The following is a 57,671-nucleotide window of genomic DNA, read 5'->3' on the forward strand; positions in this document are numbered from 1 at the left end:
GCGAAGAGGGCGGCGATAAACCCCTAGAAAAATACGCGACCAACCTTAATCAACAAGCCTTAGAGGGTAAAATTGATCCTTTGATTGGGCGTGATAATGAAATTGAGCGCACCGTTCAAGTCCTCTGCCGCCGCCGTAAAAATAACCCCTTACTAGTAGGTGAGGCCGGTGTGGGTAAAACAGCCATTGCTGAAGGGTTGGCTAAGCGCATTGTAGATGGTGAAGTACCCGAAATCCTAGCAAATGCCGTGATCTACTCTCTTGACCTCGGTGCTTTATTAGCAGGTACTAAATATCGCGGGGATTTTGAAAAACGCCTCAAAGCGGTGATTAATCAGCTAAAACAAGAAACTAATGCCATCCTGTTTATTGATGAAATCCACACCATTATTGGGGCGGGTGCGACTTCTGGCGGCACCATGGATGCTTCTAACTTGATTAAACCCGTGCTTTCTAACGGGGAAATGAAGTGCATTGGTTCAACTACCTATCAAGAGTACCGCAGTATCTTTGAAAAAGATCGTGCGCTGGCGCGTCGGTTCCAAAAAATTGATGTGGTTGAGCCTAGCGTGGATGAAACCTATGAAATTCTCAAAGGTTTGAAAACTCGCTTTGAAGAGCATCATGATGTGCGCTATACCCAAACCGCACTCAGAGCAGCGGCTGAGCTTTCCGCTAAATATATCAATGATCGTCATTTGCCGGATAAAGCCATTGATGTGATTGACGAGGCAGGGGCTAATCGACGTCTAAAACCTGTGGCTAATCGTAAGAAAACCATTTCGGTAGGCGATATTGAAGAAATCATCGCCAAGATTGCTCGTATTCCGCCTAAGACTGTATCTAGTTCGGATGTGGATGTATTACGCAATTTAGATCGTGATCTAAAAATGGTTATTTTTGGACAAGATGATGCGATTGTACAACTCACCGCCGCGATTAAAATGGCGCGTTCGGGTCTGCGTGAAGATACTCGTCCGATTGGTTCCTTCTTATTTGCAGGACCTACTGGTGTGGGTAAAACCGAGGTCACTAAACAGCTCGCTCAACGCTTAGGGATTGAGTTCTTACGCTTTGATATGTCGGAATATATGGAGCGCCATAGTGTCTCACGTCTGATTGGTGCGCCCCCTGGTTATGTGGGCTATGACGAAGGTGGCTTACTCACGGATGCCGTGAATAAACATCCGCATGCGGTGTTATTACTGGATGAAATTGAAAAAGCTCATCCTGATGTATTCAATCTACTGTTACAAGTGATGGATCACGGGACTTTGACCGATACCAATGGACGTAAAGTCGATTTCCGTAATGTGATCTTAGTCATGACCAGTAACGCGGGGGCGGAGAATATCAGCCGTAAATCCTTAGGGTTTGCCCATCAGGATCATACTAGTGATGCGATGGAGGCGGTCAAACGCATGTTTAGCCCTGAATTCCGCAATCGTTTAGATGGCATTATTCAGTTTAACCCATTAACCGAAACCGTCATTAAATCGGTCGTCGATAAATTCATTATCCGTCTTGAGGCACAACTAGAGCCTAAGAAAGTCACTCTTATTGTGAATGAGGATGCGCGTGAGTGGTTAGCGAAAAAAGGCTATGACCGTCTCATGGGTGCTAGACCGATGGAGCGGGTGATTCAAGAGCACATTAAAAAGCCTTTAGCAGAGCAAATACTCTTTGGTGAGTTAGTCCATGGTGGACGTGCTGAGGTGTTTGTGTGTGAAGATCAAGACGATTTATGCTTGAAATACATCAGCATGCAACAAAAACAACCTGAAGAGGCCGCTGTTTAATCTTCTTTACTTTCATGGATACCCAGCTAATCAGTTGGGTATCTGATAGGGATAAGATAATCCTAAAGAGGACTACGTTACCTTGCTTGATGGTAGTGCTAGCTATTTACTACGATAGCTGATGCGCCCTTTGGTTAAATCATAAGGGGTCAATTGCACCGTTACACGGTCGCCTGTTAATATACGAATGTAGTTTTTACGCATACGCCCCGAAATATGGGCAATCACTTCATGATCGTTGTCTAATTTAACGCGGAATGTGGTATTAGGTAGTGTATCGACTACAGTCCCTTCCATTTCAATATAATCTTCTCGTGCCATAACTCAGTTACTAATTAAATGATGCGCGTATTATCGCTTGACTTGCCGAGATGACAAGTTCTTTTTACGTTAAGCGCGTGATTTAGCGTTTTGTTTCGATTAGGATAGCTAAATTTACTAACTTTTATAGGGTTATGGAGGCTAACTGTGGCTATTGCGGCGCTCTTTCCGGGGCAAGGTTCACAATCGGTGGGTATGTTAGCAGAATTGGCTAATAGTTTTCCTATTGTGACCGATACCTTTCAACAAGCATCCGACAGCTTAGGCTACGATCTATGGCATTTGGTTCAGGAAGGACCAGACAGCGACTTAAATAAAACCACGATTACTCAACCAGCTATGTTAACAGCAGGTGTTGCGGTATGGCGGGTGTGGTTAGAGCAGGGTGGGCCAGAACCTAAAGCGGGAGCTGGGCATAGTTTAGGTGAATATTCTGCATTAGTAGCTGCCAATTGTTTGGATTTTACCCATGCGGTACATCTAGTAGCCGAGCGGGCACGCCTAATGCAAAGTGCTGTGCCAGCAGGAACGGGAGCCATGGCGGCGGTATTAGGTGCAGAGGATGAGCAGATTATTCAGGTCTGTCAGGATATTAGCGCTCAAGGAGAAGTCGTTGAGGCTGTTAATTTTAACTCACCCGGACAAGTAGTTATTGCGGGGCAAACGGCTGCTGTGGATAAAGCACTAGCTGCCTTAGTGGAGCTAGGGGCTAAAAAATCGGTAAAACTCCCGGTCAGTGTACCTTCACATTGCAGCTTAATGAAAGAAGCTTCGACTATTTTAGCCAAAGAGCTGAGTCATGTTTTATTAAACGCCCCCGAATTTACCGTGCTACACAATATTGATGCTCAAACGCGGAACAGCTCAGCGGGTGTGCGGGAGGCATTAGCGGAACAGCTTTATAGGCCAGTACGTTGGACACAAACTATTGAAGCCTTACGAGATCAATATGGCGCAACGCTATTGCTTGAGTTTGGACCGGGGCGGACATTGACGGGCTTAAACCGTCGCATTGATCGTAAACTAAACGCTTTAGCGATTTATGATAATGCGAGCTTAGAGGCCGCATTACAGGCAGCTAGTGAGGTTGCAGCATGAACTTATTTGATTTAACAGGTGAAATTGCCCTTGTCACAGGTGCAAGCAGGGGTATTGGACGAGCCATTGCCGAAACATTAGGGCAATACGGGGCTACTGTTATTGGTACAGCAACCAGTGAAGCGGGTGCTACTGCTATTAGTGAATATCTAGCACAGGCCGGTATTAAAGGCGAAGGACGTGTCTTAAATGTAGCCGATCCGACCTCTGTAGAGGCGTTCATGGCAGCACTTAGTACCAATCATGGAGCCGCCACTATATTGGTGAATAATGCGGGTATTACGCGCGACAATTTACTAATGCGGATGAAAGATGAGGATTGGGATGCGATTATTGCCACCAATCTCACATCGGTCTTTCGTATGAGTAAAGCCTGTATGCGCGGCATGATGAAAGCTAAAAAAGGCCGTATTATTTCGATTTCATCCGTTGTGGGTAGTATGGGCAATGCCGGACAAGCCAATTATGCCGCCGCTAAAGCCGGACTTGTTGGGTTTAGTAAATCGCTAGCCCGTGAAGTTGGCTCACGCAATATTACCGTTAATGTAGTCGCCCCCGGATTTATTGATACGGATATGACCCGTGAGTTAAATGAGGCTCAACGGAATGCCATGTTAGCGGGTATTCCTTTAGGGCGTTTAGGGCAAGCGCAGGAAATTGCGAATACTGTCTTGTTTTTAGCCTCACCGGCGGGTAGTTATATTACGGGTGAGACTTTGCATGTGAATGGCGGTATGCTAATGGTCTAAACCTTAGGATATTATGACAGCACCGTTATTATTGTGCTAATTTTGTTATTATTCTTGCTGGCGAGCGTGCCTAGTTTTCACTAGAATACGCCGCTGTGAGTGTTGACCAGTTTTTTAATGAGGAAAAAATACTATGGGTATTGCAGAGCGCGTCAAATCAATTGTTGTTGAACAATTAGGCGTAGATGAAGAAGAAGTGAAGACAGAAGCTTCTTTTACAGAGGATTTAGGCGCGGATTCACTGGATATTGTTGAATTAGTTATGGCGTTTGAAGAAGAGTTTGGAATCGAAATTCCAGACGAGGAAGCTGAAAAAATTGCTACCGTGCGCGATGCTATTGACTATATCGAAGCACATAAACAAGAAGCTTAATTAGATTCGTCTTATCGGGTTGCAGTCTTTGGCTGCAACTACTATTGACCTGACTAAGGGGCGATTAGTTTGTCTAAACGACGTGTAGTAGTAACGGGGCTGGGTATTGTGTCCCCGGTTGGTTCTCAGTTAGAAGCCGCTTGGGATAATATCAAAGCAGGTCGCAGCGGTATCAACCGTATTAGTGCTGATTTATTTGATGCTAGCGCCTTTGCGGTACAGATTGCGGGTAATGTAAAGGGCTTTGAAGCCACTAATTACATTAAATCCAAAGATTTGAAAAAAATGGATACCTTTATCCATTATGGTATTGGTGCTGGCATTGATGCCTTTAAAGACTCTGGTTTAGAAGTCACTGAGGCTAATGCTGAACGTATCGGTGTATTAGTAGGGTCGGGTATCGGTGGTCTGGAGACTATCGAGCGTAATTATGAGGCTTTCCTCAATGGCGGCCCACGCAAGATTTCTCCTTTTTTCGTGCCTAGTAGCATTATTAATATGGTGGCAGGCAATCTATCCATCATGTTAGGTCTAAAAGGCCCGAATATGTCGATTGTCTCGGCTTGTGCTTCAGCGACCCATAGTATTGGGGATGCGGCTCGGATGATTGTCTATGGTGATGTGGATGCTATGCTCGCCGGTGGTGCTGAAATGGGATCAACGCCATTAGGTATTGGTGGCTTTGCTGCCGCTCGTGCCTTATCCACGCGCAATGACGCACCAGAGGCCGCCAGCCGTCCTTGGGATAAGGATAGGGATGGGTTTGTGCTAGGTGATGGCGCGGGCATTTTAATGCTAGAAGAATATGAGCATGCTAAAGCACGCGGCGCACGCATCTACTGTGAGCTAATTGGCTATGGTATGAGCAGTGATGCCTATCATATGACTTCACCCTCAGAAAGTGGGGAAGGTGCGGCGCGTTGTATGCGTAATGCACTACGTGATGCGGGTATTAACGCAGAACAAGTGGATTATATCAATGCACACGGTACGTCCACACCTGCTGGTGATAAAGCAGAAACGCAAGCGGTAAAAGCCGCGTTAGGCGATTATGCGTATAAGGTAGCCGTCAGCTCTACTAAATCCATGACCGGACATTTACTCGGTGCTGCAGGTGGTGTTGAGGCTGTGTTCAGTGTCTTAGCCATTCGTGATCAAGTATTGCCACCGACCATTAATTTAGACACACCTGATCCTGAGTGTGATCTGGATTATGTACCGAATGTCGCACGCGAAACTAAAGTTGATATTGCCATGAGCAATTCGTTTGGTTTTGGCGGTACGAATGGTACTTTGATCTTTAAACGTATCTAATGAGGCACGCTTACTAGTGCTGCATTACATCGCACAGGGCGAGTATTCACTACTGGCCCTGCATCAAACTCATCCTAAACTCTATCCCTTCTTACTCGAAAGTGTTGCTCATAGTGCTAATGCTCGCTTTAGTCTATTGTTTTGTTATCCACAGGAAAGGCTTACTAGCTCGATTCTGGGCGACAAAACTTTTCTAGAGCAATTACAAACCGCGTGGCAACAAGAAGCTATTAAGCAGGATGATTTAAGCCCACCCCTCTTAAATCATTTACCCTTTGCAGGGGGATGGTTTGTCTATTTAGGCTATGAGTTAGCTCAAAGCATTGAGCCGGTACTAAATCTCACCGCTGATCGCCAGCAATTACCCATTGCTTGTGCAGTGAGAATACCTGTCGCACTCATCGTAGATCACCATAGCCATACTACCCACCTCATAGCCGAGCCAACGTATTTAACAGAGTTTAATGAGCTAAAACAACAGCTCGCTAATTCACTAACTTTGAAGTCTATCGATCTTCAGACGGTAGCCATGCACGAGGACGCACCTGAGCAATTCATACACGGGGTAGAACGGTGTAAAGATTATATTGTCGCGGGTGATGTGTTTCAGGTGAATTTATCGCGGGCTTGGCAGGGGCATACAGCATTAAGTGCGAGTACCTTGTATCAGCAATTACGCCAAGCGAATCCCGCCCCCTTTGCGGGTATTGCAGACTTTGGTGAGTTTAGCATTATTAGCTCCTCCCCAGAGCGTTTAGTGCGAGTAAGCAATAATATCGTGGAAACGCGCCCTATTGCGGGTACGCGCCCCCGTAGTAACGATGAGGCAGAGGATGGACGCTTATTAGCTGAACTCATTAATCACCCCAAAGAACGAGCTGAGCATGTCATGCTCATTGACCTTGAGCGTAATGATATGGGGCGGATTTGTCGTTATGGCAGCATAAAGGTCGATGAAATGATGGTGTTAGAAAGCTATCAGCATGTGCATCATATTGTATCTAATATTCGCGGTGAGTTAGCGCCGAATATAACACCGAGCCAAGTCCTCAAAGCGGTCTTTCCGGGGGGGACGATTACCGGCTGTCCTAAAGTGCGTTGTATGGAGATTATTGCCGAACTCGAAAAAACCGGACGCGGAGCCTATACGGGATCAATGGGGTATATTAATCACAATGGCGCTATGGATTTTAATATTCTGATTCGTACCCTAACATTGAAAGATCAACAGCTCGTGTTTAGAACTGGCGCGGGGATTGTGATGGATTCTATACCGCATAATGAGTTGCAAGAAACGCGGCATAAAGCACGGGGCTTATTACGTGCCTTAGGACATCAGTATGCTTAGTATACCGGTAGATGATCGGGGATTAGCGTATGGTGACGGTTTATGGGAAACCATCGCCGTTAAGGATGGCATACTATTACTGTTAGATGAGCATTTAGCGCGTTTAGAGCTGGGGAGTCAGATACTCAGGATACGAGGATTAGACCTGATGGCTCTAAAGCAAGAGTTAGAGGAGTACTGCAAAGACACCGAGCGTGGGGTACTAAAACTCATTGTTACGCGCGGCAGTAGTCAACGTGGTTATAATCCAGCAGGATTAACGACTCCGCGTATTATCATACAACTCCATCCCGCCCCCGATTACCCGCGCAGCTACTATGAGCAAGGTATTACACTAGGCTTAGTGGCCGGTATACGTTTAGCCTATCAACCCTACTTGACAGGCCTGAAACATCTGAATCGTTTAGAACAAGTACTAGGACGAGCGGAGTGTGAAGCTCATTGGCAAGAGGGCTTAATGATGGATCATCAGCATTATGTCATTGAAGGTACCATGTCTAATGTTTTTATCTATACTCAAGAACAAGTACTTATCACTCCGTATTTGTCAGGCAGCGGAATTGAAGGCATTATGCGCGGACAAGTACTAAAACTCGCTCAGCAGTTAGGGATAGAGTGTCGAACTGATCTGCTGAGGGTGCAAGATATCTTGAGCGCTCGTAGTGTATTTGTAACTAATTCAGTGATTGGTTTGTGGCCGGTGAGGGAATTTAAGCAACAATCCTATGTCATAGCCGATACTATTCACACCTTACAACAGCAATTAAAACCTTACTGTTTATGAAAAAAGCATTATTAATTGGATTTAGCGTCGTTTTACTACTAGCGCTTATCGGCGCTGGCTGGGGTTATCAGCAATATACGCAATTTTTAGATACGCCCTTACCAATTGCGCAAACGACTCCTTTTACCATTAAACCCGGTAGTACCACTAAACGGGTGGCACAGGATTTGCGCCAAGCTAACCTATTGCCAGATAGTCCTTTTGATACGGCAGAGTTCTTTTTTCAAAAGCATGCTCAAGTAGCAGGTCATGCCAGTAAAATCAAAGCAGGGGAGTATGAGTTAGTGCCCGGTATGACAGTGGATGACATACTCAAACGCTTCACCTCTGGGCAAACGGTGCAGTATCAATTATCGATTATTGAAGGCAAAGCGTTTAAAGATATTATGCGCACCATCAAAAATCACCCTGATCTACAACAAACGCTAACTGATGAAGATTACGCTAATTTAATGCCACTCTTGGGGCAAAATGACTACCCTAATCCTGAAGGCTGGTTTTTCCCTGATACCTATCATTTTCCGCGTAATATGACGGATAAGGAATTTCTCCAGCGTGGTTACCGCACCATGTATGATTATTTACTAAAAGCTTGGGACAAACGTGAGCCTAATGCTCAGATTAAAACACCTTATGAAGCCTTAATTCTCGCCTCAGTAGTGGAAAAAGAAACCGGTGTACCTGAAGAGCGCCCCCTAATTGCCGGATTATTTCTAAATCGCTTGGCTAAAGGGATGTTATTACAAACTGACCCTACTGTGATTTATGGTCTAGGTGATCAGTATGACGGTAATTTACGTAAGGTCGATCTACAACGTGATACACCCTATAACAGCTATACTCGTAAAGGCTTGCCTCCTACACCGATTGCTACACCGAGCAAAGCTGCGATTGATGCGGTGATGCATCCCGCTCAAACCGATGCCCTATACTTTGTCGCGACGGGTAATGGTGGACATAATTTTTCTAAAACCTATGCCGAGCATCAAAGAGCGGTTGCGAGTTATTTAAAAGAACTTCGTAACCAAAGAAATCAACAAAAACAACAGGCTGCTGAACCTAAAACCACGGATGAGAATAGTGAGGTGGTGGATAGTATCGAAACCACAAACCAGCCTAATACTAATGCAGAGGTCATTGAACTACAGGTGCAAGAATGATGCGAGGTCAACTGATTACCTTTGAAGGGGGCGAAGGAGGGGGAAAAAGTACCCAATTACCCCTTGCCGCTGCCTATTTGCGAGAGCAGGGACTGGAGGTAATCACGACCCGTGAGCCGGGGGGAACCCAGATAGGAGAGGCTATTCGCGGTGTATTATTAAATCCCGACCTACCGCCCATGCACCCGGATACTGAGTTACTCTTAATGTTTGCGGCGCGTAATGAACATATTCAAAGCGCTATTCTACCTGCTTTAGCGCAGGGGACATGGGTATTATGTGATCGCTTTACCGATGCCACCTATGCTTATCAAGGGTTTGGGCGGGGTTTAGATCAAGCACGTATTGCCCAATTAGAGACATGGGTGCAAGGTGTTTTACGTCCAGATCATATCTTACTATTTGATTTAACAGTTAAAACTGGGATGCAACGTGCCAAAAAACGCGGTGCTATGGATCGTTTTGAGCAAGAATCCTATGATTTTTTTGAGCGTATTAGAGTAGGGTACTTAGAACGCGCCAAAACGTATTCGCAACAATATCGGATTGTGAATGCTGAGCAGGCGCTTGAGCACGTGACTCAGCAAATGATTCAGTATCTGGATGAGTTTATCGCTGAGGTAGGGCAGTGATATACCCTTGGCATCTCTCAACTTGGCAAATCATTCAACGCGCAAAACAGGCGGGGCGTTTACCCCATGCCTTGCTCTTGAGTGGGGAGCAGGGTTGTGGTCATGAAGCCTTTATGGCGACATTAGAGCATAGTTTATTATGCTCAACCCCAACGGCTGAAGGATTTGCCTGTGGTCATTGTCGTAGTTGTGAAGTGTATCAGGCGGATGCACACCCTGATAGCTTATGGATTAAACCTGCCGAAGACAAAACGACTATTAGTATTGATAGTGTACGCGAGCTAGGACGTTTTTTGACCCTGAGTATTAGCTATAGCCCGGTACGAGTGGCACTTATTAGCCCCGCTGAGGGCTTAAATGTTAATGCGGCCAATAGTCTCTTAAAAGCACTAGAAGAGCCGACACCTAATACTCATTTACTCTTATTAAGTTACCAGCCCGGATCACTCTTACCCACGATTAGAAGTCGCTGTCAGCACTTGCGTTTACCACTACCTAGCACTGAGATGGCGCTAGCATGGCTGGAAACACAGACTTTGACTCACGAGCCTAGTGCCTTATTAAGTCAAGCCTTAGGTCGACCTTTGTATGCTGTCACTCTAGACCAAGGGGAGCAAGTGACCCAGCAGCAAGTATTTATGACGCAACTCGCTCAGGTACTGAATGGACAGGGGAGTTTGCCAACGTTTGCGAATAGTTGGCAGAAGTATTCACGTCATGAAATACTCGATTGGCTATATGTGATCTTACAACAACACTTAAAAGCCCACTATGGAGCAGGTGAGCCATTAAATCATCCTTTATCCGTTTGGTTAAGTAGTTGTTCTAGTAAACAATTATGGCAATTAATGCAGCATTGGCAAGCCTTAAAACCTTTGGCAGATCATCCCATTAATCAACACATTTTTATCGAAAATATGGTTGCTCAATGGCAATTAGTTAAATTATAACAATAAGTTAAATTATTATGTCTACTGTTGCAATACCTCCTAAACGTTTAGCTTTATTACTGGATAGTGCAGATAATTTATACTGCCATTATATGCCGCATATTAAGGACGGTGGTTTATTTGTGCCGACTCAAGAAGGGCTAGAGTTTCATGAGCAAGTGGTGATCCAAGTATCCTTACAGTCGGAAAATAAGAAAATCCTCGTACCCGGAGTGGTGGTTTGGATTACACCGCCGAATCACGCTAAAGGTGGTGTAGGTGTACGCTTTGCCGGAGAGCAAAAATCCACGGTGAAACGTTATATTGAAACCTTGATTGGCAAACGGATGTTAAGTCCTAGTCCGCATTTAGTGCCTGTATACTAATACGGATACAGATGGGGTAAATTTTAGCAAATTACGCTGGTAGTTGTTCCATAAGCATAATTACTACATTTCACCATAATGTATATTATGTTAAATTATGCCTAGATTATAAGCCTACTCCCACTTTCGTACCTTCTTCCTCTAGGCTAACACCTCTAGAACTCTATTGCCCATGAAGTGCATAAATGTTGGGATACTGAATTGCAAGACAGGATTTATTTGTATGCACAGATATATGTATGAATGATGGCTACATGTAGCCATTTATAGTTAGCGTAAATGCATATAGCTTTTACAATCCAGTACTGGCTACTGGCTACTGGCTTACCGCTTCACGGATGAGCTTGTAAGCGAAGCTAAAGTGTTGATGCCTCAAACCTAATAGACTAGCACTACCTACCCTTTTCTAGCCGTTTGTAATCTGTTCAGTATCTACCATGATACTGCTTTCTAGAAGGTGTTTCTTCACAATTCTAATATCACAAAATAGATAAATATAATTAAATCAAATAGTTATGATGTATTCTTAATGTAGTTTGTTACATATTATAATGGTATTTATCATTAATACTATAGGTTATAGTGTACTGATTTTTGCAGTCTAAGTTTAAGAAATGATGCCATCGTTTTTGAGTTCACTCAGCGCTCGTATTGGTTTAGTGGTTTGGGCGGGATTTATTAGCGCTCTATTATTAGCCGCTACGGTATATTATCTACAGCAAGCCCCTAAAAGCACCCCTACTCATCAAGAGTTACTGAAACCTCAACATATCACCGCTCCCCTTTTGGTCATCCCCTACGTAGAGCATTTTGTTAGTGTGGAGACGGTAACGGATAAAGACGGTACGGCTAAGGTGATGAGTAAAGACGTTTATACCGATCACACAACAGTACTTCTGCCCCTAGAGTTATATATTCGCACCACGCTTAATACCGATAAAACCGCTTTAGTCATTATAACTGGCAAATTTGACTATCAACCCCTCACCCCCGCTAACCCTGATAATGAGCGCAATATTCGTTGGGATAAGGCTCAGTTACTGGTCGGAATTAAGGATTTAACAGCCTTACAAGATCCGATAAAAGTCTTTTGGAATAATGACCATCTTGATCCCCAAGCGGATACTCAAGCGCTACCCGGTCTTGGCGCGGGTTTTCACATTCTCCTACCAGAAACCAAAGAACAAGCCCGTATCCAAAACTTTGAAATTCAATTGCCACTACAATTAGGCAATACCCTCTCTTTTACGCCTGTGGGACAAAAAAATGAATTAACCATGTCCATACCTAATACACTCAATATTCAAAATTTGGGGGCACGTAAGCCGCTGACTAAGGTAGCGAATGCTAATAACTATTTATGGACGTGGCAGATTCCGGCCTTAATACGGGGCTATCCCAACGCTTGGATTCAAGATCAGACAAAACCCTTCGATTTGCACCAAGCTCCTTTTGGGATTGAACAAAAGCAAACCAATCCGCTAGAAATGGCTTGGGGGCGACTGATGCAATGGTGTTTTCCTTTGCTAGGGCTAGTATTAGGAGTTGCCTTGGTATTAGAACTACTATCAGGTAGAACTTTGCATTGGGTACATTACACCCTCTTGGGTACGAGTATTAGCCTAATGTATTTATTAATTATGGCCTTAGAAGCCCTCTTCCCTTTTACCCGTGCCTTGCAGCTCAGTATGTTTGTATTAGTAGGCTTTAATAGTGTCATCCTAAGTCTATTACTAGGTAGACGAGCCTTAGTGATTGCTAGCGGGTTGTATGCCGGGGTAGTGATCAGTTTTTATTACCTTATCACTGCTCCCGTGTATGGCATACTAGGTTTGGTTATGAGTGCCGGGGTATTAGGACTATTACTAATACTAGGCTCGATACGCTATCTACATCCCTCTGAATCGGCAGACCCCGAACTCGATGATTAGCGTAGATTACAACGCATCGGCTCATTGCTGGGTAAAAAGCGCTGTTGCTGTCTATTATAACGGTAAATACGATAACAAGGATTCGTGCCACCGTAACTAATACTAGTTAATAGTGCCAAGTCTCGAACTTTATCATTATTAAAGTCGCCATACTTAATATAGCCCCCTTGGTATTCTTGCCATAAAAAAGTATCCAAGGGGGCGACGGGTTTTAAGGGTTGATTATTAATACTCACTAATACCATACGATCAGCGACGACCACTTTGGCTTGAGTCAGCGGTGCCACTTGAAATTGTGCAACAGGTCTACGTTCTGCGCCCCAAGCCGAGTGGATCGAGAAAAACACTGTTAATAAAGTTATGATGGGAATTTTCATCGTATTGTCCTAGTCTAAACTCAAAAGTCTTGGTAATTTAACTAAATCTTCTCAATATTTGATAGAATGCAAGTAAGGGATACAACTAATGCCTACAAAGCAACCTTTTTTGAATGGTATAACACAAGCTCTGCATAAGACTGTGACCTATTACCAAAATGGATCGCCTCCATTGCCAACCCCAACACCCTCGGTTTCCTTTAAACAGGGCTTGGGTATTTTGATGTTAGCCACCCTAGTAGGCTGCAGTGGCGGCGGTAGCCCGACTCCGACTCCGACTCCGACTCCGACTCCGACTCCGACTCCGACTCCGACTCCGACTCCGACTCCGACTCCAGCAACAGGAAAACTTTCTTTTGACGCGAGTGCAACTAGTTTAGGTCTATTACCGTTGGGTAATGTGAGTTATACCACCGGCTCAACCACGGCAAGTACCACAAGTGATGGATCCTTTACCTATGTAACAGGTGATGCGATTTCATTCACCCTCGCCGGTACAACATTTAGTACGACTGCACAGGCATCTATCACCCATAAGCAACTCGCTAGTGCTTTATGCTCTGGTTCTAGTGTGACGAACTGCTCCCAATATGTAGCGTCTAATATTCAGAACTTAGTAACTACACTCGATACTGATGCCAATAGTACGAATGGCTATACCCTTTCTACTACCCAACAGAGCACTTTACCCAAGTTAGACTTTACCAGCTCTACTGCCGTCTTTTATGACACGCTGCAAGCAACGGGGCTTAATATCATCCCTAGCTTTACGCCTTTTTTAGGGATTAACACTGAAGAGCCACAGCCAGAGTCTGATACGGTTGGAGGACAGGCACTACCCTTTGTTGATGTGTTTCGGGTTGCACGCCCCTTTACCGAATACTCATGCCCTGATATTACTTACGATAGTAATGGGTGGCCGACCACTATTCCGGCGAGCTGTGCCTCAGGGGCGAATACTTTCTTACGCTCGGCGACCACGGGGGCGTTGCGTAATGTGCCAGTAGGGGCGATTCCTGAGGGACAATATACGGTCTTATATGAAGGCTCTGGTACACTCGCCTACTCTGGGCTAGCACGCGGAACGAATACCCAAACGGGGCGCGATGTGATTGATGTAGCGATTAGTAGTCGCTCTACCTCGGATCAGGCCGCCGGGATTCGCTTACAAATTACCGCTACTGACTCCGCAAATCCTATTCGCAATATTCGCATTGTGATGCCCGGTGGGATTTGTGCTAGCAATCTGTATAAACGTGTTAACAGTAGTGCGGATTGCTCTCTTGGTGATTATCAGTCGTTTGAGACCTCATTAGCGAGTCGCAATACTATTGTATTTAATCCCGATTATTTGCGTGAGATACGTAATTTTAAAGTATTGCGTACCATGAACTTAATGAAAGCCAGTCCTTCACGCTTGCCGGTCGTGACACTCTTACCGCTGAAAGATAGTAGCAACGCCTATATTTATGATAGCAATGGCGATCCCACTTATAGTGCCGATCGGAGTAAAGCGAATAGCTCCTGTTATTACAAATCTACTTCAGGCACTGCTAAAGACCCGGATGGTACGAATAGCACCTATGAGAAAAGTCTGAATACAGAATACTATGACTGTATTTTACAACCCTTTACATGGGCAAAACGTAGCACTTTAGATAATGCTGTTTGGGGTGGTTCGGGGGTAACACCACTATTAGCTCGCTATGGGCGTGGTATGCCGCTAGAGGTGATTATTCAATTAGCCAATACGCTCAAAGTCGATCCTTGGTTTACTATCCCACATAATGCTGATGATGATTATGTGCGCCAATTTGCCACCATGGTGAATGCTCGTCTGGATTCCACTCTCAAACCTTATCTTGAATATAGTAATGAAACGTGGAATGGGATTTTCTGGGCCGCTGAGTATGTGCGCAAAAGAGGTATGGATTTAAGCCTAAATAGCAATGAGTTCTGGGCGGGGGCGTATTATACCTCTAAGCGCTCTAAAGAAATATTCCAAATCTGGGCGGATGTATTTGGCAGCACTAGCCGTTTCCATCGGGTATTAGGCAGCTATTACGCTAATACGGATCTATCACGCAATATGCTGAGCTATGATGGCACGGCGGGTGTAACGGATATGCTAGCTATCGCCCCCTATTTCCGTGGCTGTTGGAATCGTATACCGACGGGGTGTGTAAGCACTACCGATGTTCCTAAGGTATTATCTGAAGCGACCAGTGCGGATGATGTGTTTGCTATTATCAATAATGCTAAAGATCCTTATGGAATGTCAGCCATTCTAGCCAAAATCACTGCACAACAAGCCGTAGCCGCCGCCAATAATGTGAGCTTAGTCGCCTATGAGGGTGGGCAACATTTAGCGGTTGATTGGACTGATACCAGTTTAACGACTGCCCAAAAGAATGCGCTACGTACTGTATTTGAAGCGGCTAACCGTGATGCACGTATGGGTGAAGCTTATACTCAATTACTCAATGGTTGGAAAACAGCCGGCGGCAAGCTCTTTGTAGCCTATACCATGCCACAAAGTTTCCACCAATGGGGTAGCTGGGGGATTATGGAGCATCTGAATAAGCCTCGTGCCGAATCACCGAAGCAAGATGCGCTGCTGCAATTCCAAGAAACACAGCTAAAAGCTTGGTATTAGAGCCTATGGTCTAATGCCGCGCTACATACAAAAGCCCCGATCTGGGGCTTTTGTACGAATGGGCTAACTGCTTACATATGAGCAATAATATTATCACCAAACTCCGAAGTACTAAGCTCCTCAGCCCCTTTAATTAAACGGGAAAAATCATAAGTCACTTTCCCAGAGGCAATAGCGCCAGCCACACCTTTGTTGATGAGATCAGCCGCCTCAATCCAGCCCATATGACGCAACATCATTTCAGCCGATAGAATGAGCGAAGAAGGATTCATTTTATCCATACCCGCGTATTTCGGTGCGGTACCATGAGTGGCCTCAAACATGGCGACCTTATCAGATAAATTAGCCCCCGGAGCGATACCAATCCCCCCGACTTGTGCCGCTAAAGCATCTGACATGAAATCGCCATTTAGATTAAGAGTTGCTACCACCGAATAATCTTGGGGGCGTAGTAAGATTTGTTGCAGGAAGTTATCAGCAATCACATCTTTAACCGTAATCATAGTACCGGTTTTTGGGTTTTTAAATTGACTCCATGGGCCACCGTCTATCTCTACTGCTCCAAACTCACGCTTAGCTAATTCATAGCCCCAGTTTTTAAATGCGCCCTCAGTAAACTTCATAATATTGCCCTTATGGACTAAAGTGACTGAGTCGCGATTATTATCAATGGCATATTGTATAGCTTTACGGACTAAACGATCCGTACCTTCACGAGAAACTGGCTTAATCCCAATCCCTGAAGTCTCAGGAAAACGAATTTTAGTAACCCCTAATTCTTCGGTGAGGAATTTAATGAGCTTTTTAGCCTCTGCTGTTTCCGCCGCCCATTCAATACCGGCATAAATATCTTCGGAATTTTCACGGAAGATCACCATATCGACCTTTTCCGGTTCCCGTACTGGGCTAGGTACGCCGTCATAATAGCGCACCGGACGCAAACACACATAAAGGTCGAGATCTTGGCGCAATTTGACATTTAAGGAGCGAATGCCTCCGCCTACAGGTGTCGTAAGTGGGCCTTTAATTGACACTACAAACTCTTGTACCGCATGTGTCGTTTCTTCAGGTAACCACACATCTTCCCCATAAACTTGATTCGCTTTTTCGCCCGCGTAGACTTCCATCCAGCTAATGTTGCGCTTACCACCATACGCTTTATTAACTGCTGCATCGACCACTTTGATCATAGGTGGGGTGATATCAACACCAATGCCATCCCCTTCAATGAAGGGAATGATAGGATTGTCAGGAACATTTAACGAGTAATCAGCATTAACCGTAATTTTACCGCCCGCTGGAACTTTGATTTTTTGATACATTACTTTAAGCTCTCCTAAGATTAGCATTTGTTCTCGACATGCGGTCGGCATTATAAAGCATATTGATCGAGGATAGGATGCAAAACTCACGAATTTATCGTAAATCATCTGCTAGGATTTGCTAATCTTTTGGAGTATTAAGTCTATGGTCTGGAAACCCCGCGTCACAGTCGCTAGTGTTGTTATGCAAAACAATAAGTTTTTAATGGTCGAAGAAGTAAATCAAGGGCGCGTCGTCATTAATCAACCTGCTGGTCATTTAGAGCATGGTGAGTCACTGTTAGAGGCTGTCTGCCGCGAAACATTAGAAGAAACGGGTTGGAAAGTTAAGCCGACTGCCTTATTGAGTATTATGCACTGGCAGCGGGATGATCCTGAGCGGGTATATATGCGCTTTAGTTTTTTAGCCGAAGCACTAGAAGCAGTTGAAAATGCGGTGATTGATCCCGATATTCGAGCAGTACACTGGCTGACTTGGGATGAAATTATCTCTGAGCAGCGTTTTAAGTGGCGTAGCCCATTGGTGATGGAGACATTAAATGCCTATCAATCCGGGGTGCGCTACCCATTAGAGTGCTTGCGTTATTATCAAGGTGGAACGGAATAAATGCGCCGAATTATAGTTGGCATGTCAGGGGGCGTAGATTCCTCAGTTGCAGCTTATTTGCTCCTTCAACAAGGTTATGAAGTTGAAGGACTATTCATGAAGAATTGGGAAGAGGATGATACCGAGACTTATTGTGCGGCACATGTGGATTTAGCGGATGCTCAAGCAGTGGCGGATAAGCTCGGTATTAAACTGCATACGGTTAATTTTGCTTCTGAATATTGGGATCATGTCTTTGAGCATTTCCTAGCCGAATATAAAGCGGGGCGTACTCCCAATCCGGATATTTTGTGTAATCGTGAGATTAAGTTTAAAGCTTTCTTAGATTTTGCCTTAGGTTTGGGGGCGGATGGGATTGCGACAGGACACTATGCACGTGTGCGTCAACTGCCTTCAGGTGAATTTCAACTCCTGCGCGGCTTAGATCAAAATAAAGATCAAAGTTATTTTCTGCATGCCATTGGGCAATATGCCTTGAGCCATGCCCTCTTTCCTATTGGTGAATTGGAAAAACCAGAAGTGCGGCGTATAGCAGAAGAACAAGGTTTTGTGACAGCACGTAAGAAAGATAGTACCGGTATTTGTTTTATTGGCGAGCGTAAATTTAGAGATTTCTTACAGAAATATTTGCCTGCTCAACCCGGTGAAATCGTGACACCGGAAGGCAAAGTGTTAGGTAAGCATCAAGGCTTGATGTATTACACCTTGGGACAACGTCAAGGTTTAGGTATCGGGGGCGTAAAAAATACCGAAGAGAATCCATGGTTTGTGGTGGATAAAGATCTAAATACCAATCGCTTGATCGTGGCTCAGGGGCATCAAAATGATTGGTTATTGAAATCTAGCTTAATTGCGGAGCAAATGCATTGGATTGCAGATCACCCCCCTGCTTTACCCTTGGATTGTACGGCTAAAATTCGTTATAGACAGGTGGATTCTGCTTGTAATGTTTGTGTGCTTAGTACGGATAGTTTAGAGGTGAATTTTGCTGAAGCACAACGTGCGATTACGCCGGGGCAATCATTAGTATTGTATCAAGGAGAGGTTTGTTTGGGAGGAGGCGTTATTTTGTAAGTTTTTGGTTTTTGTTCTGGGTTTTTTGTTTCTTTATTATTATTTTACATAATCTAAATTATAAGAATATATCAAAATAATCTTGACCAATTTTAATTTTTACGCGCATAGTCTTAACCTATAAACCACATTCCATAGGAGGCTTTTTTATGAGTTTAAAACGAACCCTTATCGCGACCCTATTACTGGGTACGCTAACAACCTTTTCTACTAGCTTTGCGGCTGACAAAACCTTTGTTTATTGTTCTGAAGGCTCTCCTTCTGGTTTTAATCCCCAATTTTATACGGATGGCACTACGTTTGATGCTGCAGGGCAATCCATTTATAACCGCTTAGTGGAATTTAAACCGGGTGAAACCTCTATCAGCCCTGCCCTTGCAGAATCTTGGGAGATTAGTGCTGATGGTACGGTATACACCTTTAAACTACGTAAAGGTGTCAAATTCCAAACCACAAAAAACTTCACCCCTACCCGTGACTTCAATGCGGATGACGTCGTATTTTCCTTTAATCGCCAGCTCCAAAAAGATCATCCTTATCATAAAGTCTCTAATGGTGCGTATGAATATTTCACAGCTATGTCGATGCCAGATCTACTTAAATCGGTAGAAAAAGTTGATGACCTAACAGTACGCTTTACACTCGCACGCCCTGAAGCACCGATGCTGGCTAACTTAGCAATGGACTTTGCCTCTATTTTATCGGCTGAGTACGCAGATGCCATGATGAAAGCGGGTACACCAGAAGTGGTAGATAATGATCCCGTAGGCACCGGCCCCTTCCAACTGGTGGCTTATCAAAAAGATGCCATGATTCGTTATAAAGCCCATCCAGACTACTGGGAAGGTAAACCGAAGATTGATAATTTAGTATATGCTATCACCCCTGATAACGCCGTGCGATGGCAAAAATTACAAGCAGGCGAATGTCATTTAATGCCCTTCCCCAATCAGGCTGATCTTGAGGCCATGCGTAAAAACCCTGATATGCAGGTACTCGAACAGGAAGGCCTGAATATCGGTTACTTTGCTTATAATACGCAGAAAAAACCCTTTGATGATGTGCGAGTACGCAAAGCCCTGAATATGGCTATTAATAAACCGGCTATTGTTGAGGTGGTCTATCAAGGTGCAGGCAAAGTTGCCAAAAACCCCATTCCACCGACCATGTGGGGCTATAATGATGCTGTTCAAGATGACCCTTATGATGTAGAAGGAGCCAAGAAACTCCTAGCCGAAGCGGGTGTAAAAGACCTTAAAACCAATATTTGGGCAATGCCCGTACAGCGCCCCTATAATCCTAATGCTCGGCGTATGGCGGAAATGATTCAAGCCGACTGGAAAGCGATTGGAGTAGAGGCTGAGATTGTCACCTACGAATGGGCTGAATATCTTGAGCGCTCTAAGAAAGGTGAACACGATACTCTACTCATGGGTTGGACAGGTGATAATGGTGATCCTGATAATTTCCTAGCTACTCTGTTGGGCTGTGATGCGGTCAAAGACGGCTCTAATCGTGCGTTTTGGTGTAATAATGAATTCAATGATTTAGTTGTGAAAGCTAAAACGCTCAGCTCTCAAGACGAACGCGCTAAACTATACCAACAAGCTCAAGAAGTATTCAAAAAAGAAGCGCCCTGGGCCACTATTGCACATTCCGTTGTACATGAAGTGGCGCGTAAAAATGTCACTGGCTATAAACAATCTCCTTTTGGGTTACATGTGTTTAAATATGTAGATTTGGCTGAGTAATTGCTTCTCAGTTTCTACCTTTAAACGAGGATAGCAGTAACCGCCCCCTTGGTTGCTGCTATCAAGTGCTTAATGCCCTCACAGGAGCATACTCAGTGCTAAAATTTATCTTTAATAAACTTCTAATGCTGATCCCTACCTTGCTAGGTATCACGCTGGCTGCTTTTTTATTTGTACGCTTATTACCCGGTGATCCTGTCACCGTTTTGACAGGTGAACGTGGTGTTTCAGTCGAACGCAAAGCTGAATTAATGGCTCAATTAGGGCTAGATCAACCCCTAATAGTGCAATATGGCTATTACCTCAAAAATATTCTAAGTGGTGATTTTGGGCAATCGATTGCCACGCATAAACCTGTCATTGACGAATTCTTCTCCCGCCTACCTGCTACCCTAGAACTCGCTTTTGCTGCCATGTTAATTGCGGTTCTCTTAGGAGTTCCTGCGGGTATTATTGCGGCTATTAAACGCGGGCATTGGCCGGATCATGTGGTCATGGGAGTCGCACTCACAGGTTATTCCATGCCCATCTTTTGGTGGGGTTTATTACTGATTATATTGTTTTCCACCACCTTAGGCTGGACACCTGTCTCAGGGCGCATTGACTTAATTAAGTACTATTTTGAGGCTGAAACTAATTTCATGTTGATTGATGCCTGGCGCTCTGGACAAGCCGGTGCTTTTGGCTCTGTCGTGCATCATCTCATCCTACCCGCTGTTGTCTTGTCGACTATCCCTATGGCTGTCATTGCACGCCAAACGCGCTCCGCCATGCTAGAAGTATTAGGGGAAGATTATATTCGCACTGCCTATGCCAAAGGTCTAAGCCCTACGCGAGTCATTATGGTGCATGCACTGCGTAATGCCTTAATTACAGTGGTTACTGTCATTGGCCTACAAGTGGGTAGTCTAATGGCAGGTGCGGTGCTGACTGAAACCATTTTCGCGTGGCCGGGGATTGGTAAGTGGATGATTGAAGCGATTGCCCGGCGTGACTATCCGGCTGTACAAGGGGGACTATTATTTATAGCTGTAGCCGTCATGCTGGTGAATCTTTTGGTGGATGTCTTATATGGGTGGATTAATCCACGAGTGAGGGATGGCAAATGAGTACTCCACTGGAACAAAGCCATTGGCATATTACTTGGAATTATTTTAAAACCAGTCGCGGGGGTATGATCGGTTTAGCCTTCCTAGTGATACTCTTACTAGCAGTTATTTTTGCCGATTTTATCGCCCCCTTTGATCCTGCCTTACAAAATCGTCAAGCCTTACTACTGCCCCCTGCATGGACTGAAGCCGGACATCTGCCTTACCTACTCGGAACCGATGCGGTAGGGCGCGATATACTCTCACGCCTCATTTATGGCGCACGTTACTCTATCTTTATTGGCTGTGTAGTAGTGAGCCTCTCGGTCATTATCGGTACGTTACTCGGTGTCATCGCTGGTTACTATCAGGGCTGGGTAGATACCGTCATTATGCGCATCATGGATATTATTCTAGCCTTTCCTAGCCTATTACTCGCACTCGGAATGGTCGCGGTATTAGGCCCTAGTCTGATTAATGCCATGTATGCTATTGCGCTCACCATGCTCCCCCACTTTGTACGCCTCACTCGTGCTAATGTTATGGGTGAAAAAAATCGCGATTATGTCATTGCCAGTCGCGTAGCAGGCGCGGGTAATTTACGTTTAATGTTTAAAACGATTCTACCTAATTGCATGGCTCCCTTAATTGTGCAAGCTACCCTATCCTTCTCTAATGCTATTTTAGACGCGGCGGCATTAGGCTTCTTAGGCATGGGTGCTCAACCCCCAACACCCGAATGGGGTGCTATGCTTGCCGAAGCACGGGAATTTATTACCCGTGCGTGGTGGGTAGTGACCTTTCCGGGCTTAGCCATTTTACTGACTGTGCTTTCGATTAATTTAGTGGGTGATGCCCTGCGTGATGCCCTAGACCCAAGGATGCGCCGCTCATGAGCTTATTAAGTGTACGCAATTTATCCGTTGCTTTCCCTACTCAAAACGGCTGGTTTCAAGCCGTTGAGGGGATTAATCTCACGGTAAACCCCAACGAGATACTGGCAATTGTAGGCGAATCCGGCTCTGGCAAATCAGTCGCTATGCTCGCCTTAATGAATTTACTCCCCCCGCAAGCCCGTATTACCTGCGACGAGTTAGTGTTGGATGGTAAAAACCTGCTACAGCTCACCGCAACCGAAAGACGGCGCTTAAATGGTGGCACTGTGGCCATGATTTTCCAAGAGCCGATGACTAGCCTCAACCCCTGCTTTACCGTGGGATATCAAATTGATGAGGCAGTAAAAACCCATGTAGGTGGCGGGCGTAAAGAACGCAAAGAGCAGGTATTAAGCCTATTAGAGTCAGTCGGTATTCCAGACCCCGCTAGGCGGTATGATGCTTATCCACATCAAATGTCAGGCGGTATGAGTCAACGCGCTATGATTGCAATGGCGTTAGCAGGGCAACCTAAACTCCTCATTGCGGATGAACCGACTACCGCGCTCGATGTAACCGTACAGGCTCAAATCCTTGAGCTACTCCTGAAGTTACAACAGCAATTTCAAATGGGGCTGATTTTAATTACCCACGATATGGGCGTGGTGGCCGAAACAGCCCAACAAGTGGTCGTACAATACGCGGGGCAACAGGTTGAAAAAAACTCAGCCTATGAATTATTTAATCACCCCCACCACCCCTATACCGCAGCTCTATTATCCGCCTTACCCGAACGAGCGCTCCCAACGGGCTTATTACCCACTATCCCCGGTCTAGTACCCGGACAACACAATCGCCCCCAAGGTTGTCTATTCGCCCCACGCTGCGCCTATCAACAAGCCCGTTGTCAAACAGAAGTACCCGCTTTAGCACAACAGCAACAGGGCTGGATACGCTGCTTTTATCCATTGGAGACGGAGACTATGCTATGAGTGAAGTATTGCGTGCTGAACAACTCTGTCGCTACTACTCTGTCCCGCAAGGCTTTACTAAGCCTAAAGCGGTAGTACGCGCCCTCAATGGAGTCAGCTTTAATTTACAAGCCGGTCAAACACTAGCGATTGTAGGCGAGTCCGGTTGTGGCAAATCCACCCTCGCTCGCGCCTTAACCTTGATTGAAACACCCAGTGCTGGTGAGTTATGGATCGATGGCAAACCGATTGATTTCACTCATAAGCCCAGTGCTGAATTACGCCGCACTATTCAAATCGTGTTTCAAAATCCTTATGGTTCACTCAATCCACGCCAAACCATCCAACAAATGCTGGATGAACCGCTATTACTCAATACGACTATGAGTAAATCCGAGCGTCGTCAAGCCGTTGCTACCATGCTAGAACGCGTGGGATTACGCCCTGAATATGCCGAGCGTTATCCGCATATGTTTTCCGGTGGGCAGCGCCAACGGATTGCTATTGCCCGTGCCTTAATGCTGAAACCGCAAATTGTGGTATTAGACGAACCTGTATCCGCCTTAGACCTATCAGTACGCGCCCAGATTTTGAATCTATTGACCGAGCTACAACAGGAGCTAGGTTTAGCTTATGTATTTATTTCGCATGATTTGTCGGTCGTTGAACGGATTGCCGATCAGGTACTGGTGATGTATTTCGGGCGGGTGGTGGAGTATGCCCCTAAAACTACCATTTTTGCCCGCCCCCAACATCCTTACACCCAAGCACTCTTTTCAGCCACTCCCCAAGCACGAGTCGGCGAAAAGCGCGAGCGTATTCACTTACAAGGTGAACCACCCTCACCCTTAAAGCCACCCTCAGGCTGTGCCTTTAATCCACGCTGTCGATTTACACAAACTATCTGTAAGGATGAATTACCTGAATTACGCAACCTAGAAGGCAGCCAAGTAGCCTGTCACTTAGCGCCTATAGGCTAGTTCTACTTGTAAAAGGTCAGTGAGTAGTTCTAGTGACTACGGAAGCACTGCTCACTGACCTTTTGCATCTACTATTTCTCTTGTGGAACCACCTGCTGCACTACCCGTTTTAAATAACTACCATAACGCTCCTCGACACTTTTCGGTTGTGGAGCTTGTTCGGGATGCATAAAGTAGGGGCTGCTAATAATATAATTCGCGGTACTCTCATTACAGGCAATCGGCACATCATAGACCGTGGCTAGTCGTACTAAGGCTTTAACATCCACATCATGCGGCTGGGCAGTCATGGGGTCTTGAAAGAAAAATACAACCTCAATCTTCCCCTCGGCAATTAAAGCACCAATTTGTTGATCGCCCCCTAATGGGCCACTCTTAACACCTGTAATATCTAATGCTGGATTCTCAGCCTTAATCAGTTTTGCAGTAGTTCCGGTCGCGACAATGGGTCGCTCTAAAAAATAGGCTTGATGGGCTTTAACCCAATCACATAAAGCACGTTTTTGTTGGTCATGAGCAATCATCGCTAGTGCCTTCATAAATAGAGTTCCTTTTGAATTAAGGTTGATATGCAGTAAAATACGACTCCCTCCATTATGCTGAACACTCACTCATGTCTGCTAGTTTCTTAGCGGGGCTAAATGCCATTATTCCGCTGTTTATTTTGATAGGTTTAGGCTATTTAGCCAAACGTACCGTACTTGATAGCAAAATGCTCCCTGCGCTGAATAGTTTTGTCTATTATTTTGCCGTGCCTGCTTTATTATTTAATGCGGCTCGCCAACAAAATCTTGAGCATTTACTGCATCTTTCCGGCTTAGGCCTATTTAGCCTCGCAGCACTTATCACGGGGCTGATCGCGGTTGCGGGTTGTTATAACCTATTTCATATCCGAGGTTTTACTAACTTAGTGCAACGCGGTTTAGCCGCTACCTTTGCTAATTTTGCCTATATGGGCATCCCCCTTATTATGAGTGTGCTAGGCAACAAAGCGCACGGAGCCTTAATCGCTATTATCTTAATGGGTAATTTAGTGCTCATTGCTGGATCACAATTATTGATAGAGGCGCATGCACAAGGTGCCATGAGTATCCGTGCAGTGGGTGCTATTTTAGATCGTGCTTTACTGCGTAACCCCATTTTTGTAGCCACGATATTAGGGGTGCTCTGCTCGGCAGGGCAAGTGCCTATTCCTGCTGGAATCGAGGCTGCATTAGAGATGCTCGCCCCCGCTGCGATTCCGGTCGCCTTATTTTGCTTAGGGGCAGGATTGCAATGGAGGAATACCCAAGTCAATAAAGGCGAACTAGCGTGGTTAATCCTCGTAAAACTTGTGCTACATCCGGGGATTACCTATTTATGCTTTTGGCTCGTGGGGGTTGAAGACCACACTTGGCTATTAACTACCGTCTTACTGACTGCCCTACCCACAGGTGCCTTAGCCCATGTGGTCGCGCTTAAATACAATACCTTTAGCCACGAAACTGCCCAAATAGTGGCACTCTCGACGCTCTTTTCTCTCATCAGTGTGGCGTTATGGACGGCTTTATTACTCTAACGCTTTTTCTTTTATACTCCCTGTTTAATTTTTAATAGTTAGGAGACCACTATGTCCGCTCAAACCGGTATTCATGGCGAACACCATCCCGCCGCACGGTTTTTAATGATCCGTGTAACACCACAAGGTAAAAGCGCTCTAAAAGAACAAATCACTGCCTTTTATGCCAAGCGCCATGTGCTGGCTCGCACCCAACCCTATGCCGGTATGGCAACTACCTTAGCCTTTGGCAAAGCATTATGGCAGGAGCTTTATACCGAAGGGCCAGAACATTTCTTAGATATGCCGGTGGTCGAGGGTGAGTTTCCACATCCTGCTGTGCCGGCTGATTTAATGGTCTATATTGCCAGCACTCGGGTAGATTTATGTTTTGAACTGGCTGATGCATTGGTGAGTGGCTGGGAGGGCATTACCGTCGTAGATGAATGCAGTGCCTTTCGTTTTCATGAGCGCCGTGATTTAACCGGATTCATTGATGGCATTGAAAATCCGGTTGAAGGTGAAGAGTCCGATGCCGTTACCTTATTACCAGAGAGTACCGGAGCTTGCCAAAAGGGTAGCTTTGTATTTGCCCAGCGCTTTGTCCATGATTTAAAAAAATGGCAGAGTTATAGCGTAGAAGAACAACAAAAAGTCATGGGGCGCACCAAATGGGAAGGCGAAGAACTCGATGATGCGAGCAAGCCTGCGACTTCACATATTGCACGGGTGGATGTAGGAACCGATATTCTACGCTTTAGCCTACCCTATGGCAGTGCTGGGGGTGAAAAAGGGTTATTTTTCTTTTCATTTACCAATGATTTAGCCGTCATAGATGAAATGCTAAAACGTATGTATGGCTTAACTGAGGATGGGCTAAAGGATCGCTTATTGGAAGTGACCAAAGCAGTAGGTGGCAATTATTTCTTTGCGCCCCCGCAAGATTTATTAGATGAATTATTTGATTTAGAAGATATTTAATTTGCTCCATGAGCTATCCCCCTCCTACTAGCCAAACGCAGAGGGGGATTAAGACCTAACGCAGACTAAGCCGCCTGTTTAGTCAACATGCCACGCTCAACAATAAACTCAATAATGGTTTGTAAGCCTTGCTTGGTTTTGAGATTAGAAAACACAAACGGGCGCTCGCCGCGCATACGCTTACTATCTTGCTCCATAACGGTGAGTGATGCGCCCACATAGGGTGCAAGGTCAATCTTATTGATCACTAATAAATCCGAGCGGGTAATACCAGGGCCGCCTTTACGCGGGATTTTTTCCCCTTCCGCCACATCAATCACATAGATCATTAAATCCGCCAACTCTGGGCTAAACGTCGCCGAGAGGTTATCGCCCCCGCTTTCAATAAAGACTACATCCAGATTAGGGAAGCGGGCTTGCAAATCCTCTACTGCCGCCAGATTCATCGAGGCATCCTCTCGAATCGCAGTATGCGGACAGCCCCCCGTTTCGACCCCGACAATACGCTCCACAGGCAAGGCTTCACTACGCATTAAAAACTGCGCATCTTCTTTGGTGTAAATATCATTAGTGACTACGGCAATGTCGTAATCATCCCGCATGGCTTTACACAAGGCATCTAATAACGCCGTCTTACCTGACCCGACCGGCCCACCAATACCCACCCGTAAAGGATTAGACATACAATACTCCTATTTATTTAGCCTAACTTGGCGGCAGCAAGTTTTACGCCAATGCGTCATGCCTCTAGGCACTGACGCTTAAAACCGCTACTCTAGCAGCTTCATACTACCGCGTTACCAACAACATTAATTACACATTCCTTCACCCAGCTAGGACGAATAATATGGATTCAAACTCAATTCTTCGCGCTATTGAAGTACAACTCTTTACCCAACAGGCCCAAACTCCCGCCCGTTTATTATGGCTCGACCAAGCACTACACCCGTTCTTTTTTAATTTTAATCGTGACGAGACCGATGCTTTAGCCGTATTAGCCAATAATTTAGGGCGCTTAGACGTCTTACATAAACTGCCGCTGGTGGATCGTGATGACCGTATTATGCTCGCGCAAATCAGTTATCCTAACTCACTATATGATGCACTCGGACAACTCCCTAAACGGAATAATCTTTCTTACACCGAGATTAATACCTCGCAAATTAATCTCCCTAATAGTAAACATCCGCTAGAGATTTTACGCTTTGATTATGCCCGTAAAACCGATCCAGAAATAGCAGAAGGTAACTTCAGTCCCGTTCCTAGCACTATTGAACAATCCGTATTAGATATATTAGCCGATGGTAATAGCACCATTCCCCTCGATGAAGCTAAAGCTTTAATCCAATTATTATGGGCTAATAATGAACAATATGTACAAGTATCCCATCCCGAACGTCTAGCGCGCATTATCGACCTCTATGTCAAAACCCGTAATAATGATGACATTTACTTTGATGCGCTCCCCTTTAATCAAGGTACTACAGGAGAAACCACACGAATTCTATTCGGGGTAGGCAATCCACCACCTAATGATTATTTATTACAAATCATGGCGGTATTTAAGCGTCTCAATATTGGCGTCAAACGTGCTTATAACCTCACTATGAGCAATGGTGTGTATCCTTATTTCCTTGCAACTTTTTATGTTGCATCACGGGAAGGCAAATCACTAGAAAAAGGCTCTGAACTCTATCAACGTTTACAGCGCGAACTCTATAATACTCAAATTATCTCTAATTTAGCTGCGACCTATCCCACTATGGTTGAGACGGGGATTGTGAATGGTATTGATGCCACCTTAATTGAGGCTATGATTAGCTTTTGTCATACCAATCTAGCGCATAATCGCCCTGATAAATACACACCGGATACGATTGCCCAAGCTTTTCATAATCACCCCGACATTACCCTGCAATTAATCAAGTTATTTTATACTCGTTTTGATCCTGAATGCAGTGAGCGTGATACTTATACTCAAATATTGGATGAAACCAATAATCTAGTGGCGACCTTTAATACCGGACGGCGCTTTTTAGATGAGTTACGCCGTACTATTTTCCGCTGTGCGATTAGCTTTATTCAATACTGCTTAAAAACCAATTTCTTTGTACCCGAAAAACATGCACTGGCATTTCGTTTAGATCCCGCTTACTTAGAGGAGTTAGGTACAGAGTTTACTTCAGATTTACCGAATGATCGTCCGTTTAGAATTACCTTCTTCTTTGGTCGACGTGGCTCTGGTTATCATATTGGCTTCTCTGATATTGCACGTGGCGGCTGGCGTACCCTGATCACGCAAGGACGGGATGACTATCTCAATAGTGCTAATACCCTATTCCGTGAAAATTATGTACTCGCCCATACTCAGCATTTAAAAAATAAAGATATTTATGAGGGTGGCTCTAAAATGGTCGCCATTCTTAATGTTGATATTGGTGCCGATGCGGATAAACGACGCCAACAACTTTATAAATTACAATTTGGTTTTATTAATGCCTTTTTAGATATTTATGTCACTGAAAATGGCCATGCTAAAGATACGCGTGTGCTGGATTATTATGGTGAAGACGAGCCTATTGAATTAGGTCCCGATGAAAATATGCATGACACCATGATTGAACTCATTGCTAAGCAAGCAGTAAAGCGGGGCTATTTACTCGGTTCTGGTATTATGTCGAGTAAACAAGTAGGGATTAATCATAAAGAATATGGTGTAACTTCCATTGGTGTGACCCGCTTTGCAGAAGTTACCATGCAGGAAACCTTGGGCATTAATATGCATCAAGACCGCTTTAGCGTGAAATTCACCGGCGGGCCTAATGGTGATGTGGCGGGTAATGGGATGCGTTTATTATTAGAGCGTTGTCCACAAGTCGAAATTCGCCTGATTATTGATGGCTCTGGTGCTTTATACGATCCTCAAGGTTTAGACCATGCTGCCTTAAGCCAAATTGTCCTGAAAGCCGATGCCGATGCTTTTGATGCGAATGCCTTACATACCGGCGGCTTTATCCTCTATCGCCAACAAACTCGTAAAGAAGGCTTACGTGAGCTATTTAAAAAGCTACTGAAAACCGAGCAAGGTTTGAAAGAGGAGTGGGTGTCAAATGATGAGTTTTATAAAACCTTTAATAACTTAATTTTCACCGTAGAAACTGATCTATTCATTCCTGCAGGTGGTCGCCCAGAAACGATTGATATGCGTAATGTCGAGCAGTTTTTCAAAAATGGAGCACCCTCAGCGAGAGTGATTATTGAGGGAGCCAATTCATTTATTACCCCTGATGCACGCCTAGCCCTACAAACACGCGGGGTGGTGATTATGCGTGATGCCTCGGCTAATAAGTGCGGGGTTATTTCTTCATCCTATGAAATTATTGCTAATCTTCTAATGAATGATGAAGAATTCTTAGCAAATAAAGCCCAATATGTTAGCGATGTATTAGTGATACTCAATCAGCTAGCCGAAAAAGAGGCACGCTTGATTATAAAACGCAACCGCGAAACGAGTGAGCCTTATACCGCTATTTCTAATAAAGTCAGCCGTGAAATCAATGAGCATTATGCAAAAATATTTGCCTATTTCCAGAAAAATCCCGAACTGGTCAATCGACCCGATTATATTCATGCCATTTTGCTGCACTTACCACGTATGATTGCTACCGATCCGTTCTGGAAAGGACGTGTTGAGCGTTTACCTAATAAACTCAAATTTGCCATTTTAGCCAGTAAGTTGGCCTCGCAACTGGTCTATGAGGGTAATGATGACACCGTGTATGCGGATATGATCGCCTCACAAGTTCAGCATCTAAAAGAAGCTGTCTAGCTTTCTCTAATAAAAAAGGGGCGGAGTATGTACTTCGCCCCCAGATTCTTAGAAAGTAAGCGAGTATTTCTTCCGCAACTGCTCCAGAAATACCCAATTACTTTGCTATACCTACTTAGCAAAAATCTATTATTTAATCGTGCTATCCAGTGCAGGTTTTTCTTCGGGCTTCTTAATTTCTACCGGAGAACTCGTTGAGGTACTGCTTGGAGTGCTAGAGCTACTTGAGGTACTAGTTGAAGTGCTAGAATGACTACTGGGCATACTAGTTGAGGTACTGCTTGAGGTACTAGAACTACTACTAGGCATACTGTTCAAAGTAGAAGAGCTACTTGAAGTGCTAGAACTACTGCTTGGAGCGCTCGGTTTCGCATCAGGGATAGGTTTAGCCTCTGGCTTAGGTGCCTCTAACTTTAAGACGGGTACATCGTCGGTTTTATCCTTGCCCATATCCATAGTATCCATGCTATTGCTGGTACTCACGGCTGGTTTTGTATCCATCTTTGCCGGCTTGATGACAGGCTCTGGCTCTGCTGCCTTGGCAGGGCTGGCTGGCTGAGTAACCTTAACTACTGGCTGGACAGCCTTAGTAGCTTTGATGGTTTTCACCTTTTCTTTTTTTGCACTCACCGCTTTTTTCTGCGTCGTAGTCTTACTTGTACTCGCTACGGCTTTGACTTTCTTTTTGGCTTTTTTCTTTTTCGTAGTGCTAGCTTTAGTAGAGGAGCTGGAAGGGACAGCAGGGGTGACTATGACATAATTACCTTCATCCGTATAAGTCACAACCGATGGCAGAGTAGCCCACTCAGCAGAGGCTGCTTTAGGTTGAGGTTGTGGGGTTGCTGCATACGCAGACGTAGCCAGTAATAACGAGCTTACTAAAGCTAGTAGTTTAATACTCATGGAAAAAATCCTTTTCTACAGGGTTCTGAATTAAAATAGTTAGTCATCATTATAGCCCAAACGTTATGACTACAACTTGGGCGTAGATAATACTGCAAAGTATTATCCAACAGAACCGTGCTCACACGCGTACTAGGGCATAGTTTTTAACATTGCCTGTGCAACCGCTTCGGCTACTTTAATGCCATCCACCCCTGCGGATAAAATCCCACCTGCATAACCCGCGCCCTCACCTGCAGGATAAAAACCTTTAATACTTAGGCTTTGCAAATCGTCCCCACGAGTCATATTAATGGGTGAAGAAGTCCGCGTTTCTACCCCCGTCAAGACCGCATCATAGCTCGCAAAACCTTTAATAGAGCGCTCAAACGCGGGTAATGCTTCTCTTATCGCCTCAATGGCATAAGGCGGTAAGCTAGGCGCTAAATTGGTCAGATGCACACCGGGTTGATAGGAGGGTTCTACACTCCCTAAGGTGCTAGAGGGTATATCTTTTAGGAAATCACCCACTAATTGCGCAGGGGCTAAATAGCCACCACCGCCCAATTCATAGGCGCGGCTTTCAAACTGTTGTTGAAAAGCTAATCCCGCTAATACATTACCCGGATAATCTTTTGGGCTAATAGCCACCACAATCCCCGCATTCGCATTCCGCTCTGCACGCGAGTATTGGCTCATGCCATTGGTCACGACCCTCCCATCTTCAGAAGTTGCCGCTACCACCTGCCCCCCCGGACACATACAAAAGCTATATACCGCACGTCCATTTTTAGCATGATGGACTAATTTATAATCCGCCGCCCCCAAGGCTTCATGGCCTGCAAAGGAACCTAGACGTGCCTCATCAATCAAACGCTGGGGATGCTCAATTCTAAACCCGATCGAAAACGGTTTGGCCTGCATATACACACCACGCTGATGCAGCATAGCAAAGGTATCTCGCGCACTATGGCCTAAGGCAAAAATAATATGCCGACTCATGACCTCAGTGCCATCCGCTAAACGCACCCCTAATAGCTGCTCCTGATCCTGTATTAAATCTGTCACTTGTTGTTGAAAGCGCACCTCGCCCCCTAAGGCCTCAATCTCAGCACGAATCGATTCCACCATCTTGACCAAGCGAAACGTGCCAATATGTGGCTTACTGACATAGAGAATTTCTTCGGGTGCTCCGGCTTTCACAAACTCCTCTAATACCTTACGCCCTAAATGACGCGGGTCTTTAATTTGACTATAGAGCTTACCGTCCGAAAATGTGCCCGCCCCCCCTTCACCAAACTGTACATTAGACTCAGGATTTAATACCCCTTTACGCCATAGCCCCCAAGTATCTTTAGTGCGCTCTCTAACCTTTTTACCACGCTCTAGAATAATCGGCCTAAACCCCATTTGCGCCAATATTAATCCTGCCAACATACCGCACGGCCCAAACCCTACAATCACAGGACGCTCGACTAGGTGCTCTGGCGCTTTACCCACAAAACGATAAACCATATTTGGTGTGACTTGCACATGCGGATCATTAGCAAAGCGCTCTAATACGGCTGCTTCATGGTTAAGCTCAAGGTCTAAGGTATAGACCCAAACAATGGCTGATTTTTTACGCGCATCATAGCCACGCTTAAAAACTTTAAACGCTTGCAAATCAGCAGCGGCAATTTGCAAACGCTCAATAAGCGCAGCCTTTAAGGCTTCGGGGGGGTGATCTAGGGGTAAACGCAATTCAGTTAAGCGCAACATAGGGGTATCATCCAAAGCAAACAAGCGGCGCACTATATCATAATGCAACCGCTTGCTATATCGAACTGCTACCTTTTTAGGGGTGTTATCAGGGTTGTTATAACGGGGTAAAACCACTCACCTTATAACTGCTTTCATCCCCACTAATGGTTGCTTTAGGATCAAAGTAAAGCACGCTAGGATACCCAAAGGTGGCATCATAACTTGCTTGAATGGTGGCATATTGAGCCATAATCGCTTGGTCAACTAACATAAATAATTGATCAATAGTGTATAGTGAGCTAATTTGTCTAGATTTTAATGCGCGATTATTGGCTAGATTAATGCCTGCTGTGACAACCCCATTTTGCACCGTAATTTTATAGCGCACGGAGCTAGTTCCGGTTTGTTGCTCTAACACATAGGTATAGCTCAATAGCCGTTTCGTGAGCCACAGGGCTTTGTTGCTCAGCCAATTCGAACGTAATGCTAAATAAGGGTCATTTTGCTTCAATGTCAGAGCCGCATTCACAGCCGCCTCGGCATCCACTAAGCCCGCGCCACAAGCATTACAAGTAGCAGGGAAAGGACGCGCGGTCGATTTTAAGATGGACTCGACTTGGTCAGGTGTAATGGTAGGATGAACTGCATACATCAAAGCTGCAATGCCCGCCACATGAGGTGTCGCCATGCTAGTGCCTTGATAGAACGCATAAGCATCAACGCCGGGTTGTTGTAAGCCACTATTGAGAGTGGATAAAATCCCCTCGGTTGCACCATTATAGGCAGAACCACCGGGGGCTGCGATATCTACACTCGCGCCATAATTAGAATAGAGCGCTTTCCCACCATTGCGTCCCGTTGCCGCAACGGTAATAACCCCAGCACAATTAGCGGGTGAAAAAGCAGAAGCATCTAGATTATTATTCCCAGCCGCTACCACTACCGTAGCCCCACGCGCACGCGCCGCATTAATGGCATTTTGTGTGGTCGTACCACAGGCATTTTGTCCGCCGAGGCTCAGATTCAAAACCTTAGCAGGATTTAAATTCAGCGCCGCACCGCTAACCGTATTACCAGACGCCCATAACATACCATCGGCAATATCCGAGGTATAGCCACCGCATTTACCTAGTACACGTACAGGCACCACTTTGGCATTATAAGCGACCCCTGCAATCCCCATACTATTATTAGCGACAGCAGCAATCGTACCGGCGACATGAGTACCATGCCATGAACTATTACGCGCGGTCGTGCTACCACATTCACCTGCTGCATAATAATCCCCCGGATCAGAAGCATCGGCATCACGCCCATTCCCATCCACAGCAACACTGCTATCATTAATCATATCATAGCCGGGTAATAGATTAGCCACCAAGTCAGCATGGGGGCGATAGCCTGTATCAATCACTGCTACAACACTACCAGCTCCGGTAGATACATTCCAAGCAGGCTCAGCACGAATGCCTGTCACCATATCTAATAATGACCACTGATAATTCAGTGATGTGTCATTAGGTAAGGCCAACGCGGTCATAATAAAGTCGGGTTCTGCATATTCGACTTCTGGTTGGCTTTTTAACCATTTGGTAAGGTCGTCTAATTGCTTACGACTTTTGCGTCGTTCCCATTTAAAAACATCAGAATCTTGTTGGGTAGTCCGAACATAGCGTAAGCGATCTACTTGTGAGCCACCTAGTTGATTCACAACCCTATCAATACCTAAAAGATTAGCATTAGGTTTAAAACGAATAATGATCTGATCCGTTCCTAACTCAGTAACAGTAGAAGCAGGTTGAGGAGTTTGAGCGGCAAAGCTTGTGGTAGATTGTAAAGCCAACAATAGCGCCACAACACTCAATGTACGAGAAATAAGCATAGTCAATCATCCTGTTATTATTATGCCCTTGGGAGTTTGTTATCATTTATTACTATAGCGTATTAAAATTACATATCGACATCAAAACGTCAATTTTTCAAGATTAATGGCAGATGACTAAATGGGGTTGGCTTTGACTATTTTTAGCTATGGAGCCTAGAAACAGATAGACTAGTGCTATTTTTAGGAGCATCTAGGGTGAGTAAAATTACCGCCAGTCGCTATCATGATATTTGTGCCGGTCACCGCGTCGTTGGGCATGAGGGGATATGGTGGAAGTCGTGGCTCCTAGACTGTTAGAAGGTACAGGCGTGGTGCTGGTCAAGTGTACCGTTGATGAAACTAGAAAATGCAGTGCGTCTTATGAAATATCCCATTAATGAGTTTTTTACCAGTATCCAAACCGAGGCGATTTTTAGTGGCACGCCCGCTTTCTTCATTAGAATGCAGGGCTGTGAGGTGGGATGTGGCTGGTGTGATACCAAACATACATGGTCGATCTTACCTCAGCACATTATTTCTATTGCCGAACTAAGCGCCAAAAGTGTTGATAGTGAGACCTATACCTATCTGGATGAGCAAGCATTACTAGCCCTTGCGGAGCAGTCTAACGTCAAACATGTCGTTATCACTGGGGGCGAACCTTGCCAATATGATCTAAGACCGCTATCGAATCTGTTGATTGAAAAAGGGTTTAGTGTACAAATTGAAACCTCTGGTACGGCTGATATTTTGGCTCACCCCCATACTTGGGTAACTGTTAGCCCTAAAATAAATATGAGTGGCAACAAGGCACTACTTCTAGATACGCTTAAAAAAGCCAATGAAATCAAAATGCCGGTGGGTAAAGAAGACGATATCTATCAACTCAAACAACTCCCTATTCAGGGAAAATTAGTCTATTTACAGCCCTTAAGCTTATCACCTAAGGCAACAGATTTATGTATAACAACAGCCATTAAAGAAGGATGGCAAGTGTCAATACAGTGGCACAAAATGGTCGATATTCGATAGTGAAAAGTCGCTAATCTAGGATTGTTTTGTCTAAGTGTCCTATTTTTAACATAACTAAAATTATAAGAAAAAAATGATGAAACGACATACCATTCGAATTGAGACTAACTGAGTCGCCGCATGTACCGGAACAATAGCAGCGGCGGGGAGTAAACCGGGCATGAGGGCGATTAAAATCATCCCACCCATAATGCCAGTCAGCGTTAAAGTGCCTAGGGCGATTAACATTAAAACAAGTTCATTCATCAAAATTAAGCGTTATTGCTTTAACTCTAGTTGTTGCTCTAATAAATCTAATACTCGCATCGCGGCTAAAGCTTGTTGCACACTGGCATTAGGTTCACGTTTTTCCCGAATGGCAGCAATAAATTCACGGTCTTGCAATTCAATACCATTCATGGATACGGCTACTTGACTCACATCAATAGGTTTTTCATGCCCATCGACTAAATCATCGTAACGCGCAATATAGGTGCCATTATCACCGATATAACGGAAAAAGGAACCTAAGGGGCCATTATTATTAAACGACAAGGATAAAGTACAAATAGCGCCTGATTCTGATTTCAAGCCAATGCTCATATCCATTGCAATGCCGAGTTCGGGATGTTTTGGCCCTTGTAAGGCTTGTACTTGAACAATCTTTTCACCCGTTTGATACGCAAATAGATCAACCGTATGGCAAGCGTGATGCCACAATAAATGATCCGTCCACGAGCGTGGCTGCCCTAAAGCATTTAAGTTTTGACGGCGGAAGAAATAGGTTTGCACATCCATTTGCTGAATTTTTAGCTCACCGGCTACAATTTTGTTGTGTACCCATTGGTGGCTTGGATTAAAACGGCGTGTATGCCCTGCCATAGCGACTAAGCCGGTTTCTTGTTGCTTGGCACAAATCGCTTCCGCATCGGCTAAGGTGTCAGCCATGGGGATTTCAATCATGACGTGCTTGCCCGCATCCATCACTTGCAAAGCTTGCTTCGCGTGAATAGGGGTGGGCGAGGTAATAATAAAGGCATCCACATCAGGACGGGCTAAAGCCTCGGCTAAATCTAAGGTCCAAAACGGGATATTATATTTTTGCGCGGTCGCTAATGTACTTTCAGCCACACCACCGACTAACGCCGTGACCTCAACACCAGAGATATTTTTCAGGGCATCTAAATGCTTATGCCCAAAGGCTCCCTCACCAATCATACCAATTTTCATCTTTTATACTCCTGCACTGTGGCTACTATTTTCTAGTACTAAATGACCGACTGCCGTATTAGAGGCAGGTACATGATAAAAGCGCTGTTTAACTTCAATGTCATCCTCTAATGCGCCGCGCATAATCAGCCACATCACCAACTCTACCCCTTCTGAACCAGCTTCACGCACATAGCGAATATGGGGTTCTTTAGCTAATTCGGCAGGCTCAGCAATCAGGCGATCTAAAAACTCATTATCAAACTCTTTATTAATGAGTCCGGCACGCGGCCCTTGTAATTGATGGCTCATGCCCCCCGTACCCCAAACTTGCACATTGAGATCTTCAGGAAAACTTTCAATGGCTTTACGCAAAGCCTTACCCAAGTCATAACAACGCTGCCCAGAAGGAGGCGGATAGATCACCACATTGACGGCAAAGGGAATAATCAAACACGGCCACTCTTCTACTTGCCCAAATACCAAAGACAAAGGCACTGTCAAACCATGATCCACATCCATTTCATTCACAATCGTTAGATCAAAATTATCCTGAATCAACGACTGAGTAATATGTGCGGCTAAAACAGGATGCCCCTTCACCACCGGTACAGGACGTGCTCCCCACCCTTCATCAGCCGGTTTAAACTCCGGTGCACAACCAATGGCAAAGGTCGGAATCATACTCAAATCAAAAGCGGTGGCATGATCGTTATAAACCAAAAAAATCACATCCGGCTTTTGTTCTTTAATCCACTCTTTCACATACTCATAGCCTGCAAACACGGGTTTCCAATAAGGTTGCTCGGTTTTGCCTAGATCGATGGCTACACCAATTGCGGGGACATGCGAGGTTGCTACCCCAGCGGTAATTTTTGCCATTATTGTGACTCCTTTTTGTACAAATTGCCGACCGGAGTACGCCCGCCCTCTAACATCATTTGGGCATACTCTTCTTGCGTCATCCCGGTCATGCTGGCCGCTGCTGCTTGGAAACTTAAACCATCAGTGGAGAATATTTTAGCGAGGAAATACACATTCCCACCGAGCGACATCATCCAGTTATAGTCCCGCGCGAGTACGGATTGTTTTTGCTCCTCCGTCATCGCCCACTCATCTAAATAGGCGCGTTCTTCGGCTTTAAAGCGTTCACGGTTTTCGGCTTTCATTAAGGACATGGCAAATTGATTCAGGTGATAGCCTTTATTAGCCATATCAAAATCAAAAATCGTGGTACCCGGAATATCGTGATAGGGTTTTACGGTACTCATAACAATCCAACCTCCTGCAAGCGTGCATCTAAACGCGGGAATACTCGACGGGTATTGAGTTCAAATACCTTGCGTTTGTCCTCGTCCGAGAGTGCGCTGTCATCGATATAACGCTTGGTATCATCAAAATAATGTCCGGTTTGTGGATCGATACCGCGTACTGCGCCAATCATTTCCGAGGCAAACAAAATATTGTCAATCGGTACAACCTCCAGCAGTAAATCAATGCCTTCTTGATGGTAGACACAGGTATCAAAGTAAATATGGTCTTTGATAATGTCATTGAGGTGCGGGAGCTTCATCATATCCGCCAAGCCTCTAAACCGTCCCCAGTGATAGGGTACGGCTCCACCCCCATGCGGAATAATCAATTTCAGATTCGGGAAGTCCTGAAATAGGGTCTTTGTCATCATATAGTGCTGAAAAGCTGCGGTATCAGCGCCTAAATAATGCGAGCCGGTGGTATCAAAACACTGATGACAGGACGCACTCACATGAATCATGGCGGGCACATCTAACTCGCACATTTTTTCGTAAATCGGATACCAATAAGGATCATCCAAACGCGGTGCAGTCCAATGCCCCCCCGAAGGATCAGGACTTAAATTACAGCCCACAAATCCCAGTTCAGTCACACAGCGCTCTAATTCAGCCGCACTAGCTTTCATATCCGCTTTAGGAGATTGGGGCAATTGTGCAGCACCGATAAATTTTTGTGGATATAGCTCCGTAATACGATAAATCAGATCATTACAATGTTCAGTCCAAAACTTACTGGTCGATTGATTACCAATATGGTGTCCCATCCAACTAGCACGCGGAGAGAAGATAGCGACATCAGTACCGCGTTCACGTTGTAATTTAAGCTGGGCGTTTTCTAAGCTCTCCCGAATCTGATCATCGGTAATATTGATCACACCCTTCACATGCTCAAAGAGCGGATCCGTCTTAACCTCTTTTTTCTGTTGCTCGCGGTATTCACCTAATTCATCCGGTGCCGTGGTGTAGTGTCCGTGGCAATCAATCACTAAGGGTTTACTCATGTTAGATCCTCCAAGCGTTCTACATATTTAAAGCCTGCCGCCTCTAGACCCAGACGCATGTTATACATATCCAACCCTAAAATACCGGAGGCGAGTTTGGCACGTTTTGCCGTTTCATTAGCCTCACGTTTTTGGGCAGCGTCTAGGGTTTTTGCGGCATTGAGGCGTGGTACAACACAGACACCATCATCATCTGCCACTATCACATCTCCGGGCATAATCATTTGCCCCGCGCATAAAAGGGGTACATTCACCGAGCCTAAGGTATTTTTTACCGTACCCTTGATCGAGATCGCTTTTGACCACACCGGAAATTGCATTTCGGTAAGATCCCGCACATCCCGCACGCCTGCATCAATAATCAAACCTCTCACCCCTCGTGCCTGAGCCGAGGTTGCCAGCAAGTCACCAAAATAACCATCCGTACACGGTGTGGTTGTACCAACCACCAAAATATCGCCGGGCTGGCATAACTCAATGGCGACATGAATCATCCAGTTATCACCGGGCTGTGCCAAAATAGTGATGGCACTCCCCGCAATACGAGCGCCGGAATAGATCGGACGTAAATAGGGTTGCAGGTTACCAATGCGCCCTTGTGCTTCATGCACCGTAGCGGCTCCAAAATGCGCCAAGCTATCAATCACTTTAGGGTCAGCACGCTCAATGTGTTTAACCGCAACGCCTTGAACAGTATGGGTAATCATCATTATTAGTCCTCAAAGCCATATAAACGTGCAGGGTTTTCAACCAGAATTTTGTGTTGAATTACAGGATCACGCGCAATCAAAGGCACTAGATCTAATAAATCAGCATCATTGGGCATATGCTTTTTAATATTCGGATGGGGGTAATCAGTGCCCCACAGAATACGATCGGGAGCGATTTCAATAAAACCTTGGGCAAAAGGTACGGCATCATAAAACGGTGGCCCCATAGAAATACGCTCAGAACCACATACTTTCATCCACCAGTTATCGCGCTGCATCCGCTCTAATAGAATTTGATAGGCTTGTTGCCCTACCCCTTCACTAGTCGGAACCCGTCCCATATGATCGACCACAATGTCCATCTCTAAGGCATCGAAAAACTCAGCATAAGTAATCACATCTTCGGCATTCACATGAATGACTAAATGCCAACCTAGTGGTTTTACGCGGTTTAATACCGTTTTCATGCCTTCTAGATTTGGCGCACCGCCGAGGTGTTTAACAAAGTTAAAGCGTACCCCGCGCACACCACCATCATGCAAATCCTGAAAGTCATTCTCGCTAAAGGTGTCATTAGCAATACAGACCCCACGATAGGCACCCTTGCCAGTTTTAATCGCATCTATCATGGCGCGATTATCAATACCATGACAGCTCGCCTGAACGAGGACAGCTCGCTCAATTCCTAGCTTGTCATGTAAACGTTTTAGGGCGTACTTATCCGCATCAGGGGGCCAATAAGAGGCTTTGTCAGAATAGGGAAAAATATTATGGGGGCCAAACACGTGACAATGCGCGTCACACGATTTGGGGGGGGCTTTATATAAGGGCACGCGCGTATTATTGTCCGGCGGCATACAACTCGGTTTGCTCATTCACTCTCCTCCGTCCTATTAACAAGTTACTAGCTTGAAGTCGTTAAAAAGTAGTCAGGTATTTCTGGAGCAGTCTTGGCGGCAGGGATGCCGCCTTGTAGCGTACAAGGACGTATTTACAGCGGCTGCGGAAGAAATACCTGACTACTTTTTTACTCAACTCTCTAATCCACGGTAATAAACACCTCTCCCCGACTGAGTAACCGCGCAGTACGCAACAACCCGGCCTTAATCACATTACCCTGTTCGTCTTGGAGTAACTCCACCGAAAACTCGCCTGAGGGATGCTCAACTGACAAGACTTTAGGATTACCACTTGCAGGCTTAGCCACACCTTCCGCTACAGAGTTTGGCAAAATGCAGGCTGTCGCCACAGACACAGCACCTAAAACGCCAATAGCATCGTGACAAGTATGAGGAATAAAGGTACGGGTACTAATATGTCCGCCGGTTTGGGGTGGTGCAATTAGGGTCATTTTGGGGACTACTTTTTTAGTCACATCGCCTAAGCCCATGAGTACACCGGCTTTAAGGCGAATCGCCTCTAGTCGAGCACGAAAGTCGGTATCACTACTGAGCTCAGCACAGCTTTCTAAGCCGGTTTTGCCCAGATCGGCGGCACGAATCACTACGACTGGCATACCATTATCAATACAAGTAACAGCCACCCCATCAATCACATCTTGAGTATGCCCACTCGGTAGTAAAGCACCACAGATGGAGCCAGCAATATCGAGATAATTACACGTAATAGGGGCTGAAGTACCGGGCGCTCCATCAATCTTGGCAGAACCTTCGTATTGCACTTTACCATGAGGGGTTTGGATAATGAGTTCGCAGAGATTTTCACTATTGACCATGTAAACACGGACAGTAGTCGTTTCACCTTGGGGGGCTAGGAGTCCGGCCTCAAGCGCAAAAGGCCCTACACCGGCTAGAATATTGCCGCAATTCGGGGTGGTATCCACACGGTTTTCACCCACCACGACTTGAACAAACAGAAAATCAACATCGGCATCAGGACGAGTAGAGGGACTTACCACCGCTACCTTACTAGTCAGAGGATGTGCGCCCCCTACCCCATCGATTTGTCGGGCTTCGCGTCCTACTGCGGATAAAATCCATTCATTACGCTCAGACTCATCACTAGGTAAGTTACTCGCTAAAAAGTACAAGCCTTTAGAGCTACCACCTCGAAACTGCATAAAGGGAACAGCAACTTGCATACTCAATTTCCTACCTAGCTAATACATACACAACTATACGGGGACTAGACCTAAGCGATCTGATTAATCAATCGCGGATGTTGAGTAGTGTAATCAGGGATACTTGAGTTGAACATGCACAAAATACTTATAGACTGGTACTTTTCTGCAATTTTATCCCTAGCGCTCACTCAGGCATTGATCAATCCATTCGGGTTTTAAGGTATAGCGTAATACCATTTCAACCACTTGCTGCTTTAGCCTACTCTGCCCCGCCTTAGTAAACAATTGTTTACCAAAACTCACATTAAAGGTTTCTAAATTAGAGATATTAAAAAAACACAAGGCACTAATATGCCAGTGTAAAGTTACAGGACTAATAGCAGCACGAAATACCCCCTCATTTAAACCTCGCTCATAAAGAGCGGTCAGACGCTCAATCACAGGTTGATTCAGGGTTTTCATAAAGGCTGTTTGTTTGAGGTAATCGGCATTATGAATATTTTCAATCATCACCAGCCGAATAAAGTCTGGATTGCGGCGATGGTGATCAAAAGTGAACTCGACTAATTTTCTCAATGCCGTCGGTGGATCTAAATGCTCTAAGTCTAGCTCACTCTCCCCCTCACGCACCGAACGATAGGCTTCAATCAATACCTGCTGATATAACCCCTCTTTATCCCCAAAGTAATAATAAATCATGCGTTTTGAGGTTTTGGTTTTAGCCGCAATCTCATTCACCCGTGCGCCTGATAAGCCATTGGCAGCAAACTCCTCGGTGGCTACTTTAATAATATCCATGCGTACTGCTTCTGGATTTTGTTTCCAGCTCTTTACATCTTCTTGCTTATCATCTTTTAAATCGCCCATTGCACACATACTGCTTTCTTTAATTAACCATTACGAACAATAGGTGTTTTACCGACTCTACTCAGGGCTTGCAAGTTTATCTGAAGTGCTATACAGCGTGCCTTTTGAGAAAAGTCAAAAATAAATTAACCAAATGGTACAAAAATGCTTGACCAAATAAACCAATTGGTACAAAGTATTTTAGACCGCACATACTAAGCTATGGATTTTAAGGAGGAGAATGGTGTCAACACTATCCAGCACAGTGCATACAACGGTATCGCCTAACACTAAAAAGGTTAAGGTGCTAGCCGGACTCATTGGTCAGGGTATTCAAGGTTCAAGAACCCCTGCCATGCATCAAGCCGAAGGCGCTCGCCTAGGTTTGCACTACCTATATCAATTACTCGATACCGATCAAATCGCCCAACCCGCCCCCACACTTGAGCAATTACTGCAAGCAACACAATGGTGTGGCTTTGCGGGGCTTAATATTACTTTCCCTTATAAGCAACAAGTCATTCCTTTGTTAGACGAACTCGCGGCTAGTGCGAGTGCTGTCGGTGCAGTGAATACCGTAGTCTTTAAAGATGGTAAGCGCATTGGGCATAACACCGATTTCACTGGATTTGCTGAAAGCTTCCGACGCCAAATGGGGGATGTGAAACATGACACAGTATTACTCATTGGTGCAGGGGGGGCGGGCGTTGCTGTCGCCCATGCTTTACTGAGTGAGGGAGTACAACAATTACTCATTACCGATGTTAGTAGAGAGCGTTCTGCAGCACTCGCTCAGAGTCTAAATACTCATTATGGTACTGACCGTGCGACTGCTACGGATATTGATGCCGCTCTAGTAGATCGTATTGATGGTCTAGTAAACGCTACCCCCGTTGGCATGGCGAAACTACCCGGCACCCCCTTCCCTGTTGAGTTGCTACAAGCAAGATTATGGGTGGTGGATATTATTTATTTCCCGCTGGAAACCGAGCTATTACGGGCTGCCCGTTTAAAAGGTTGTCGCACGGCATCCGGTGCGGGCATGGCAGTCTTTCAAGCGGTAGGTGCATTTGAGCTGATTACGGGAATACGCCCCGATAGTGCCGCTATGCAAGCGACCTTTAATAGTCTAGACCCAGCCTAAGGGGGATAGTGAAACTCATCATGCTCTAATAGCTAGGAGGAGAGCCTGTGAAAAAATGGATAGATCGATATTGCCGCTTTTTGGCAATGATAATGGCATTATTACTCGCCATTATGGTGGTATTAGTGTTTGGTAATGTGGTATTGCGCTATGGTCTTAACTCTGGCATTACCATCTCGGAAGAATTATCCCGTTGGCTATTTGTATGGCTAACCTTTATGGGAGCGGTCGTCGCTCTGCATGAAAAAGCGCATATGTCTATGGGTGAAGTAGCCTCGGCTTTACCCCCCTCTATACAGCGCATCGTTCGCATTGTGGTTTTATTGTTGATGCTGTGGGTCACTTGGCTCATTTTTAGCGGTAGCTTAAGCCAAACCCAAATCAATCTGGAAAATTACGCCCCCGTCACGGGACTATCCCAAGGGTGGTTTTATGGTGTGGGTATCTTTTTTGCTGTTTCTACAGGCGTGATTTTGCTCACAGATCTGTGGGAAGCGATTCGCAATATGAATGCACCTCTCCCGCCCCCTCATTCAAACTCACACGCGGAGTAGCCAAAATGACCATTGTTATTTTCATTGTGGTACTGCTCGCAGCGATGGTGCTCGGCGTCCCCATTGCGTATTCATTGCTGTTATCCGGCATTGCACTGATGTGGCATCTGGATTTATTCGATGCACAAATTTTGGCACAAAACCTGATTGAGGGTGCCAATAGCTTCCCTCTCTTAGCTGTCCCGTTTTTTATGTTAGCGGGTGAGATTATGAATGTGGGGGGACTCTCAAAACGCATTGTTAATTTAGCCATGACGCTCTTAGGCCATGTACGCGGTGGGCTGGGTTATGTCGCCATTTTAGCGGCGTGTTTAATGGCGGCCTTATCCGGCTCTGCGGTGGCAGATACGGCTGCATTAGGGGCGCTCTTACTGCCTATGATGGCAGCCGTAGGACATGATAAAGCTAAATCTGGCGGATTAATTGCAGCAGCGGGTATTATTGCCCCCATCATTCCCCCCTCGATTGCCTTTGTAGTCTTTGGAGTCGCTACCAACATCTCAATTGGTAAATTATTTATGGCGGGTATTTTTCCGGGATTAATGATGGGAGTCGCTATAGCAATAGCTTGGTATTTTGTAGTCACGCGTGAAGATAAAAACCAACCTGAACGCCAAAGACCACCCAAAGCCAGCGGTGCTGAGCGTCTCAAAGCCCTAAAAGAATCCACTTGGGCCTTAATGTTACCCGTGATTGTATTAGTGGGCTTAAAACTGGGCGTGTTTACTCCGACTGAGGCGGCTGTAGTAGCGGCGGTGTATGCCCTATTCGTTGCTATGGTGATCTACCGTGAAATGACTTGGCATCAGCTTTATGAAGTCTTCATTAGCGCTGGTAAAACCACTGCCACAATTATGTTTTTAGTCGCCGCCGCTATGGTATCGGCTTGGCTCATTACGGTGGCGGATTTACCCGGTCAAGTCGTCGAATTGCTTGACCCCCTGATGGATAGCCCCACCCTACTCCTATTCTCAATTATGCTGTTATGTATTTTAGTCGGTACGGCAATGGACTTAACCCCTACTATTTTAATTCTAGCACCCGTGCTCGTTCCGGTAGTGAAAGCAGCCGGCATCGATCCGGTCTATTTCGGGGTGCTATTTATTATTAATGGTGCTATTGGTTTGATTACGCCCCCCGTTGGTACCGTACTCAATGTTATGGCAGGCGTAGGCGGTATGAGTGTAGGCGCAGTTGCTAAAGGGGTTTTACCTTTCTTAATCGCACAATTAGCAGTGCTATTTTTACTAGTACTCTTCCCTAGTTTGGTACTTGTCCCCTTATCTTGGTTTTATTAACGTTTTCAGGCACAAACGACGGAGCGCGTTTGTGCTAACCCTTATCGCCGCTCCGCAAACATCTTGGAGGATGAAGATTATGAAACGTTTACTGGTCAGTAGTGTTGTTGCTTTGGTTGCCACGCTTAGCCTGAATATGAGTTGGGCAGCTGATAAAAATTTCAAACTCGCTCTACAAAACCCTAAAGGTCATCCTTTGGAAATGGGCGCTGCTAAATTTGCCGAGCTAGTAGATAGCAAAAGCAATGGCAGCATGAGTGTTAAAGTATTTGCTGGAGGCGTATTAGGTGGCGATGCGCAAAATGTTTCCTCCTTACAAGGCGGCACTTTAGACATGGTGGTGTTGAACTCCGGTATTCTCGCCTCACAGGTTCCAGATTTTACCGTGTATGACTTCCCCTTTATGTTTGGTAGTGCAGAGGAAGTAGACAAAATAGTCGATGGTGAATTTGGCAAAGCCTTACACGCTAAATTAGAGGATAAAGGCATTATAGGTTTGACCTATTGGGAATTAGGTTTCCGCGATATGACCAATAGCAAACACCCGATTAATAAAGTGGAAGATATTAAAGGTCTAAAACTGCGGGTTATTCCTAATGCCATTAATGTGGACTGGGTCACGGCCTTAGGGGCTAATCCAACCCCGCTACCTTTCCCAGAGGTCTATACCGCCTTAGAGCAAAAGGCTATTGATGGTCAAGAAAACCCCTTAACGGTGATTGCTGCTAATAAGTTTTATGAAGTCCAAAAACACTTAACCATTACTCATCATCAATATAATCCGCAATCGGCGATTTTCAGTAAGAAAGTATGGGATAAATTAACCCCCGAACAGCAAACTATTATTCGTGAGTCAGCGATTGAAGCAGGCTTATATGAGCGAGGTGTAGCCCGTGAAAAATCAGCCAGCGCCTTAGAGGAGCTGAAAACAGCCGGTATGGAAGTGACTGAACTTCCCCCCGAAGAAGTGGCTAAAATGCGCGAGCTAATGAAGCCTATTATTGAAAAATATGCCGATGTTGCGGGTAAAGAAACGGTTGATAAACTACAGAGTGAATTAGCCACTTTACGTAAATAATACGCCTAGCGTATAGCCCACCCACTAAGGCCTAGCTATATATAGCTTCGCCCTAGTGGGAACCTCATCTCTTATCGTCTATTTAATTAAGTTAAGGAACCATCATGCCCTCTATTTTAGTATTAAATGGCCCCAATCTCAATTTACTCGGTCAACGCGAGCCTGCCCAATATGGTTATACCACCCTCGCCGATGTGGAAGCGCTGTGTCAGGCCACCGGCAAACGTTTAGGCTTTGAAGTGAAATGTTTGCAAAGTAACCATGAGGGCGTGTTGATTGATGCCATTCATGAGGCCGGACGTGGTGTAAAAGACGGCTCGGTCTTAGGTGTGGTGTTCAATGCCGGAGCCTATACCCATACCTCAATCGCCCTCCATGATGCCATTAAAGGGGCTGAAGTGCCGGTGATTGAGATTCATATTTCTAATGTTCACGCCCGCGAATCTTTCCGCCACCATTCTTATATCTCCCCTGCGGCGGCTGGAATTGTGGTGGGCTTTGGGGTAGATGGCTATGTGTTGGCTATAGAGGGTTTGGTGCGTAAGTTTCATAAGTAGCTAGGTAAAAGAAAAGTAATCGGGTGTTTCTGGAGCAGTCGCTGTGAATACATCCCTGTACGCTACAAGGCGGCATCCCTGCCGCCAAGACTGCTCCAGAAACACCCGATTACTTTTACTCAATTACTTAGATCTGTGCAGGTAATTATTTAGTCATTTTATTAGCTAGGTGGTTTCTATCATGCGTTATTCGATTGCTACGGTATGCTTATCTGGCACCTTACGCCAGAAAATTGAGGCGATTGCCCAAGCGGGTTTTCATGGGATTGAGATTTTTGAAAATGATTTGATCACTCATCAAGGCTCGGTGGCAGAGATTCGACGCATGATTGAGGATCATGGTTTAGAAGTCGTCACTTACCAGCCCTTTCGGGATTTTGAAGGCTTGCCCGAACCGTATCGGCGCAAGGCCTTTGATCGTGCTGAACGTAAATTTGATCTAATGGAGCAGCTTGGCACCGATTTACTCATGGCCTGTAGCAGTGTCTCCCCCCATGCGTTAGGGGGTATACAACGCGCGGCGGATGATTTTCATGAATTAGGTGAACGGGCTAAACAGCGGAATATGCGCGTGGCTTTTGAAGCGCTGGCTTGGGGTAAGCATGTGTATGATTACCGTGACTCATGGGAAATTGTACGGCGGGCGCATCATGAGCGAGTAGGATTATGCCTTGATACCTTCCATATTTTCTCGCGCAATGTTGATTTACAAGCTATTTTAAATATTCCGGGCGATAAGATTTTTCTAGTTCAAGTCGCCGATGCCCCGCGCTTATCCATGGATCATTTATCGTGGAGTCGCCACCATCGTTGTTTTCCGGGACAAGGAGAATTACCTATTGACCGTTTTGTTAAAAACCTACATGCAACGGGGTATAATGGGCCGTTTTCGCTAGAAATTTTTAATGATCAATTTCGCTCTGGCTCCCCAGAAAATACTGCCCGTGATGGTTATCGCTCCTTAGTCTATGCCAATAATTCCTCTGAATCCGTACTCGCTCAACAAGGAGAGTTATTACCTAGTATTCAATCCCCCTCCGAAATCCAATTTATTGAATTCGCTTTAAATGAAACCGAAAAGCAGGCACTCACTCCCTTATTAAGTGCTTTAGGTTTTAGTAAAGCCGGTATTCATCGTAAAAAAGCGGTCGAGGTTTGGCGTCAAGGTGCTATCAATCTGGTAATGAATTTAGAGCCAGATAGTTTTGGACAGCGCTATCATGAGCAGCATGGTGTATCAGTCTGCGCCTTTGGTTTAAGCTGCCAAAATATTCCTGCCCTGACGCAACGGGCGACACAACTCGGTTATGACCTCACCCAAGGTAGCCTCAGCACGGATACACATGGTATTCCCGCCGTGCTTGGACCAATTGGCAGCTTATTGTATTTAGTGGATGAAACCTTGCAACCCTCTCATTGGGAACGTGAATTTGTCCCCCAACCCCATGAACCTATGGCCTATTTACAGGCGATTGACCATGTGGCACTGAGTATGAGCTATGAAGAAATGCTGCATTCGATTTTGCTGTATCGCTCATTATTTGGCATGTTACCCAGTGCCAGTGTGAATGTGGCTGATCCTAGTGGTTTAATTAAAAGCCAAGTGATGCAAACGGCAGATAAAAAAGTGGCCTTTACGTTAAATAGTTCCGCCGCCTCACAAACCGTCTCGAATTATATTGCGAGTCGTTATGCTGGTGGTGGGGTGAATCATATTGCTATGCGTACTCATGATTTAGTGAGTGTAGCCCAGCGTTTAGCCGAATTAGGCATAGAAACCATGCCTGTTACTGCTAATTATTATGATGATATTGCCGCGCGTTTTGATTTAACCCCCGAATTTTTAGCTGCCTTACAGCATTATCATATTCTCTATGATGAAGATGAGCAGGGTGTATTTTTGCAATTATTTACCAAACTCTTTGCCGGACGTTTTTGCTTTGAATTAGTGCAACGTAATGGTTATCAAGGTTTTGGTGTGCCTAATGCGCAAATGCGTATGACTATGCAAGCTTTAGAGGTTGCCCAATTATGTTAGCTATTGCAGCAACTTTATTACCGATTTTTCTCTTAATTGGGGTTGGCGCATTGGCGGTTAAAACACAGCTCATGCCTAGCAGCGCCGTCCCTGCTATTGGAAAATTGGTTTTATATTTAGCGTTACCTGCCCTTATTTTTAATAATCTCAGAACCATAGAATTAAATAGCGTTATAGAGCCTTATTTTTTAATGGCCTATGGTTTAGGAGGGCTATTCGTATTAATTATCGGTTTTAGCTTAAGTTTCCTCTGGCTTAAAAGTGGAGTGATACCGGCGAGTATTCATGCTTTGGGCATGAGTACACCAAATAGTGTATTTATTGGTTATCCTATTGTAATGTTAACCTTTCATACCCCACTCGCAGCGGGATTAACTATGGTGTTATTAGTAGAAAACCTATTAATACTACCCATCGTTCTCTTGCTACTAGAGTATGGTAGCGCACAAAAACATCATAATCTCTCAAAAACTTTACTCAATATAGCCAAACGCATTGCTACTAATCCCTTGATTATTGCTATTTTTCTAGGTTTACTTTGGGCGAGCTTGCACTTACCTATGCCAGAGCCGATTGCTAAAACACTAGGTATGTTAGGTAATGCCACGGTTGCCTTGGCTTTAATCTTTATTGGTGCGAGTCTAGCCAGTAATAAATTTTCACCCCCTAATCAAGCGCTTAGTATGGTATTATTAGGCAAACTATTCTTACATCCATTAATCGTGGCACTATTAGTCGGCTTACTCCCTGATTTTGACCATCAGCTACAATTAGCCGTGATTTTATTTGCTGCCATCCCTATGATGAGTATCTACCCTATTATAGGAGAGCATTATGGCATGAGAATCTTTTGTACTAATACCCTATTTATTACCACACTATTATCGTTTTTTAGTCTAACTTTAGTGATACATGGATTATTATGAATGATGTGCCACATTACTTTCTTTATGGTAAAACTGCCGCTATTGATTCTACCCATCATCTAGCGATTACTCGTCTAGAAGAATCATTACCGAAACATCAATGGGAAATTCATCCCCATCGCCATGATCATTTACATCAATTACTGGTACTAGAAACCGGCAGTGTATTAGCTAAAATACATGATCAGCATTATGAAGAAAAGGCAGGCTGTATTATTTATGTGCCTGCACGTGAAGTGCATGGCTTTACCCATCACCCGTCGGTACAGGGCTATATTCTTACTATTAATGCCGCCTTTTTGTCTGGTTTATTTGCTGAATCTGAACATCAAGCACTACTGATTTTACTCAGCCGACCTTTACTGCTTAATCAAGCTAATAATCAGGCAACCTATGAGCGTTTATTTGGCTTAATTCAACAACTACTTAGTGAATATGAATCAGACCAATTAGGCAAGGTGAGTATCTTAGGTTCTTATTTAAAAATTATTTTAATTTTACTCAGTCGTAATGCCTTACCACTAGCACAAAGCTTAAGTCCATCGAATTATAAGATTACCCTTTATGAACGTTTTTTAGATTTATTAGAGCAAAACTATCTGGCACAATGGGGGGTAAATCAATATGCGAATGCATTAGGACTCACTGAAAATCGCCTTAATCGCTTATGTCAACGCTATACCGGGCAAAATACACTACAACTGATTCATGGACGTTTAATGCTAGAAGCTAAACGGCGCTTGATTTATACCAATTCAGCGATTTCTACCCTAGCTTATGAGTTAGGTTTTAAAGATCCCGCTTACTTTACGCGCTTTTTTACCCGCCATAGTGCGGGTACTTCACCTAGTCAATTTAAACTGCAGTGGCATCAAAATCATTAAGGTTTTGAGGTTGCTATCGTAGCTTTACTAGATTTTGCAGTCTTTGAGGTGCTTTCTATAATAGCTTTAATGCGATCTAATAAAACTTGTTTCGTTTTAGGATTTTCTTCCTGCTCAGAGGCTCGTGTATACCATTTTAATGCAACGGTTTTATTTTGTAATATGCCATCACCACGATTATACATTTCGGCTAATTTAAACTGAGCACTTAAATCACCTTGCCTAGCTGCCGCATTGAAACATTGTAAGGCTTTGGTTTTATCGCGCTCCACACCCTCACCACGATAATACAATAGTGCTAAATTAAATTGCGCCTCAGAATCACCCGCCTCTGCTGCCTGTAAATACCATTGTAAGGCTTTCTTTTTATGCTTAGATATATCTTTACCTTGGTCATACATAAAGGCTAAGTTATATTGAGCGGCAACATACTGTTGTTGTGCTGCCTTTAAATACCAGGTTAAGGCTAATTGATTATCTTCCTTAACTCCCTTACCCTCATCATATAATAAGGCAAGATTAAATTGCGCGGGAGCATACCCTTGCTCAGCCGATTTAGTAAACCAATAGACGGCTTGGGATTTATTTTCATTTACCCCATCCCCAGTATCATACAATACCCCTAGGCTATATTGAGCTATTTTATCACCTAGATCAGCCGCCTTTTGATAGTATTGTAAAGCTAAGGTAGTACTAGCATCGACTCCATCACCATAATAATATAAATAACCCAGACGATAATACGCTAAACCCTCGCCTTGCTTTAAAGCTTGTGCTAACCAATAGTCAGCCTGCTCGGCATTAGCGGGTTTACTATTGTCATAATGATTTAATAGATATAACTTTAATTGCGCATCTAGATTATCATAATGAGCTGCTTTATTTAGCCATTCTTTAGTCAATTTATAACTTATTGGTACGCCTTCACCATTATAATAAATACTAGCTAATTGTAATTGTGCTAACACATGATCTTGCTTAGCTGCCTTATTTAACCATGATAAAGCTTTAGTTTTATTCTCTTCTGTACCTAAGCCAACATTAAAGCGCATACCTAAATCATATTGTGCCTCTGAATAACCTGCCTGAGCTGATTGCATCAACCAATATAAAGCCTTACCCTTATTTTCACTGCCTGCTTGCCCATTAAACCAATATTCGGCCAATTTAAATTGAGCTAAACGATCCCCTTGTTGGGCAGCCATTTTATACCAATAAAAGGCTTGTAAATTACAACGTCTTACCCCAATACCTTCTTCATATAAAGTCCCTAGATGAAAAGGTATTACACTCATAGGGTCTTTAGCAGCAGCTAGTAAATAAGTTAGGGGTAACTTTTGCGGTGAAGAGGATGAAGTAGCGGCTAAGATGCGCCAATAATTCACCATTGTTACAGCAGTAGGCGTGGTTACAATAGGATCAAATAAGCAATAAGCTTGTAAGGGGCTAGAAAATAAAGGACTAAAGGGACACCATAAGTTTAATTTCGCCCGTTCTTGGGGTGTAATTAGATTTTGCAGTTGGGCAATATCTAATTTAGTAACATTTGCATCATTAAATGTCGCCACCTCTGCCACTTGGCTAGCAGGAATATACCCCAACACACCGCAATGATAGGTTTGATACCAATCATTATAATACTGCGCCACGATTAAGGGTAACGGTTGAACCCCGCGCACTTGACACAATACTTTTCCTGCCAAGGCGGGACGCTCATAAATTTGTGCCATGGGTGCTGCTAAATGCACCTCATAGTGCTGATTAGCCCAAAGTGGCATTAGGCTCCAGCATAGAATTAGCCCAATCCAGTACCGCATCATGCTCTATTATTAGTAATTAAAATTATTTGCTCCATCCTAGCACATCCTCCATGAGTATTCAGGTGAGCAGAATTTTACCTACTTTTTTGCGACTAGGCGAGTACTAAGCGCTAGCTAATTGTTCAGGAGCTATCCACTCCACAAAGTAAGGCAAGTTATCACCACTATTGGCTGGGGTAAGATAAATACTTGAGCCAAAGTAGTGGGGTGTTTCCTCCGCAGCCGCTGTGAATACCTCCCTGTACGCTACAAGGCGGCATCCTTGCCGCCAAGACTGCTCCAGAAACACCCCACTACTTTGGCATACCTACTTACCTAAGCTTAAAGTATTGTAAAGATAACTTATGATTCTAATAATAGTAGCTGTTTCACAATAGTAGCCGTTAATTTTAGCGGTTCAAAATTATAAATCTCTAATTCTTCATGGGTTAATAGTTTATAATCAGTCAATTCTTCATTCAGCTTTATAGTGCCCTGCGCTTTTACTAAATAGGCTAATAATAATTGATTGCGCTTTTCATAAATAAAATGTCCAATAAACTTAACCTCGGTGGCGATTAAGCCTAACTCTTCTTGGGTTTCACGCATAATAGCAGTTTCTGGATCCTCTCCTGCCTCTAAAAACCCTGTAATCATCGAGTAAATATAATCAGGCCATGCTGCATTACGCGCTAAAATATATTGATCCCCTAATTTCACAATACCTGCGACTACAGGTGTGGGATTATTCCAATGGATAAAGTGACATCCCCTAGCAGTGCAAACACTACGCTCTGCACCCCCTATTATACGTCGTACTAAGGGACTAGCACATTCAGGACAAAACTGCATAATAATCTCATAAACTTAGTAGGGTAATAAATTCGATTATACCCTACTCCTTGCCGGTATAGTTAAAATACTAGGATGGCATTGTTAAATTAAAATACTCACGTAATACGGTTTTCACATCATTAAGCTGTATAGTTTGTACTTGTGTCGTTTTACCGATTACTTGCTTAAGCTGATCACCGAATAAAATCGTGCGCCCCTGAGGAGTAAATTTTACAATCAAATACTTTTGCATAAATATCACATCTTTATGGGTCGAATTCATCCAATTCGCTGGCGTAAAATCAATAAACTCCGTCGGACAACGATTAAAACCATATTGATTAATCCAATTCCCCTCTACTAATGCTTGTAATATATACTCATCTCCTTCTTTGAGTAATTGAAAAGTATCGAAATCCTGTTGAATAGTTTGATTACAATCCGCTAAATGTAAAGGCTCACGAATACTATAACTACCAAACCCTAAATCACATAAATACTCTTGCCCCTCTACCTTAGCAATCACCGCCATATGTGTCTTAGGACGCTTCATCGGATAAAACATAGGGCGAGCTGCCACTAATTGATAAGGGATATTGAGTGCTTGCAACGCCATGCTAAACAAACCATTCACCTCATAACAATAGCCACCCCGTTGCTGATACACTAATTTAGCGACTATATCCTCAGGGATAATAGAAATCCCTTTACCGGCTAATACATCTAAGTTTTCAAATGGAATATGAAATAACTGCTGCTGCATTAAGGCTTTCAGTAATACTGCACTAGGAGTTATTTCCCCTTGATAATGAATACGCTGTAGATAATCATCGAGTTTAAAATTCTGCGCTAACACCGTTATTGATCTCATTAAATGCCGAAAAGAAAGTATTGTAAAACTACTCCTATCTCAGCAACTAGGACTAGATAGTGATAAAACCAGCTATACAGTTTGAGGATAGTCGCGACTGTCACGGCATTAAAATCAAAAACTGTACTGCTACCGTAAAAAATCCTACTTCAACCCTAACTCTTCGCCATCAGCAGCTATACTCTACGGCAATAGTTATTATTTATTTCATAGTGACTAGCTCACAGAGAAAAGCTTGCTTTAAAATTAATCCATTAAAATAATCGAGTACCCCATTATGACGACGTCTGATTTAAGTGTTATTAGTCAAGAATTTCATCAATTTACCCAGCAATTCAAAACCTTGCTCTTAGCGACTGCAAACAGTGCCGGTATACCGGAGGTGAGTTATGCCCCTTATGTCGCCTATCAGAATGAGTATTATATTTTTATTAGTGAGCTAGCCACTCACACGCGTAATTTAACGCAAACCCACCGCTGTAGCGTCATGTTTATTGAAGATGAAAACCAAGCGCATCAGCTCTTTGCCCGCAAACGTGCCACGCTACAATGTGATGCGGTGGAGATTACCCGTCAAATGCCCAGTTGCGAACCTATTTTACAATTATTTGATGCCCAATTTGGTAAATTTTTTGGTTTATTGCGTCAACTACCTGACTTTCATTTATATCGTTTAAGTCCGCAAAGCGCTTCTTATATCGCGGGCTTTGGTAAAGCGTATAGCTTAAATGGACAGGAGCTAAACCAAGTCGCTTGGCGACGTAGTTGATTTGCTTACCTCGGTTTTTAACGTACACTGGGCATCCATTATTAATGTATTCTATTATGAACTGGTTAGCCCATTTACATTTAGCTTCCATGGTGCAAGCGGATCCGGCGAGTAGTCTATTACCGGATATTATTAATACTCGCCATTTACACCTCTTCACCCCTACCCAACAATACGCTATTCAGGTACATCAAACGATTGATCGCTTTACCGATCAACACCCGCAAGTCAAACAAAGTAAGCAACGTATAACCCCACCCTTTCAACGCTTTGCGGGTGTATTAATAGATATATTTTATGACTATTGCCTCTGCCAAAGCTGGGAGCTATATGACACCGAACGCTTGTCAACTTTTACCAATCAGACCTATGCACAACTTGCCCACTCCAACGCTCTACCACCGCCTGCCCCTGCCATTATCGAGCTATTAATTACTCAAGACTGGCTAGGCTCTTATCAAACTGTGGAGGGTATTGAACTGAGTTTAAAGCGTATTTCTCGGCGTTTTAAACGTCCGATTGATCTTGCTCCTGCCATTAATAATCTAAAGCTCATAGAAAAGGAGCTTATGCAAGACTTTAATCAGTTTTACCCCGAATTAATTACCCACGTGCAACTCAGTGCGAAAGATTTATCATTTCATAATCTCAATTGACGTCGCCCATTAAAACGACAATTGAGTACATCACAATGATTTTTACATAATCCAGAGCGCTTAGGTATCCAGCTATCCGCCTGATAAGCATATTCTAAACGACTATGCCAATGCAGAATTTGCTCATTGAGTGCAGTTATATCTTTACGCTCAATCTTACCCTTTTTTTGTAAACCCTCTCCGGTATAGACATAGCAAAAATATAAAGTCTGTACTTCAGGAAAACGCGCAAAGATTAATAAAGCATTCCATTGTAATTGTTTAGGGTCAAAATATTGCTCTTTAAACTTACCTGTTTTCCAATCAATTAATACCGCGACACCTTGATCATTAATACAAATAAAATCATTCCGCCCGCGAATTAAACCACTCGGATCAGACCAATCTAAGACTTGACCTGTTTTAGATACATTGAGTTCGTGCTCAATATAAACTTGAGCTGATTTAGGCTTATAGTGATCAATAATCTGTTTAATATGCTGAAAATGACGCTCTGGATCATCATAATCACTACTAGGCATCGTAGAAAGGTGCGAATTTTTAGCATATTCCTCGGCTAAAGCATGAATCAACGAGCCAAATAGCGTTGCAGGCGTATCTTGCTTAATCGCTTCTTTCGTCACATAGAAGGCTTGATAAGCACGTTCACAACCTATAAAAGTATTCAAGCTGCTGTAAGTAGGGGTAAAAGGTAGGGACATTAGCATTAGACTCATGATGCAAGCATAG

At 44.4% G+C, this 57,671-nt stretch carries 55 protein-coding genes (1 of these 55 only partly in view); 34 read left to right on the forward strand and 21 right to left on the reverse strand.

The window, feature by feature from the left end; translation table 11 throughout:
• On the forward strand, positions 1-1,799 hold the 3' portion of the coding sequence (gene clpA / locus A3IK_RS0114245; RefSeq protein WP_020560657.1) for an ATP-dependent Clp protease ATP-binding subunit ClpA. It extends 496 nt beyond the left edge of the window; only the last 1,799 of its 2,295 coding nucleotides appear in the window; its start codon lies off the left edge, out of view; it ends in the stop codon at positions 1,797-1,799.
• A gap of 102 nt (positions 1,800-1,901) precedes the next feature.
• Here clpA and infA read toward each other — a convergent pair whose 3' ends face one another.
• On the reverse strand, positions 1,902-2,120 hold the full coding sequence (gene infA / locus A3IK_RS0114250) for a translation initiation factor IF-1 (protein ID WP_020560658.1): 219 nt from the start codon (positions 2,118-2,120) through the stop codon (positions 1,902-1,904).
• A 147-nt stretch (positions 2,121-2,267) separates the two neighbouring features.
• Between infA and fabD the strand changes: the two genes are divergently transcribed.
• The 11 genes from fabD to A3IK_RS0114305 all read left to right on the forward strand — a co-directional run bounded on the left by fabD (position 2,268) and on the right by A3IK_RS0114305 (position 12,824).
• Positions 2,268-3,218: an ACP S-malonyltransferase gene (fabD, locus tag A3IK_RS0114255; RefSeq protein WP_020560659.1), complete on the forward strand. Its 951-nt coding sequence runs from the start codon at positions 2,268-2,270 to the stop codon at positions 3,216-3,218.
• A complete protein-coding gene (gene fabG, locus A3IK_RS0114260) occupies positions 3,215-3,967 on the forward strand; it encodes a 3-oxoacyl-ACP reductase FabG (protein ID WP_020560660.1) in 753 nt (250 codons plus the stop codon). Before fabD ends, fabG begins: the two co-directional genes overlap by 4 nt.
• Before the next feature lie 133 nt (positions 3,968-4,100).
• Positions 4,101-4,340, forward strand: a complete 240-nt coding sequence (gene acpP, locus A3IK_RS0114265) for an acyl carrier protein (protein WP_020560661.1) — start codon at positions 4,101-4,103, stop codon at positions 4,338-4,340.
• A 69-nt stretch (positions 4,341-4,409) separates the two neighbouring features.
• Complete coding sequence (gene fabF, locus A3IK_RS0114270; RefSeq protein ID WP_020560662.1) at positions 4,410-5,654, forward strand: beta-ketoacyl-ACP synthase II; 1,245 nt, start codon at positions 4,410-4,412, stop codon at positions 5,652-5,654.
• A 16-nt stretch (positions 5,655-5,670) separates the two neighbouring features.
• The gene (locus tag A3IK_RS0114275) at positions 5,671-7,002 is read left to right on the forward strand and encodes an aminodeoxychorismate synthase component I (RefSeq protein WP_020560663.1); all 1,332 of its coding nucleotides are present in this window, start codon (positions 5,671-5,673) and stop codon (positions 7,000-7,002) included.
• Complete coding sequence (gene pabC, locus A3IK_RS19605; protein WP_020560664.1) at positions 6,995-7,786, forward strand: aminodeoxychorismate lyase; 792 nt, start codon at positions 6,995-6,997, stop codon at positions 7,784-7,786. Before A3IK_RS0114275 ends, pabC begins: the two co-directional genes overlap by 8 nt.
• Positions 7,783-8,946, forward strand: coding sequence for an endolytic transglycosylase MltG (gene mltG / locus A3IK_RS19610; protein WP_020560665.1), 1,164 nt, complete (start codon positions 7,783-7,785; stop codon positions 8,944-8,946). Before pabC ends, mltG begins: the two co-directional genes overlap by 4 nt.
• Entirely contained in the window at positions 8,943-9,578 is a 636-nt protein-coding gene (gene tmk / locus A3IK_RS0114290) for a dTMP kinase (protein ID WP_020560666.1), read from the forward strand. The genes mltG and tmk overlap by 4 nt, the downstream gene beginning before the upstream one ends.
• Positions 9,575-10,528 (forward strand): DNA polymerase III subunit delta', encoded by a 954-nt coding sequence (holB, locus tag A3IK_RS20490; protein WP_020560667.1) that lies wholly within the window; start codon positions 9,575-9,577, stop codon positions 10,526-10,528. Before tmk ends, holB begins: the two co-directional genes overlap by 4 nt.
• Positions 10,529-10,545: 17 nt before the next feature.
• On the forward strand, positions 10,546-10,893 hold the full coding sequence (locus A3IK_RS20495; RefSeq protein ID WP_020560668.1) for a PilZ domain-containing protein: 348 nt from the start codon (positions 10,546-10,548) through the stop codon (positions 10,891-10,893).
• Between the two features lie 614 nt (positions 10,894-11,507).
• Complete coding sequence (locus A3IK_RS0114305) at positions 11,508-12,824, forward strand: inner membrane CreD family protein (RefSeq protein WP_026220987.1); 1,317 nt, start codon at positions 11,508-11,510, stop codon at positions 12,822-12,824.
• On the opposite strand, the gene A3IK_RS0114310 is transcribed toward A3IK_RS0114305, so the two are convergent.
• Positions 12,821-13,201, reverse strand: coding sequence for a hypothetical protein (locus tag A3IK_RS0114310; protein ID WP_020560670.1), 381 nt, complete (start codon positions 13,199-13,201; stop codon positions 12,821-12,823). The genes A3IK_RS0114305 and A3IK_RS0114310 overlap by 4 nt on opposite strands.
• An 88-nt stretch (positions 13,202-13,289) precedes the next feature.
• Between A3IK_RS0114310 and A3IK_RS21595 the strand changes: the two genes are divergently transcribed.
• On the forward strand, positions 13,290-15,857 hold the full coding sequence (locus tag A3IK_RS21595) for a hypothetical protein (RefSeq protein ID WP_020560671.1): 2,568 nt from the start codon (positions 13,290-13,292) through the stop codon (positions 15,855-15,857).
• 71 nt (positions 15,858-15,928) lie between these two features.
• Here the strand turns inward: A3IK_RS21595 and icd are convergent, their stop codons facing one another.
• Positions 15,929-17,179, reverse strand: coding sequence for an NADP-dependent isocitrate dehydrogenase (gene icd / locus A3IK_RS0114320; RefSeq protein WP_020560672.1), 1,251 nt, complete (start codon positions 17,177-17,179; stop codon positions 15,929-15,931).
• Between the two features lie 145 nt (positions 17,180-17,324).
• On the opposite strand from icd, the gene A3IK_RS0114325 reads away from it, so the two are divergent.
• The 7 genes from A3IK_RS0114325 (at position 17,325) to A3IK_RS0114355 (ending at position 24,525) form a co-directional block, all read left to right on the forward strand.
• Complete coding sequence (locus tag A3IK_RS0114325) at positions 17,325-17,786, forward strand: NUDIX hydrolase (protein ID WP_020560673.1); 462 nt, start codon at positions 17,325-17,327, stop codon at positions 17,784-17,786.
• Positions 17,787-18,860 (forward strand): tRNA 2-thiouridine(34) synthase MnmA, encoded by a 1,074-nt coding sequence (gene mnmA / locus A3IK_RS0114330; protein WP_020560674.1) that lies wholly within the window; start codon positions 17,787-17,789, stop codon positions 18,858-18,860.
• A 149-nt stretch (positions 18,861-19,009) separates the two neighbouring features.
• Positions 19,010-20,611: an ABC transporter substrate-binding protein gene (locus tag A3IK_RS0114335; protein ID WP_020560675.1), complete on the forward strand. Its 1,602-nt coding sequence runs from the start codon at positions 19,010-19,012 to the stop codon at positions 20,609-20,611.
• 95 nt (positions 20,612-20,706) lie between these two features.
• Complete coding sequence (locus A3IK_RS0114340) at positions 20,707-21,720, forward strand: ABC transporter permease (RefSeq protein WP_020560676.1); 1,014 nt, start codon at positions 20,707-20,709, stop codon at positions 21,718-21,720.
• Complete coding sequence (locus A3IK_RS0114345) at positions 21,717-22,595, forward strand: ABC transporter permease subunit (RefSeq protein ID WP_020560677.1); 879 nt, start codon at positions 21,717-21,719, stop codon at positions 22,593-22,595. Before A3IK_RS0114340 ends, A3IK_RS0114345 begins: the two co-directional genes overlap by 4 nt.
• The gene (locus A3IK_RS0114350) at positions 22,592-23,566 is read left to right on the forward strand and encodes an ABC transporter ATP-binding protein (protein WP_020560678.1); all 975 of its coding nucleotides are present in this window, start codon (positions 22,592-22,594) and stop codon (positions 23,564-23,566) included. Before A3IK_RS0114345 ends, A3IK_RS0114350 begins: the two co-directional genes overlap by 4 nt.
• Positions 23,563-24,525 (forward strand): dipeptide ABC transporter ATP-binding protein, encoded by a 963-nt coding sequence (locus tag A3IK_RS0114355; protein ID WP_020560679.1) that lies wholly within the window; start codon positions 23,563-23,565, stop codon positions 24,523-24,525. The genes A3IK_RS0114350 and A3IK_RS0114355 overlap by 4 nt, the downstream gene beginning before the upstream one ends.
• 71 nt (positions 24,526-24,596) lie before the next feature.
• Here A3IK_RS0114355 and A3IK_RS0114360 read toward each other — a convergent pair whose 3' ends face one another.
• Positions 24,597-25,064 carry a methylglyoxal synthase gene (locus tag A3IK_RS0114360; protein ID WP_020560680.1) on the reverse strand — a complete coding sequence of 156 codons (468 nt, stop codon included), beginning with the start codon at positions 25,062-25,064 and terminating at the stop codon, positions 24,597-24,599.
• 74 nt (positions 25,065-25,138) lie between these two features.
• Here A3IK_RS0114360 and A3IK_RS0114365 point away from each other — a divergent pair, with 74 nt between their 5' ends.
• Positions 25,139-26,083 (forward strand): AEC family transporter, encoded by a 945-nt coding sequence (locus A3IK_RS0114365; RefSeq protein WP_020560681.1) that lies wholly within the window; start codon positions 25,139-25,141, stop codon positions 26,081-26,083.
• A 51-nt stretch (positions 26,084-26,134) separates the two neighbouring features.
• Positions 26,135-27,043, forward strand: coding sequence for a Dyp-type peroxidase (locus A3IK_RS0114370; protein WP_020560682.1), 909 nt, complete (start codon positions 26,135-26,137; stop codon positions 27,041-27,043).
• Between the two features lie 65 nt (positions 27,044-27,108).
• Here the strand turns inward: A3IK_RS0114370 and ureG are convergent, their stop codons facing one another.
• Complete coding sequence (gene ureG / locus A3IK_RS0114375; RefSeq protein ID WP_020560683.1) at positions 27,109-27,726, reverse strand: urease accessory protein UreG; 618 nt, start codon at positions 27,724-27,726, stop codon at positions 27,109-27,111.
• 164 nt (positions 27,727-27,890) lie between these two features.
• Between ureG and A3IK_RS0114380 the strand changes: the two genes are divergently transcribed.
• Positions 27,891-30,872, forward strand: a complete 2,982-nt coding sequence (locus tag A3IK_RS0114380) for an NAD-glutamate dehydrogenase domain-containing protein (RefSeq protein WP_020560684.1) — start codon at positions 27,891-27,893, stop codon at positions 30,870-30,872.
• 129 nt (positions 30,873-31,001) lie between these two features.
• On the opposite strand, the gene A3IK_RS0114385 is transcribed toward A3IK_RS0114380, so the two are convergent.
• The 3 genes from A3IK_RS0114385 to A3IK_RS19630 all read right to left on the reverse strand — a co-directional run bounded on the left by A3IK_RS0114385 (position 31,002) and on the right by A3IK_RS19630 (position 35,379).
• Positions 31,002-31,775 carry a hypothetical protein gene (locus A3IK_RS0114385; RefSeq protein ID WP_020560685.1) on the reverse strand — a complete coding sequence of 258 codons (774 nt, stop codon included), beginning with the start codon at positions 31,773-31,775 and terminating at the stop codon, positions 31,002-31,004.
• 132 nt (positions 31,776-31,907) lie between these two features.
• A complete protein-coding gene (locus A3IK_RS0114390) occupies positions 31,908-33,515 on the reverse strand; it encodes an NAD(P)/FAD-dependent oxidoreductase (protein ID WP_026220989.1) in 1,608 nt (535 codons plus the stop codon).
• Positions 33,516-33,612: 97 nt separating this feature from the next.
• The gene (locus A3IK_RS19630) at positions 33,613-35,379 is read right to left on the reverse strand and encodes a S8 family serine peptidase (protein ID WP_020560687.1); all 1,767 of its coding nucleotides are present in this window, start codon (positions 35,377-35,379) and stop codon (positions 33,613-33,615) included.
• 336 nt (positions 35,380-35,715) lie between these two features.
• Here A3IK_RS19630 and queE point away from each other — a divergent pair, with 336 nt between their 5' ends.
• The gene (gene queE / locus A3IK_RS0114400; protein WP_020560688.1) at positions 35,716-36,393 is read left to right on the forward strand and encodes a 7-carboxy-7-deazaguanine synthase QueE; all 678 of its coding nucleotides are present in this window, start codon (positions 35,716-35,718) and stop codon (positions 36,391-36,393) included.
• Between the two features lie 60 nt (positions 36,394-36,453).
• Here the strand turns inward: queE and A3IK_RS21445 are convergent, their stop codons facing one another.
• The 9 genes from A3IK_RS21445 to A3IK_RS0114445 form a co-directional block, all read right to left on the reverse strand.
• The gene (locus A3IK_RS21445) at positions 36,454-36,639 is read right to left on the reverse strand and encodes a hypothetical protein (protein WP_245539493.1); all 186 of its coding nucleotides are present in this window, start codon (positions 36,637-36,639) and stop codon (positions 36,454-36,456) included.
• Between the two features lie 12 nt (positions 36,640-36,651).
• Positions 36,652-37,602 (reverse strand): Gfo/Idh/MocA family oxidoreductase, encoded by a 951-nt coding sequence (locus tag A3IK_RS0114410; RefSeq protein ID WP_020560690.1) that lies wholly within the window; start codon positions 37,600-37,602, stop codon positions 36,652-36,654.
• Between the two features lie 3 nt (positions 37,603-37,605).
• A complete protein-coding gene (locus tag A3IK_RS0114415) occupies positions 37,606-38,463 on the reverse strand; it encodes a class III extradiol dioxygenase subunit beta (protein ID WP_020560691.1) in 858 nt (285 codons plus the stop codon).
• Complete coding sequence (gene ligA, locus A3IK_RS0114420; RefSeq protein ID WP_020560692.1) at positions 38,463-38,852, reverse strand: protocatechuate 4,5-dioxygenase subunit alpha; 390 nt, start codon at positions 38,850-38,852, stop codon at positions 38,463-38,465. Before ligA ends, A3IK_RS0114415 begins: the two co-directional genes overlap by 1 nt.
• Entirely contained in the window at positions 38,849-39,895 is a 1,047-nt protein-coding gene (locus tag A3IK_RS0114425) for an amidohydrolase family protein (RefSeq protein WP_020560693.1), read from the reverse strand. The genes ligA and A3IK_RS0114425 overlap by 4 nt, the downstream gene beginning before the upstream one ends.
• Positions 39,892-40,605 carry a 4-carboxy-4-hydroxy-2-oxoadipate aldolase/oxaloacetate decarboxylase gene (gene ligK, locus A3IK_RS0114430; RefSeq protein ID WP_020560694.1) on the reverse strand — a complete coding sequence of 238 codons (714 nt, stop codon included), beginning with the start codon at positions 40,603-40,605 and terminating at the stop codon, positions 39,892-39,894. Before ligK ends, A3IK_RS0114425 begins: the two co-directional genes overlap by 4 nt.
• A gap of 2 nt (positions 40,606-40,607) precedes the next feature.
• Positions 40,608-41,480 (reverse strand): amidohydrolase family protein, encoded by an 873-nt coding sequence (locus A3IK_RS0114435; RefSeq protein ID WP_020560695.1) that lies wholly within the window; start codon positions 41,478-41,480, stop codon positions 40,608-40,610.
• A gap of 164 nt (positions 41,481-41,644) precedes the next feature.
• The gene (locus tag A3IK_RS0114440; protein WP_020560696.1) at positions 41,645-42,706 is read right to left on the reverse strand and encodes a 4-oxalomesaconate tautomerase; all 1,062 of its coding nucleotides are present in this window, start codon (positions 42,704-42,706) and stop codon (positions 41,645-41,647) included.
• A 159-nt stretch (positions 42,707-42,865) separates the two neighbouring features.
• Positions 42,866-43,564 carry a TetR/AcrR family transcriptional regulator gene (locus tag A3IK_RS0114445; protein WP_245539494.1) on the reverse strand — a complete coding sequence of 233 codons (699 nt, stop codon included), beginning with the start codon at positions 43,562-43,564 and terminating at the stop codon, positions 42,866-42,868.
• Between the two features lie 211 nt (positions 43,565-43,775).
• On the opposite strand from A3IK_RS0114445, the gene A3IK_RS0114450 reads away from it, so the two are divergent.
• The 8 genes from A3IK_RS0114450 to A3IK_RS0114485 all read left to right on the forward strand — a co-directional run bounded on the left by A3IK_RS0114450 (position 43,776) and on the right by A3IK_RS0114485 (position 52,013).
• The gene (locus tag A3IK_RS0114450; RefSeq protein ID WP_020560698.1) at positions 43,776-44,678 is read left to right on the forward strand and encodes a shikimate dehydrogenase; all 903 of its coding nucleotides are present in this window, start codon (positions 43,776-43,778) and stop codon (positions 44,676-44,678) included.
• 47 nt (positions 44,679-44,725) lie between these two features.
• Positions 44,726-45,232: a TRAP transporter small permease gene (locus tag A3IK_RS19635; protein WP_245539495.1), complete on the forward strand. Its 507-nt coding sequence runs from the start codon at positions 44,726-44,728 to the stop codon at positions 45,230-45,232.
• Between the two features lie 5 nt (positions 45,233-45,237).
• On the forward strand, positions 45,238-46,530 hold the full coding sequence (locus tag A3IK_RS0114460) for a TRAP transporter large permease subunit (protein WP_020560700.1): 1,293 nt from the start codon (positions 45,238-45,240) through the stop codon (positions 46,528-46,530).
• Between the two features lie 79 nt (positions 46,531-46,609).
• Positions 46,610-47,608 carry a TRAP transporter substrate-binding protein gene (locus A3IK_RS0114465; protein ID WP_020560701.1) on the forward strand — a complete coding sequence of 333 codons (999 nt, stop codon included), beginning with the start codon at positions 46,610-46,612 and terminating at the stop codon, positions 47,606-47,608.
• A gap of 104 nt (positions 47,609-47,712) precedes the next feature.
• Positions 47,713-48,165: a type II 3-dehydroquinate dehydratase gene (gene aroQ, locus A3IK_RS0114470; protein ID WP_020560702.1), complete on the forward strand. Its 453-nt coding sequence runs from the start codon at positions 47,713-47,715 to the stop codon at positions 48,163-48,165.
• 181 nt (positions 48,166-48,346) lie between these two features.
• The gene (locus tag A3IK_RS0114475) at positions 48,347-50,203 is read left to right on the forward strand and encodes a bifunctional sugar phosphate isomerase/epimerase/4-hydroxyphenylpyruvate dioxygenase family protein (protein WP_020560703.1); all 1,857 of its coding nucleotides are present in this window, start codon (positions 48,347-48,349) and stop codon (positions 50,201-50,203) included.
• Entirely contained in the window at positions 50,197-51,129 is a 933-nt protein-coding gene (locus tag A3IK_RS0114480) for an AEC family transporter (RefSeq protein WP_020560704.1), read from the forward strand. Before A3IK_RS0114475 ends, A3IK_RS0114480 begins: the two co-directional genes overlap by 7 nt.
• Entirely contained in the window at positions 51,126-52,013 is an 888-nt protein-coding gene (locus A3IK_RS0114485; protein WP_020560705.1) for a helix-turn-helix domain-containing protein, read from the forward strand. Before A3IK_RS0114480 ends, A3IK_RS0114485 begins: the two co-directional genes overlap by 4 nt.
• Here A3IK_RS0114485 and A3IK_RS19640 read toward each other — a convergent pair.
• The 3 genes from A3IK_RS19640 to A3IK_RS0114500 form a co-directional block, all read right to left on the reverse strand.
• Positions 52,010-53,791, reverse strand: a complete 1,782-nt coding sequence (locus tag A3IK_RS19640; RefSeq protein ID WP_020560706.1) for a tetratricopeptide repeat protein — start codon at positions 53,789-53,791, stop codon at positions 52,010-52,012. The two genes, A3IK_RS0114485 and A3IK_RS19640, sit on opposite strands and share 4 nt — an antisense overlap.
• 384 nt (positions 53,792-54,175) lie before the next feature.
• Positions 54,176-54,664 (reverse strand): NUDIX domain-containing protein, encoded by a 489-nt coding sequence (locus A3IK_RS0114495; protein ID WP_020560707.1) that lies wholly within the window; start codon positions 54,662-54,664, stop codon positions 54,176-54,178.
• A gap of 70 nt (positions 54,665-54,734) precedes the next feature.
• Positions 54,735-55,502, reverse strand: a complete 768-nt coding sequence (locus A3IK_RS0114500) for an arylamine N-acetyltransferase family protein (RefSeq protein WP_020560708.1) — start codon at positions 55,500-55,502, stop codon at positions 54,735-54,737.
• A gap of 292 nt (positions 55,503-55,794) precedes the next feature.
• On the opposite strand from A3IK_RS0114500, the gene A3IK_RS19645 reads away from it, so the two are divergent.
• Both A3IK_RS19645 and A3IK_RS0114510 read left to right on the forward strand, forming a co-directional pair.
• Positions 55,795-56,286: a HugZ family pyridoxamine 5'-phosphate oxidase gene (locus A3IK_RS19645; RefSeq protein WP_020560709.1), complete on the forward strand. Its 492-nt coding sequence runs from the start codon at positions 55,795-55,797 to the stop codon at positions 56,284-56,286.
• Between the two features lie 56 nt (positions 56,287-56,342).
• Positions 56,343-56,942 (forward strand): acyl carrier protein phosphodiesterase, encoded by a 600-nt coding sequence (locus tag A3IK_RS0114510; protein WP_026220994.1) that lies wholly within the window; start codon positions 56,343-56,345, stop codon positions 56,940-56,942.
• Here the strand turns inward: A3IK_RS0114510 and A3IK_RS0114515 are convergent.
• Complete coding sequence (locus tag A3IK_RS0114515) at positions 56,927-57,658, reverse strand: PD-(D/E)XK nuclease family protein (RefSeq protein ID WP_083915746.1); 732 nt, start codon at positions 57,656-57,658, stop codon at positions 56,927-56,929. The genes A3IK_RS0114510 and A3IK_RS0114515 overlap by 16 nt on opposite strands.
• Between the last annotated feature and the right edge of the window lie 13 nt (positions 57,659-57,671).

It is taken from the genome of Thiofilum flexile DSM 14609, from assembly GCF_000380185.1.
GTDB lineage: Bacteria > Pseudomonadota > Gammaproteobacteria > Thiotrichales > Thiotrichaceae > Thiofilum > Thiofilum flexile.

Bases quoted from the DNA above. Each gene is read 5' to 3' on its own strand.
- A3IK_RS21595 (WP_020560671.1), top strand. From the start codon at position 13,290: ATGCCTACAAAGCAACCTTTTTTGAATGGTATAACACAAGCTCTGCAT.
- A3IK_RS0114475 (WP_020560703.1), top strand. From the start codon at position 48,347: ATGCGTTATTCGATTGCTACGGTATGCTTATCTGGCACCTTACGCCAG.
- queE (WP_020560688.1), top strand. From the start codon at position 35,716: ATGAAACTAGAAAATGCAGTGCGTCTTATGAAATATCCCATTAATGAG.
- A3IK_RS0114335 (WP_020560675.1), top strand. From the start codon at position 19,010: ATGAGTTTAAAACGAACCCTTATCGCGACCCTATTACTGGGTACGCTA.
- A3IK_RS19645 (WP_020560709.1), top strand. From the start codon at position 55,795: ATGACGACGTCTGATTTAAGTGTTATTAGTCAAGAATTTCATCAATTT.
- A3IK_RS20495 (WP_020560668.1), top strand. From the start codon at position 10,546: ATGTCTACTGTTGCAATACCTCCTAAACGTTTAGCTTTATTACTGGAT.
- A3IK_RS0114480 (WP_020560704.1), top strand. From the start codon at position 50,197: ATGTTAGCTATTGCAGCAACTTTATTACCGATTTTTCTCTTAATTGGG.
- A3IK_RS0114435 (WP_020560695.1), bottom strand. From the start codon at position 41,480: ATGAGCAAACCGAGTTGTATGCCGCCGGACAATAATACGCGCGTGCCC.
- A3IK_RS0114370 (WP_020560682.1), top strand. From the start codon at position 26,135: ATGTCCGCTCAAACCGGTATTCATGGCGAACACCATCCCGCCGCACGG.
- A3IK_RS0114465 (WP_020560701.1), top strand. From the start codon at position 46,610: ATGAAACGTTTACTGGTCAGTAGTGTTGTTGCTTTGGTTGCCACGCTT.
- A3IK_RS0114365 (WP_020560681.1), top strand. From the start codon at position 25,139: ATGTCTGCTAGTTTCTTAGCGGGGCTAAATGCCATTATTCCGCTGTTT.
- A3IK_RS0114425 (WP_020560693.1), bottom strand. From the start codon at position 39,895: ATGAGTAAACCCTTAGTGATTGATTGCCACGGACACTACACCACGGCA.
- A3IK_RS0114360 (WP_020560680.1), bottom strand. From the start codon at position 25,064: ATGAAGGCACTAGCGATGATTGCTCATGACCAACAAAAACGTGCTTTA.
- A3IK_RS0114495 (WP_020560707.1), bottom strand. From the start codon at position 54,664: ATGCAGTTTTGTCCTGAATGTGCTAGTCCCTTAGTACGACGTATAATA.
- A3IK_RS19640 (WP_020560706.1), bottom strand. From the start codon at position 53,791: ATGCCACTTTGGGCTAATCAGCACTATGAGGTGCATTTAGCAGCACCC.
- A3IK_RS21445 (WP_245539493.1), bottom strand. From the start codon at position 36,639: ATGAATGAACTTGTTTTAATGTTAATCGCCCTAGGCACTTTAACGCTG.
- A3IK_RS0114510 (WP_026220994.1), top strand. From the start codon at position 56,343: ATGAACTGGTTAGCCCATTTACATTTAGCTTCCATGGTGCAAGCGGAT.
- ligA (WP_020560692.1), bottom strand. From the start codon at position 38,852: ATGAGTACCGTAAAACCCTATCACGATATTCCGGGTACCACGATTTTT.
- A3IK_RS0114310 (WP_020560670.1), bottom strand. From the start codon at position 13,201: ATGAAAATTCCCATCATAACTTTATTAACAGTGTTTTTCTCGATCCAC.
- acpP (WP_020560661.1), top strand. From the start codon at position 4,101: ATGGGTATTGCAGAGCGCGTCAAATCAATTGTTGTTGAACAATTAGGC.
- A3IK_RS0114415 (WP_020560691.1), bottom strand. From the start codon at position 38,463: ATGGCAAAAATTACCGCTGGGGTAGCAACCTCGCATGTCCCCGCAATT.
- A3IK_RS0114445 (WP_245539494.1), bottom strand. From the start codon at position 43,564: ATGTGTGCAATGGGCGATTTAAAAGATGATAAGCAAGAAGATGTAAAG.
- A3IK_RS0114385 (WP_020560685.1), bottom strand. From the start codon at position 31,775: ATGAGTATTAAACTACTAGCTTTAGTAAGCTCGTTATTACTGGCTACG.
- fabG (WP_020560660.1), top strand. From the start codon at position 3,215: ATGAACTTATTTGATTTAACAGGTGAAATTGCCCTTGTCACAGGTGCA.
- A3IK_RS0114325 (WP_020560673.1), top strand. From the start codon at position 17,325: ATGGTCTGGAAACCCCGCGTCACAGTCGCTAGTGTTGTTATGCAAAAC.
- A3IK_RS0114350 (WP_020560678.1), top strand. From the start codon at position 22,592: ATGAGCTTATTAAGTGTACGCAATTTATCCGTTGCTTTCCCTACTCAA.
- A3IK_RS0114305 (WP_026220987.1), top strand. From the start codon at position 11,508: ATGATGCCATCGTTTTTGAGTTCACTCAGCGCTCGTATTGGTTTAGTG.
- A3IK_RS0114450 (WP_020560698.1), top strand. From the start codon at position 43,776: ATGGTGTCAACACTATCCAGCACAGTGCATACAACGGTATCGCCTAAC.
- A3IK_RS0114355 (WP_020560679.1), top strand. From the start codon at position 23,563: ATGAGTGAAGTATTGCGTGCTGAACAACTCTGTCGCTACTACTCTGTC.
- A3IK_RS0114410 (WP_020560690.1), bottom strand. From the start codon at position 37,602: ATGAAAATTGGTATGATTGGTGAGGGAGCCTTTGGGCATAAGCATTTA.
- A3IK_RS0114380 (WP_020560684.1), top strand. From the start codon at position 27,891: ATGGATTCAAACTCAATTCTTCGCGCTATTGAAGTACAACTCTTTACC.
- ureG (WP_020560683.1), bottom strand. From the start codon at position 27,726: ATGTCTAATCCTTTACGGGTGGGTATTGGTGGGCCGGTCGGGTCAGGT.
- A3IK_RS19630 (WP_020560687.1), bottom strand. From the start codon at position 35,379: ATGCTTATTTCTCGTACATTGAGTGTTGTGGCGCTATTGTTGGCTTTA.
- A3IK_RS0114390 (WP_026220989.1), bottom strand. From the start codon at position 33,515: ATGTTGCGCTTAACTGAATTGCGTTTACCCCTAGATCACCCCCCCGAA.
- mltG (WP_020560665.1), top strand. From the start codon at position 7,783: ATGAAAAAAGCATTATTAATTGGATTTAGCGTCGTTTTACTACTAGCG.
- A3IK_RS0114345 (WP_020560677.1), top strand. From the start codon at position 21,717: ATGAGTACTCCACTGGAACAAAGCCATTGGCATATTACTTGGAATTAT.
- mnmA (WP_020560674.1), top strand. From the start codon at position 17,787: ATGCGCCGAATTATAGTTGGCATGTCAGGGGGCGTAGATTCCTCAGTT.
- ligK (WP_020560694.1), bottom strand. From the start codon at position 40,605: ATGATGATTACCCATACTGTTCAAGGCGTTGCGGTTAAACACATTGAG.
- A3IK_RS0114440 (WP_020560696.1), bottom strand. From the start codon at position 42,706: ATGCAAGTTGCTGTTCCCTTTATGCAGTTTCGAGGTGGTAGCTCTAAA.
- A3IK_RS0114460 (WP_020560700.1), top strand. From the start codon at position 45,238: ATGACCATTGTTATTTTCATTGTGGTACTGCTCGCAGCGATGGTGCTC.
- A3IK_RS0114515 (WP_083915746.1), bottom strand. From the start codon at position 57,658: ATGAGTCTAATGCTAATGTCCCTACCTTTTACCCCTACTTACAGCAGC.
- icd (WP_020560672.1), bottom strand. From the start codon at position 17,179: ATGTATCAAAAAATCAAAGTTCCAGCGGGCGGTAAAATTACGGTTAAT.
- infA (WP_020560658.1), bottom strand. From the start codon at position 2,120: ATGGCACGAGAAGATTATATTGAAATGGAAGGGACTGTAGTCGATACA.
- aroQ (WP_020560702.1), top strand. From the start codon at position 47,713: ATGCCCTCTATTTTAGTATTAAATGGCCCCAATCTCAATTTACTCGGT.
- tmk (WP_020560666.1), top strand. From the start codon at position 8,943: ATGATGCGAGGTCAACTGATTACCTTTGAAGGGGGCGAAGGAGGGGGA.
- pabC (WP_020560664.1), top strand. From the start codon at position 6,995: ATGCTTAGTATACCGGTAGATGATCGGGGATTAGCGTATGGTGACGGT.
- A3IK_RS0114485 (WP_020560705.1), top strand. From the start codon at position 51,126: ATGAATGATGTGCCACATTACTTTCTTTATGGTAAAACTGCCGCTATT.